Source organism: Helicobacter apodemus (genome assembly GCF_000765745.2).
In the GTDB taxonomy this organism is placed as follows: Bacteria; Campylobacterota; Campylobacteria; order Campylobacterales; family Helicobacteraceae; genus Helicobacter_D; species Helicobacter_D apodemus.
In genome coordinates, this window is record NZ_JRPC02000016.1 from 1 (window position 1) to 53,336 (window position 53,336).

Sequence of the window (53,336 nt, forward strand, 5' to 3'; positions counted from 1 at the left end):
TTGTAAAAAGTATTACTATAAAAGTATTACTATAAATATTAGATTATGGCATATTATAGTTTAGTGAAATTTATTTAAGAATCTTAGAGTGTTATTTAGGGGAATTAGGATAGGAATTTTTATTAAGGTTAGCATTTAAGTTAGAGTTAGAAGTTATTAGGATGAAGTATAGCGATTCCTTAGGGTTAAAGCCATTTTTTCTTTTTAAAATAAATAATGGGAACAATCGTAGAAATAATCATCATCAAAAGCACAAAAGGATAAGCATAGTCCCAATCTAACTCTGGCATATGCTTAAAATTCATTCCATAAACTGTTGCGATAAGTGTAGGAGGCATCATTGCTACAGTTACCACGGTAAAAAGCTTAATAATTTTGTTTTGTTGGATATTAATTTGGCTAGAAAAAAGTTCTTGGATGTTATCTAAAATATTCATATTAACATTTGCAAATTCCACCAAAGAGTTAATATCCTTTAAAACAATGCTTAAGTCTTTCTTAGCTTGAATATCTGCCTTATTAGTTCTAAGTAATGCAGTAATAGCTAGTCTTTTATCAAAAAGGCTATCACGCAAACTTAAATGCATTTCTTGCAAAATAGCAAGTTTTTCTAAAATTTCGTCCCCTAATTGCTTATCAAAAACAACATTCCTCCTTAAAAGTCTTGTTTCTTTAGCAATACTCTCTAGCATATCCGCATCTTTTTCTACACGCAATTCAAAAATTTTAGAAATTAAATCAAATCCATCTTCAAAATTTTTTGGGCTTGCTAATACCCTTTGTTGGATTTCATCAAAAACCTTAAACTCACTATAGCGAACAGTAAATAAGATATTACGTGCCAATAAAAAAGTAATGGTTTCATTATGTAAGATATTTTCTTCATTGGGACGCGTTAAGAAATAAGTATTAATGGTAATAGTTTCACTATTTTCCCAATAGCGGGAGGATTCTTCAATCTCTTCTCGTTCTTCTTTAGTGGGGATGTCTAAAAGATAAGTTTTAGAGATATAAGAAATCTCTTGTAAGCTTGGGTGTAAAAGATCAATCCACAAAATATCTGCTTCCACTTCTATGGCATCAACAGATTGGATACTCTCACGAACAACCATTCCATTACGTTTAATAAAAAGATTTAGCATAACCCTCTCCCCTAAATTCTATCCTCACTCTTTTTTATCTAAAACCTCAAAGGCGGGTAACACAATACCTTCTAATAATTCTAATCCTGCTCCACCCCCTGTTGAAGTGAAACTCATATTGTCTTTATCGCCTGCCTTATCTACTGCATCAGCTGTATCTCCCCCACCAATAACGCTATAAGCATAAGTATTAGCAATAGCGTGAGAGATACTAAAGGTTCCACGCGAAAACTTTTGATTCTCATAAACCCCTAAAGGTCCATTCCAAATAATAGTTTCACACTCTCTTATAACTTCGTTAAATAATTTCACGGTTGCAGGTCCAATATCAACAACCATAAATCCATTAGGAATATCTTGAGCGGGGGTAATTTTAATCTCTTTTGAATCTTTAACATTATCTGTGGAAACAACATCCACAGGCAGATAAATTTTCACATTCTTTTCTTTAGCTGAACGCAAAATATGCTTTGCCTCTTCTAATAAATCATCCTCTACAAAAGAAGCCTTAGTATCATAACCTACTGCCTTTAAAAAAGTATTACTCATTGCTCCACCGATGATAATCTTATCTACTATATCCAAAATAGCGTTTAATAAAGTAAGCTTTGAAGAAACCTTAGAGCCTCCAACAATTAACAATAAAGGTCGTAAAGGATTAGTAAGAGCAATAGCAAAAGAATCAATTTCCTTTTTTAAAAGCAATCCTGCAACCTTTTGCTTAGCATACTTAGCAATCCCATAGGTTGAAGAGTGTTTGCGGTGAGAGGTTCCAAAAGCATCATTAATAAAAATATCACAAAGATTCGCTAATTTTTGGGAGAGATTATCGTCATTTTTTTCCTCACCCTCATAAAATCGGATGTTTTCTAAAAGGATAATACTCCCATCAACAAGTGTATTGAGTATTATTTGGGCGTTGTCTAAATTATCCACAAATACAATATCTTTTAAAAGCAATCTTTCAAGTCTTTTAAGAATAGTTTTAAGAGAAAATTCTTCACACCTTTGCTTAGGGCGTCCTAAATGGCTTACTAAAATAATGGATTTAGCCCCATTATCAATGCAATAATTAATCGTAGGGATAGCCTCTCGTATCCTTGTATCATCGTTAATATTTAATTCACTATCTAATGGCACATTAAAATCAACGCGTATCAAAATGCGTTTATCTTTTATATCTATTTCGCGGATATTTTTAACTTTTTGCATTCTTTTAATATTTTCAATCATTCTTAAACCCTTAACCTTTATGTTTCTAGGATTTTAGCTAGATATGCCTTAATTTTTGCGTAAAATTAGGATTTTTAAGAATACAGAGGCAATGAAATTTCAAACCCTTTTTTTTCTTCTTGGAGGATCTTTATACTTCCATTATGAGCTTCAATGATTTGTAGAGATAATGCTAAACCTAAGCCATTACCCTTAAGTTTCGTGGTTTTAAAAGGTTCAAAAAGAATTTGTGGATTTTCAATAGGTTTTCCACTGTCAAAAATTCTAAAAATAGCATTGTTTGAATCATTAAAATAATAAAACTCTATTACTCCATTATCACTATCTCCATCTTCTATAGCATCAATAGCATTAAAAAGAAAATTTTGCAAAACAATACAAAGTAAATCAAAATCTGCTTCTAACCTCTTATATTCAAAATCAAACAAAAAATGAATATTCTTAGAATAGGTATAATAATCAAGAACTCCCCTAAGCTCATTTTCTATATTCTTTGGATCATTAGTGCTTTTTTGAATATGCACCCCTTTAGAAAACAACAAGGTTGCTTTTATGATTCGTTCAACCCTCCAAATAGATTTTTTAATCTCTAATACTAAGGCTTTATTTTTAATATCCACGCGATTAGACAATGTCGATGCAAGCAGGGCAACAGAACCTATGGGATTTCTTATTTCGTGGGCTAAATGTGCAGAGATTTGCCCCATTGAAGCTAATCTCTCTCTGCGTTTCTCACTGGTAATATCTGTTGCAGAAATGATAGTTTTATTGAGTTTTTGATTGCTTTGAAAAAGATATACTCTAGATTCTATCTCTATTTCTTGACGCGTACCACCTTGTAGATGAAAATAATCTAAAAGCTGTGGAATCTCACTAGCAAGAGAGTTTTGATAAAATATTTCCCCCCCTTCTTCTAGCACCCAAACTGCTGTTGGAAGAATATCTAAAACTTCTTCAAACAAGGCTTTTAACTCTATAAATTCTTTTTCTACTTCATAAGTTTGCGTAATAAGTTCTTTTAAACCCCTAGCAAAAGATTCTTTATCGCTACTACTTAGGGATTCTAATAAGTTTTCATCAATCACTTTAAACTCTATTATTTTTGTAAATCTTTTAAATAATTAAAAAGTAACTCACTAAACCCAAAACTTCCACTTAAAGATTGGGAGAGGGTCTCTTTATACATTGATTGGTAAATATCGTGCCCAGGGGCTTTGGGGAAAAGGCTATCATCGGTTTTTAGGGCAATATCTAGCATATTTTTAACAATTAATGCTTCAAAGGCATCAGTTTGCTCCCTTAAAAGGGAATCATCATCGGTTTTTTGGATTTTCGGTGTCTCTTTAATCTCATCTAATAATTGCTTAGAATAAGCACTAAAATTATCAAAATTAATATTCATCATCTCTCCTTAAATAATTTCTAAATCCGCACTAAAAGCACCTGCTTTTTTCATCGTTTCAATAATAGCGATCATATCCTTAGGGGTTGCTCCCATTTTTTGCAAAGCCCTTGTAACACTTGCAATAGTCGGATTATTTGGGCTTGCTACAACTGCTTGCCCTGCACTAAAAGTTGCCCCCCCTCCTACATCTTGAGCTTCAGGGTCATTAATAGCTTCATTAGAGACTTTAATCGTGATATTATTGTGTGTAACTATCACAGGAGAAACTTCAACACCAAGTCCAGCAATTACTGTCCCTGTGCGTTCATTGATAATGATTTTATTTTCTTTAACATAATCAATATCAATATTTTGCACCTTGGCTAAAAATTCTACCATACTCATCTCTTGTGGTCTTTGTAGTTTAATAGTTCTTGAATCTACAGCGGTTGCAATTGTTAGTTTTGTATCATCAAAGGTTTCATTGATACGTTTTTGAATCTGTATGGCATTTTGAAAGTTCGATTTTTTAAGACTTAGAGTAGCATTTACTTTATTATATAAATCATAGCTTACTTCTCTCTCTACAATCCCTCCATTTGGCATATCAGCAACTAAAGGATGATTAGCACTCCCCCCTCTTTCACCTTTACCCCCTATCCCTATTGCACCCTGAGCCACTGCATAAATTCTACCATCTAAACCACTTAAAGGGGTTAAAAGCAAAGTCCCGCCTTCAAGGGATTTCGCATCCCCAATACTAGAAACTAAAATATCAATCTTATCCCCTTGTCTAGCAAAAGCAGGCAATTTAGCAGTTACCATCACAGCAGCAACATTCTTAGATTGTATCGCATTAGGTTCGATTTTTACGTTCACACTCTCTAACATATTTGCCATAGATTGCATAGTAAAAATTGAGGTTGTCTTATCACCTGTTCCATTTAAACCTACCACAAGTCCATAACCTAACAATTGATTATCCCTAACACCTACAATATTTGCTACATCACTAACTTTTGCACCTAAAAGCGGGAGAGCTGCAAATATAAAACTTATTAACATCTTTTTAAGAAAAGTTTTATTCATTACTTTAAAGTCCTTTTAATATTTTCTTAAAACATAAAAAGCAAAATATATTCCATTTCATCTTCAACAATATTTAATGAATTTTTGCTAAGATTTTGCTTTATATTTTATCGGAGTATAGCGCAGCCTGGCTAGCGCACACCCTTGGGGTGGGTGAGGTCGTGGGTTCAAATCCCGCTACTCCGACCATTTTTTAAAACTTAGCTATTATCCAACAAATACTTAAAATTATCAAAAACTTCTTGAAACATCACACTTAAAACCACTATATAGAGTATTACAAGTAAATATTTATGCCTTTTAGCATCCATAATATTCAAAATCCAAATCCCGATTCTAACGCCTATTAAAGAAGCAATGCCCACGATAAAGCCTTGCTTATAATCCACATATCCGTGCATTGATAAAGAAATAAAACCAGAAAGTGAGGAAAAGATAATAAAAAAGAGTGCAATGGGGATAATTTTTTTACTACTATAGCCCAAATAATAAGCTAAAAGGGGTGTTAATATCATACCCCCACCAATCCCTAAAGAAATAGCAAAAATCCCTACGAGTATCCCACAACCTACTAAAAAAAATTTAGATTTTAAGGGATTATGGATTTTTACCTCTTCTCCATAAGCATTAATCTTAAAAAGCTTAAAAAGATTATAAAGCAAAAAGAGTATAAAAACCGCACTTATAATATCAGAAGATACCCTATCAAGAATAACCCCACTAAAAGCTGCACCAAAAAATCCACCTATCCCTACATAAAATCCATCTTTAAAATCTAAATAACTTTGTTTATAATTGATATAAGTGCCATAAAAAGATGAAAATATCATTTGCATAATAGAAATACCAATAGCAATCTTAATATCATTCCCCAATAAAACCATCATAGGAACAACAATCGCTCCTCCACCTATACCAAAACAACCCGCTATTACCCCTGTAAAGATCCCTATTACAGCAAGAATAATAATAGCCAAAGGTTCAAAAGCCAAAATCTCCATTTTCTACTCCAAAAACAAAATTGTTAAAATAATATAGCCTAGATAAAAAACTACTAAAGATGAACTTAAAAAATTTTTCTATAAGCTAAAAACATTATAATTATCTATCCCAATGAGGCTAAGGAAAAATGGAAGAGAAAAAGAAAATAACACATTTTGTCAAAGTAGCAGGTTGAGCAGGTAAAGTAGGTCTGGAAGATCTAGCACATCTCTCCTTAAGTCTCAATAACCAACAAGACAAAAATGTTTTAACAGATTTTAGAGGTAATGAAGATGCAGGCGTGTATCAAATCAATGAGGATTTAGCACTTATCCAAACTGCTGATTTCATCACTCCTGTCGTAGATGATCCTTATCTTTATGGGCAAATTGCTGCTGCAAATGCACTTAGTGATATTTATGCAATGGGGGGAGAAGTTAAAACCGCTCTTAATCTTGTAATGTGGGATTCTTGTAATATCCCCTCTGCACTACTAAAAGAGATTCTACAAGGAGGATTATCTAAAATCCAAGAAAGTGGAGGTGTTTTATTAGGAGGGCATACTATTGCAGATAATGAGCAAAAGTATGGATTAAGTGTTACAGGTATCATTCACCCTCAAAAAATATGGAGGAATAATCAAGCTAAAATAGGGGATTGCTTTGTCTTAACCAAACCTCTAGGAATGGGAGTTTTAACAACTGCTCTAAAAACTGGAAAACTCTCTTCAACGATGCAAGATACTATTGCAAAGATTATGGCAACACTCAATCAAAAAGCCGCCCAAATCGCACAAAAATACCCCATCCACGCCTGCACAGATATAACGGGATTTGGGCTTTTAGGGCATTTATATGAAATGTGTAATACAAATATCACGCTTTGCCTTTACTCCCAAGAAGTTCCCATCCTTAAAGAAGCCATAGAATTTGCAAAGCAAGGGATAATCCCAGGTGGCAGTTATGCTAATGAAAAAAGTATAAAACCACATTGCTATTTTAAACTTGGTAAAGATTCCCCTTATAGAGGTTTAGAAATTTTACTCTTTGATGCACAAACTTCGGGTGGATTAGTCTTTGCCCTGCCCCAAAAAGAAGCTTTTTTACTAAAAAAAGAGCTTATAGATAATGGATTAGAGCGTACAAGTATTATTGCAGAAGCTAGAATAAAATCTAACTTTCCACTAGAGATATATTAACTCTCTTTTTGCAAGGCACAAGAATCCAAGAGATAAATAATATGTTGCCATACCCTCTTAGTATTTGCACTTAAACCTATCTCACAAGTGCTAGAACTAGAATACCCTAATTCTATGGGTTGTTTTTGGTAGAATTTTACAAATCCCTCTAAAGCTGAAGTATTTAAAGAGGGATTTAAGAATCCTTTATCACCTGCAAAGCTACAGCACTTGGTATCTTGATGAATAAAAACTTCTTTCGCACAAACCTTAGCAATATCTATTAAGGCTTGTTCATTATCAATTTCTTGCTTATAAGATCTTGTGCTACAAGGAGCATAAAGCCCTATTTTTATAGGCTTTTGAGAGATTCTAAGGGAGGGAATAATAAACTTTAAAACAAAAGATGGCATATCAAAAATTTGAAGCTTCACATCTCCTAAAACTTCAAACTCTCTTATCCTCTCTAATAACTCCAAAGAACAAGCACTATGGTCGCAAACAATAGGAATTTCTCCTCCATTGCTTACCTCTTTTAAAGCTTTGAAAGTCTTTAATGCCATTTCTCTAGCGGTATTAGAATAATTCTTAAAAGCTTTTGAGCAACATAAGCCAGTAATATCCTTAGGATAGCGGTATTTGATCCCTGCTTTTTGGCACAAAGATTGAAAAACCTCTTGAATATTGCGTTTATCACTCGCTTCTTTAGGGGGAGAGAAGATCCTATTTAAACAGGAACTAAAATAAATCACCTCTTTTCTATAGGGTAATGTAGAATCTTCATAAACTTTTTGGGGATTTGCGTTAGGAAAATAATGAGGCATAATAGGCGTATGTATCCAATTATTGAGCTTTTTAGAAATTCTTTGGCTTAAAAGTGGCGTGAAATTCGCTACTTTTATAGCAGTTTTTAACGCACTGCTAGCTAATGCAAGATTTTCACTTATACGATGGGCAATTTTAGGAAAATTACCTTTGGAATTTTTAGCGATACAGGCTGTGTCAATGTGTAGAGGGCAGAGATTAGCACAAGTACTACAAATCGCACAGGTCTCTATCCCAAAATAACGATAACCTAACTTTAATGCCTCTAGCTCTTCTTTTTCTTTAATGCTCAAGGAATCTTTAGATTCTAAACGTTTAATCTCTACATAAACACTAATTCTTTGACGCGGTGTTAATGTAAGATTTCTACTAGGGCAATGTTTCTCGCAAAAACCACATTCCATACAAGCCCCAACAAGCTCTCCCACCTCATCATATTCTTCCCAGGAGGGCTTAAAATTTTTTAAATGGATATTCTTATCCTCACTAATAATAACATCGGGATTAAAAATATTTTTGCCATCAAAGAGATTTTTGATCTTTTTATTAATGGCATAGGCTTTTTTGCCCCATTCTAATTCCACAAAAGGTGCTACCATTCTCCCGGTTCCATGTTCTGCCTTAATACTTCCTTGAAGATTAGCTACAACTTTTGCTAAATCCTCCATAAGCCCTCCAAAAGCTTTATTTTGTGCTTTGTCATTAAGGTTAGGCGTAATGATAAAATGCACATTACCACTTAAGGCATGCCCAAAAATAATCCCTTTAAAAGCATATTTTTCAAAAAGTTTTAATATCTCTGCAATCCCTCTTGTAAAATCCTCTATAAAAAAGCAAATATCCTCTACAATAACAACGCTTCCTTTAGGGCGGTTACCTGCTGCTATGGGTAAGATTCCCTTGCGGATTAACCACCAAGAATCTTGCTCTTGCTTATCCAAGCTAAAATACACACCAAAGAGTGTTTTTAAAGCTTGTATTTTAGGCGCTAAAAAATCAATATTTTTTTGCAAAAGATTCTGGGTTTTTGCTTCAAGCTGTATTAAAATCGCACAATTCCCCTCTTGGATTTGCAGTATCTCTTTAGGCATCCCCTCTAAGTGTTGCACGCTTTTTAAACAAGCATAATCCATAATCTCTGCTGCATTGATAATATCTTGATATTTAGCAAAGAGTAAAATCGCATCACTAGCCTCATAAATATTGTTAAAGAATAATAAAGCACAGGCTTTATGCGGGTGATTGTCTAAAGTATAATACTCTACTTTACTAACAAACCCCAATGTTCCCTCCGCCCCGATAAAAATATGATTCAAAATATCTTTAGGATTATCAAAATCCACTAAGGCATTAAGGCTATAGCCGGTAGTGTTTTTAATACTAAATTTTTTCTTAATAAGGGAGTGAAGCTCCCTATCTGCTAAAATCTTTTGACGCAAATGCAACAATTCCTTTACAAGCAAGGAGTGGCTTTGGCAAAATGCCTGGAATGATTCTTCGCTAGAAGTATCCAAAATAGAACCATCTTGCAAGATAATACGTACAGATTTAATAGTATGGTAACTATTATGCTTCACTCCACAACACATTCCACTAGAATTATTAGAGAATATCCCCCCTATTTTTGCACTAGCAATCGTTGCTGGATCGGGTCCTATTTTCTTACCATAAGGAGCCAATACATCATTAGCATAACTCCCAATCACTCCACAATCACAGACAATGCTCTTAGCCCCTTTACCAACCTCTACTTCCTCTTTATGGCAAATCACTAAGACATTCTCACTACTAGCCTGTCCGCTAAGAGAAGTTCCCGCAGCTCTAAAGGTTAAGGGTATTTCAAAATAATATGCCAATTTTATAAGCTCTCTAATCTCCTCCTCACTCTCACTCCAAATCACGGCTTTAGGAATATAACGATAGCAAGAAGCATCAATCCCATAGGCAAAACGACGTAAATAATCTAAAAATAATCGCTCTTTAAAAATCTTTTGAGTAGCTTCTAAAAATGCAGAAAAATTTTTCATTAAAACTCCTTTAGTAAAGACACAAAGACATTTTTTAGGTTTTCTACCTCACTTATCTTTACCCGCTCATTAATAGCGTGAATCCTATCATTACAAACCCCACATTCTACGACATCTACTCCATATTCGGCAAAATATCTCGCATCACTTGTGCCTCCACTTGTGCTTAATGTGGGCGTTATTTGCAGTGTTGTTTGTAGAGATTGCACAACTTTAGCAACAAGGGAATTATTCGGATTGGTTAAAAAAGGCTTTGAGCTTTGTTTAAGCTCTAATGTATGAGGAATATGCTTTAAAAGATCTTGTAAATATTGCTTTAAATCCTCTAAGCTTGTTTGCGTAGAGTTTCGCACATTAAACATAATCCTTAGATCATCAGGGGTTACATTCACAACCTCTAACCCCCCCCTTATATCGGTAATAACAATTTTACTTGGTTCAAAGGAATCGTTTCCACTATCAAGATTATAACCTGCAATTTTAGACAAAATAGGTGCAATAATCTCCACAGGATTAATACATTTATTAGGATAAGCAACATGCCCTTGCTTTCCTTGAATCTTCAAAACTCCATTAATTGAACCTCTCCTGCCTATCTTTATCATATCACCAAAAGTATTAACGCTTGTAGGTTCTGCAACAATAGCAAAATGCGGGAGCAAGTTCTTTTCCTTTAGAGATTGCAAAGTGTGTTTGCTCCCATAGATTGCCTCTCCCTCCTCATCACTTGTTAAAAGGATCGATAAGATACCATTAAAAGAATGCGTTTTACTCTCACAAAATTCTTTTATAGCACAAAGAAAAGCTGCAACCCCTCCTTTCATATCCTGTGCACCTCTACCATAGAGATACTCTCCCCTAACTACAGGGACAAAAGCCTCCCAACCATCTCCAGGAGGGACGACATCAATATGCCCACCAAAACATAAATCCCTCCTCTCCCCCTCTCCTTGAAATTGTTTGTATAAAAAGAGATTTTTAACATTATTTTTATTCAATTCTAAAACTTCAAAATCGGGCAAAAATGCTTTAATAAACTCATAAATGCCACATTCCTTTGGGGTAATAGTGGGATAAGTGATAAGAGTCTTTAAAACTTCTAATGTCTGCATAATACTCTCCTAAAATTTCATCAATTATAGCATTTCTAAGTAAGAGTGATTGCAAATATCCCACAAATATCACATAAGTTAAAACAATAAATCTTGGATTACATATTTAGATTTTATAATGTGTATCGGGTTGTTGTAGCTTAGAATTTATAGATTGTAGGATTTTCTATGGTTTTTAATATTGCCTAACTTAACAACAGAAGTAATAATTGCTGGAATGAGTGAGAGCCAAGCATTGGGCTTATCATTTATGGTTAGGTAAGCAAATATTCCTAAACTCCCAAGAATAAAAATAGCCGCCGTTATAGCCCCTAAGCCTTGCAAACTATAAAACCAACGCATATTGCTTACTCTATTCTTTTGTTCTTGCCTTTCTAAATCAAGGATTTCTCTATCTATTTGCATTTTATGTTCAGCAGTTTTTTCAAGCAAATTCATAACTCGTTATGCTAAAGGTTCGGGGAGTTTGCCTATTGCGTTAAGTTCGTTTTCCATAAAAATATTATTTTGTATATTTAATTGATTTTGTGGGTTTGTATCGTTTGGTAGATTATTTTTTCTTACAGGCTTCTTATTCATTTACAAAGCCTTAAGTTTTGTTCTCTGTTCTTTATGGTTTGTATTAATTTTGTTTATAGGCTTGTATTTGTTTTTGTTGAATCTCTTGTGCAATTTGTCCATATTTTTTGGGTGCAGTTGGTGAGGATGTGGCAGAAAATCCATTTGTGTAACCTTCAGCAAAGCTATCAATAAATGAATTTGCGTCAGAATCTTTTTTGTAGGATTTATAAATCCAAAAGCCTACGCCAGCAGTTAAAATGCCAAATAAAGCCCATTTAAACCATTTCATTGTTATCACTCTTTTGTATTTTTATATATTCTAACATATTAAATAATAAATTCGGTTATTTCTCTATAATCTTAATTTTGCTTTCACTATAGCTTTAAGCAAAGCTAAATCAATTTCGCTATTGCCTTTTTGTTTGAAAGCTGCTTGAGTGTGGAATCCTAACCCTTATAAAAAGAGTGCAAAAACATTTGCAACAATGGCTTTTTCATTTTGCCCTTTATTTTTATCAAAGGATTCTAAATGTTCTTGAACTTTCTCTTTAAATTCCTCTAGCCCAAATACTTTAGAATCCGCATAATCCTTATTATGAGATTCTAAAAATTCTTTTAAAGGAATGGATTTAAAACTTAGAGACATTTTTATCCTTTTGTAGCTATTCAAATGTAATCTACTTATTGTTTGGTTAAGAGAGTTAAAATTTCAAATTAATGCTTATAACTCATTGAAAATGGCTTATTATAGCATTATTTGTGTAGCAAAATTATCTAAAAAGGATATTAAAAATAATTAGGTTTCCTTAAAACCTAATTATTTTTGCTTTTCATAGAGCTTTTTTCTATATCTATATAAAATTGAGCAATTTTGCCATAGACTGCTTCCCAAGCCTTAAGCACTTCATCATTAGGGTTTAAAAGATTTTTAATAGCTTTTAAAAGGCATTCCCCAACAAGTGGATAATGCTCTTCTTTTACATTTAAACTTATATGAGTCTTAGCGACTTTCTCTACAAATCCTCTTGTATTCTCTAAATTTTCTATATTTTTAGCTGCCATTAATATGGCTAACGCTAAAGCTTTTGGTTGCTCACTAGATACTTGTTTATCCTTATTAAACATTGGTTTTACTTCAGGATAAGTTTCAAACAATACCCTATAAAATTCTTTGGTTAAGCTTTCACCATTTTTTTGCAAAATTGGCACACATTCTTTAATAATTGCAATCTGTTCTTTTGTCATTTTTACCCTTTATATTGAAAGTTTAAAAAGATATTTTACATTCTAAAGGGCAATAAATTATTGATGTAGGTTAATTTATTAAGGTTAATGCAACAACTACTTCATTCTTTCATAGCGATAAATGTAGCAAAATTTACCCATCTAAAAAGGGTTTCTATGCCTTTAAAACCACAATCTCTTAGCATCTTTTTATTTTCTCTTTCACTATAGGGCACAAGAACATTCTCTAAAGCCTCCCTTTTTTTAGTAATTTCAAATTCACTATAGCCTTGTTTCTTTTTGTTTTGCAAATAATAATCAATCATTGCAAAATCTAATCGTTTATCTTCGCAGATGATTTTCTCTGAAAAAATAAAAAAACCTTCGGGCTTTAAAGAATGGTAAATTTTTTGAACGAGTTTTTCTCTATGCAAAGGACGGATAAATTGCAAAGTGTAATTGGCAATAATACCATCACATCTTGGAAAATCCTCCTTTAAAATATCTCCACAAATAAGCTTTGCTTCCATCCTATAAGCCTCTAGCTTATTCTTTGCAAGTTTTAGCATAGAAGAGGAGTTATCTATCCCAATAAGATTAAGTTTAAAATCCGCTTTTGCTAATATCTCAAGCAACATAGCTCCTGTGGAAGTGCCTAAATCTAGCAAGGTAGAATCTTCTTTTAAAAAGCGCAAAGCAAAATCCGCACTTAAAGACAAAACCTCTTTATAATAGGGGATAGAACGACTAAGCATATCATCAAAAACCCCCGCAACCTTTTCATCAAATTCAAATTGCTTCTGCAAAGATTGTGTAAAAATTTTATCCACAGGATTGCTCTAACTTTAAGATTTTACAAGCTTTTTGTATATCTTGCTGAATTTGTGCCTTTAAAAGCTCTAAGGTATTAAAATATTCATTATCACGGATCTTTTTATAAAAATAAAATCCCGCCTCTTTTTCTGTAACTTCTATATTTTGCCCTAATAAATGCCCTTCAATAGCAAAAGTCTTATCCGTGCTTACGCGATTGCCTAAGAAAATTACTGCTGGATATTTAAAACTTGTATGGCTTTGTTTTCCTAATTGCACATAACCTGCATATACTCCCTCTTGTGGAAGCAAAAATCCATCATTTTTTAAATTAATGGTTGCAGCAAGGCTTTTCTGCCCTATTCCTTGCCCCCTAATAATCTCTCCCCTAATCTCAAAAAGTCGTCCCAAAAGCCTATTAGCTTGTTTAATATTGCCATTTAATAATAATTCCTTAATTAAACCACTATGTACAGAAAGCTTTTTATAAAATACTTCATTAACAATGGTTAGCTTACCTGAAAAATGCTTTTTAATATCAAAGGGATAATAACCCCTATCCTTACCAAATCGAAAATCATAACCCACAACAATATGGGTAAGATTTGGCAAAATAGTTAAAAGAAGCCTTAAAAACTCTTTAGCATTCTTTTCTTTGACCAACTCTAAAGAAAGATGATAAATTGGGTAAGAGATAAAGAATTGCCGATATTTTTTAGGGAGTAACTCTCCCATATTTGATTCAATACACAAAATTGCACCCCCTTCATCTAAAGCCTTAAAAAGTTCAAAATGAGCAATATGCATACCATCAAATTTCCCTAAAGCAATACTTATAATCTTAGAAGCCTCTTTAGGCTCTTTCACAAGCGATAAAAAACTCTTCATTCCCCTCCTTTCCCTTAATAATAGATTTTTCACAAATACGCACTCTCAAGCCATTTTCTCTCAAAAACTCTAACGTGCTTTTAAGCGATTGTTGGATGCTTTGATTATCTATTACTACTCCCTTTTTATTGCGTTTTGTAACTTTGCCTACTTCAAATTGTGGTTTAAAAAGCAAAATTAACCACCGACCAATTAACCCTTGAAAACTCTTCAAAATAGAAAAAATAGAAATAAAAGAAACATCACAAACAACAATATCATAAGCTTTTAGTGGAGATAATGCAGCAAAGCTTCTAATATCTGTTTTCTCAAAAAGCTGAATTTTAGGATTATGCCTTAAGGTGCTATGTAATTGGTGGCTACCCACATCTACACAATAAACAGCTTTTACACCCTTTTGTAATAAAACTTGTGTGAATCCTCCTGTGCTAGATCCTATATCTAATGCGTTTAAGCCCTCTAAAGCAAAGGAATGATTAGATAAGAAGCCAAAAAGCTTCTCCCCTGCCCTACTTACAAAACTTTTCTCTTCCTTAAGGGTGATTTCATCTTCTAAAGAAACTTCTAAAGAGGATTTAAGCATTATCACTTCATTAACACTTATAAGTCCTCTTTTAATAGCTTCTTGGGCTTTGTTCCTTGATAGAAAGAATCCCTTTTGAATACAAGCTTTATCTAATCGCATCATCACTTTTGAATGGCTTTAAAGCCAAAATTTAGAGTATTTTCCCCAAATTTTTTATGGGATAGTGTGATACTTAATCTATCTTGAATACGTTTATTTTGAGGGGAAAATTCTAATAAATAATATTCTCCCCAAGGTATTGCGTATTCTGCTATTAGTCCTTGCAATTCACTGGCTTTTAAGGGTGTTACCTTAAGAGGTTTTTCTCCGCTATTTAAAACAAGATTATAGGCTTTTAAAAAATCTTTCTTCCCATCACTTTGATAAACACTGACAAAAAATATTTCTCCCTTTTGTTTAGGATAAGCTTCCTCATTAAATGCATTCAAATGCGTAGCTATGAGGATAATTTGTGTTTTTTCTTGATAAATAATTTCTGTCTTTCTAGTGGCTTGAATATAAGATTCTTGCAAAGAAGTCGGGGTAAGCTTTATGAAATTCACAGGATGATCAGCACAACCAACAAACCATAAAACACTTAAATAAATAAAATACTTTAACATTCTTTCACACCAATTTGGTAATACATAAACCCCATTCTTTGGAGTCGTTTTATATTGTATTGATTACGACCATCAAAAATAATAGGCTCTTTTAACAATGTTTTAATCTCATCAAAATCTGGACTTCTAAATTCTTTCCATTCCGTAACAAGCACCAAAGCATTGCAATTCTTTAAAGCCTCATATTTACTGGATGCATAAGTAATATTAGGAACACCTTTTAAATAATTTGTCTTTGCCTCTTCCATAGCCTTTGGATCATAAACCTTAAGCCTAGCACCTTTTGTTACTAACTCATTAATAAGCACGATAGAGGTTGCCTCACGCATATCATCAGTTTCTGGCTTGAAACTAAGCCCCCAAATTGCAAAGCTTTTATCCCTTAAATCTTCCCCAAAATGCTGGATGATTTTTTTTGCTAGAATCTTTCTTTGTTCTTTATTAACTTCCTCTACTGCATTAATAATTCTTGGATTAATCCCTGATTGCAAAGCGATTTTACTAAGTGCTCTAATATCTTTTGGAAAACAACTCCCTCCATACCCACAACCTGCATAAATGAAGCTATAACCTATTCTCTTATCACTCCCAATACCCCTCCGGACATCATTCACATTTGCACCCACCGCTTCACAAATATTAGCTATTTCATTAATAAAACTAATTTTTGTTGCAAGCATTGCATTAGCTGCATATTTTGTCATCTCCGCACTTTGAATATCCATCGTAATAATTTTGTCATAATTCCTGCCAAAAGGAGCATAGAGCTCTTTTAAAACCTCTTCACTTGTTTTATCCTCTGTGCCAATAATCACTCTATCGGGTTTCAAAAAATCATTAACCGCATCGCCCTCTTTTAAAAACTCTGGATTGCTTGCGACACTAAAACTAATATTTAAATCTCGCTTTTGTAAAGATTCTTGAATAACCCTTTTTACCTTATGTGCTGTGCCTACTGGAACAGTAGATTTATTAACAACAATTAAAGGTTTTTGCATAATTTCGCCAATTTCTCTTGCAGCATCCAAAACATATTGCAAATCTGCACTTCCATCCTCTCCCATAGGTGTGCCAACAGCAATAAAGACTATTTCACAATCCTTTAATGCTTCTTGTAAAGAAGTTGTAAAAAATAAATTCCTATGGTCATAATTCTTGACTACTAAATCCTCTAATCCCGGCTCATAAATAGGAATTTTACCTAATTTTAAATCTTGTATTTTACTCTCTTGTGTATCCACACAATAGACTTTATTCCCCATTTCAGAAAAGCATGTTCCACTCACCAATCCTACATAGCCTGTTCCTATGATTGTTATATTCATACAAGATTCCTAACTTAAGCTCTAAGTTTATTGTGGAATTATAGCAACTTATTCCTTAGGAAGTTTTAGTTTCTTAAAAGAATATTTAATAGATAGTGTTGTAATTTTTAAGGCAAAATTGTTTATAATCTTTAAAATCATTATTTAGGAGTTTTTATGCTACACGAATACAGAGAACAAATCAGTGTCTTAAAACAAGAAAACGCTCATTTTGCAAAAATTTTTGATGAACACAATAATTTAGACCAAAAGATTCAAGATATTACAGAAGGCAGAGAGCATCTTGGTGATATGGAGTTAAGGGAATTAAAACGAAAAAAACTTGAACTTAAAGATGAAGCACACGCCATCATCATGGAATATATTAAAGAACAAAAAAACTAAGGCTAACCCTTAACCCTTTAGTGTATTTTTATGCCATTGCTTATAAGACTTTGAAACTTTATGAACTTTGATCCCTATAATCTCTGGAATCTCATAGCTATGCCATTTAAGAATTAGCTTTTTTATCTTTTTAAAATCTTTTTGATTAATCTTAAAACTCAAACATATTTCTTTCTCTCTTACTTTCTTATTTTTCCAAAGATAATGACTTGTAATAACCTCTTGTTGCACACAAGAGGTCAAACCTTTGTTAAAAGCTTTTTGAATGAGCTTTTTTGCGTTTTTAGGATTACTAGTTGTTTGTAAAATCATAAAAGCCATTATTGGGTTTCTTCCTCTTTAGATTTTTTCTTATCCCTCTCTTCTTGTGCTCTCTTTTTTTCTTCTTTTCTCATTAATTCTAAATTTATCTGACGCTCTTTAGATTTTCTAAACTTTTCTATAAACTCTTCCCTTTCAGTTGGGCTTTGGTAGGCTATGGGTTTTATAAAAAACACAATAAGCATCAAAATAAAAAAAGCTATAGAAATTTCTTGATTTTGTGTAAGGTAATACCATATTACTGCAATAGCAAATGCAATAATAATCTTAAAGAGATGAATCACTAAAGCATCTTTGGAGGAATATTATGTTCTTTAAAAAGTAGGTTAGTAGCGTTACTATCTCTAAAAGTGCTTAAAAATACCTGCGGTAAAAATAGCAATGGTATCTCTAAATCATCACGTCCGGCAGTTTTTTGTATCATTTTTGAATGCCTATCAAAAATCTCAAAATTCCCAATATTAGCAGTCATAATAAAATCAACCCCACAATCAACCATTTCATAATAATCATTAGAAGCCATTTTATAAGCTAAAGTCGGATTAATTTTTAAAAGATAATCATAGCTATCTTTATAAAAAGGGAGGATTTTTAGCTCCAATATATTTTCTAATTTCTCCAAAAATTGTATTTCTTTAACAAAACTTTCTAACTCTCTATCAATAATAAAAGCAGCTTTAAAACCTTTCCAGCTCCTAAAATTATCATCTTTTTTAAAAGTCTCTAAAACAATTTCGGGGATAAACTTAATGCTCCCCTCTAAGGCTAAAATATCAATTTCCTCTTTTAAAAAATGCGTTAATTCCTCTTTAAATTCTTGCTCTTCATAAAGTTTTTTAATAAGCTTTATAATCACTATAAGACTTTGACTATCGCAAATTAAAGTTTGCTTATCTTCTTTTTGTATGGTTATAAGCACTTTTAAAACTTTATAATAAAACCTCTCTTCCATTAAAAAAGAAAGTTTATTTCCTAGAGAAAGTTGTTGAATTTGACAATCATTAATGCAATTTTTTTTTAAAAGGTTTTTTAAATTTTGCAATAAAATTATTGAACTTGTAGGATAAAAATCATTATGCAATATCACAAAAGAATCCATATTATTCCTTCAATAAACTTTTTGTAAGATAATTTTTAAATTTTTGTATATCGCCCTCAAAGCATTCTTCTAAAATATCTTTTTGGAATTGACAAATATAATCATCAATTTTACTATCTTGAGGATAAAGGTAAGTTTCAAGATTTTGAGCATTAAAAATGCCATTTTCAAAATTTGCTATGAGTTTTAATAAATCTTTATTTTTATTTTTTTGGTATAAAGAATAAGCAATTACAAAAAAGGCTTCCGTTAAATATTCTTTATTTTCAACGCTTAAAGGTGTAGCATAGGCATAAGGTAAAAAAGAAAGAATAAATTTATCATCTTGCTTAAGCCCATATTCTCTTAAAACTTCTACTTTTTTTAAAAAAGATTCAGGATTAATTGCTAAATCTTTTATGACTAAATGTGGATTTAAAGGCTCAATTTTCCAAGTAGAACCAAATTTTTTATATAAAGAAACTATTTTTAATTCAAAATCAAAAACAACCACATCATTAATTTTAAATCCATAGGCATCATAAGTGTATGCAAAAACATTTTCTTTAATTTCCTCTAACAAATCAGCAAGGGTAGCATCTTCATCAATCATCCTATTAATCTTAGTGTAATAAGGTAAATAATCCGTTTGTATATCAAAACGAAACAACTCTAATTCTATTTTCTTCATCAAACTACCTCCCAAACAAGCTTTCTAGTATAGCAAAAATTTCTCATTTTTTAAACTTACTATTTTTAGGGTTTGATAATAAAGCTTTCATTGAACTATTAATCCCCTCTTCTTCATTATTTTTGGCATTTTTAGGCTCTAAAAGCACTCCAAACAAGTTAATATAAAGACATAAGTCAGAACGAAAATTCTCATCATCAGGTAATAAAATTTGCACAATGCTTTCTAAAGGAACTGTTACAAAACTCCCCAAATTATCCTCACCAAATCCTGCTTCAAAATATAAATTATTCTCCTCTAACTCTAAACTCTCAAAAGTATAGCCAGCTAAAATAAACATTGTTAAATCATTAAAGGTATCATAAATCTGATTGGGCAATGGAGGTTCAAACTTCACACAAGCGACACTACAGACAATAGAAAAATTTATGCGTTTATCCATAAGAACTTTTATTATTTCATAGCAATGCCTTTTTAATAGAGATAAAAACCTTTTATCACTTAACAAAATTTTCACCACCCCTCCTTATAAAATGCCTTTTAATTCTTCGAGCAATAATCTCACTTCATTAATACCAATTTTCCAAAAATCTTTATCCTCAATATCAAGCCCAAAAATAGCAACAAGATCCTTAGGTGACTGGCTACCTCCAAGGCTCAAAAACTTTTCATATTTAGGAATGAAACTTTTACCCTCTTCACGATATGCACCAAAAAGTGCCATTACTAAAAGTTGTCCATAGCTATAAGCATAGCAATAAAAAGGTGTATGAATAAAATGAGGAATATAAGACCACCACAGACGATAATTTTCACTTAAAACTACACTATCCCCAAACATTTTTTGATTTTCATCTTGCCATATTGTATTAATTTCCTCTGTGGATAACTCACCCTCTTTTGTATGAATCCTACGTTCAAAGTTTGTAAAAACATTTTGCCTAAAAAGTGTCGCAAAAATATCCTCTAATTTTCCAGCATAAAGGGCAATCTTCTCCTCTTTCTTTAAAGAATCTTTCATATTCTCAAATAATAGCATTTCAGCAAATACAGAGGCGGTTTCAGCAGTAGTTAAAGGTGTATCAGAATTTAAATACCCCACACTATAAGAAAGATTTTGATGGATAGTGTGCCCCAATTCGTGAGCTATTGTAAAAACATCTCTCCTTTGGTTAGTGTGATTTAAGAGCAAATAAGGATGAGCACTTGCAACCCCACTATGGCTAAAAGCTCCTCCTCGTTTATTGTCTCTAGGATGAGAATCAATCCAACCCTCCTCAAAAGCCTTTTTGGCAATCTCATAAAATTTAGTAGAAAAACCCTTAAAAGTATCTAAGATGATCTTTTTAGAGTCTTCATAATTAAAAACTTCATTATTACTCATAGGCAAAGGTGCATACCTATCATAATCATAAAGTTTATCATAGCTTAAAAGCTCCCTTTTTATATTGTAGTACTCCTCAACAATTTTTACATTTTCATCAATAGTTTGCACCATTAAATCTACGCTTTTTTGTGTCGTTTGGTTACTGATATGGCGAGATTCTTCTAAGCTTTCATATCCTCTAAGCTCACTTTGTATTTTTAAATCTTTTCTCACAACATTATAAATATACGTCAAAAACTCTATATTCCTATTTAACTCTAAGCTCAAAGATTGTGCTGCTTTTTTTCTTGTCTCTCTATCTTTATGGTAAAGAAAACTTAAAATTTCTTCTTCGCTTAGCTCTTGTTTATCAAACTTAAATTTTATGCGACTAAAATGCTCATCAAAAAGCCTTTTAAAGGCATCAACCCCAACGGGTTGTGTTTTTAATAAAATTTTTTCTTCAGGTAAGGTTAGTTGATGTTTAGCATTTTTAGATAAAAGCTCCAAAAAATAAGTGTATTTTCCACCTTGCTGGATAAACTGCTCTTGCAATTCTTTTGGAAGTGCATTAAACTCCACTTCAAAAAAGAGTAAAGATTCTTGGGCTTTATTAACCTGCATTTCACATTCTGCATAAAACGCTCCCTCTTTGGTATTAGCAGCAAAAGATAAAAAAGCATAAGTCATTATTCTAGCAAGATCTTCACAATTATTTTCATAAGTTTCTACAAGTATAAAAAACTCTTTAGGGCTTAAAGCATTAAGTTTATCTTTATATTTCTCTTCAAATCTTTTTGTATTTTCAATACTTTTTTTAATAGCAACTTGCAAAGAATCTTTATCCTTAAAAAGTGGAGTTAAATCCCACAAACTCTTCATATCTTGCATAACATTCCTTTTTAAATATAAATCTCACCTAAATCACAAATTCTACACCAAATGCACTTAATTTAGAATATTTTAGATAAATTTTATCATTCTTTAATCGTTTGCAAATAGATTATTTATAAATCTCTTGATTACTTTTTTATTTAACATAAAAATAAAGTCATACACTTTCTACATTATTAACAACACCATCATCAAATAATAAGCCCTTCTTCTACATAATTTTCAAAAATGCTTAATATTGTAACAGCCCTATTGCATAATGAGAAATATTATTCTTAATTAAGCTCCATCTTAATAAATGAGATTTATTATTTTAGAATGTTCTAGGGCTAAAGTTAAAACATTCTTAAAAACTTAAAAGGAGAATTCTTATGAAAAAGACATTATTAAAAATGCTTTTGGTCGCAGGTATCAGTGTTTATTCTTATGGAAATATAGATTATAATCAAAGTAATGATAGTTTTAATGTGTTGCAAAAATATGAAACCATAAAAACTAATGAAAATAAACAAAATACAAAAAATATCATTGCAAGTGCAGAATCTAAGTCTGGATTAGTGAGAAGATGTGTTAGTATGAAAATAGGCGGACGTGTTTGTTTTTTAGTATGGAAACCCATAATTTAAAGGAGAGAAAATGCCTATAGGTGGTGCAGATAATATCGTATCAAAGACACTCTATCTATCCGCCAATAATCGCTCACAATCCTCTCTGCAAAGGGAGGCAGAGCAAGATTCACAGACAAAACCACAAAACATTCAAGAATCTATAAAAGCAAAACTAATAGGGCAAGATTCTAATTATAAACCCGTGCTTTTTAATGATCCTACAAGCGGAAATAGAATTAGCGCACTCCTTTCTAAAGAGAATTTAGAGCGATTGCAAGAAAAATTTGATAAAAAAGATTTTTTTACCAGAGAAGATGGGCTAATACGCTTAAGTGGCAAGGCAGAATCCTATGTGAGTGGTTGGTATGCACACATTACTGCTGGAGATGTGGAAGCACAAAAAGCAGATTTAGACAGGGATGGAAAATTCTCCGAATCAGAAAGAGAGCTAATAAAAGACGGCTATGAATTTGGAATATTAGAAAAAGGTATTTTAAACAATGGTATAGTGGTGCATTCTGTCTCTACAAACTCAAAGGCAGACAATACCAATGTGCGCACCATAGAGGATTTACTCAATAATTTCATCACTCAAGACCAAAATTTAGATGGCGAAATAAGTGTGAAAGAACACATTGAAGTAACTCGGGGTAGCTTAGCAGAGACACTTAAAAATATTTTAAAATCTCAAGAAAATTCTTTAGCCAAAATGGTGGATAACTCCAACCAAGCAAATAATGAAAAAGCAAAAACAAAAAGGAAAAATAAACCCAATATATCAGCTTTAGAGGAGGCAGCAAAAATCTTAGCAAAAATCAAACAAAGCAAAGATTTAAGCTTACTCTCACTACAAGAGCAAGAAGTAGTGCGACAATATTTCGCAGGAGAAGTAGAACAATTAAAACAACAAAATGTTGATTCTAATGCTATCAACCAACATCTAAGCGATAAAATTCAAGAATTTGTAGAAGAAGTTTCCTCTAATAAAAACCTTATTTTTGAGACAAAGGCATAATTAGCACTCTTTATTATAACCTCATCTAAGACTAAAATCATAAATAAAGCAACTTTTAGTCTTAAAACTTTACTGCTCTTGGCAAAGTTCTGTGCAAAGACCCTAGTCCTTATTTATATTCCTTTGTAAAAATCTATAAACTATCAAGAAACAAAATTCCTAACAAGGGACTATCATCATTTATATAGCTGTAGATTGTTAAAAGTATTTAGGATTCTTATGATGATGATGGATTAATTTTTTTGAATTAGAACATAGCAAAAAGCACAAGAAGTTAGAAAAACTTCTTGCAAAATTTAAAAAAGATTTCAAGAAGGGTAGGGGAATTACATCATTCCACCCATACCTCCCATTCCACCCATGCCACTCATATCAGGCATAGCTGGTTTATCTTCTTTAATCTCATGGACAGTTGCTTCTGTAGTGAGCAACAAGCTAGATACAGATACCGCATTTTGTAGAGCAATTCTAGCAACTTTGAGGGGATCAATAATTCCAGCTTCAAACATATCAACATATTTTCCACTTGAAGCGTCAAATCCATTGTTAATATTAGAATCTTTTTCCACATTATTAACAACCACACCATCATCAAATCCAGCATTTGCAGCAATTTGCTTAATAGGAGCTGAAATGGCACGTTTAATAATTTCATAACCAATTTTTTCATCACCCTCTAAATTAAGTTTTACTTTTGCTGCAGCACGAATTAAAGCAGCTCCACCACCAATAATAATCCCTTCTTCTACAGCAGCTTTAGTTGCAGAGAGTGCATCATCTACTCTATCTTTTTTCTCTTTCATTTCTACTTCACTTGCAGCACCCACTTTGATAACTGCCACACCACCACTAAGTTTTGCTAATCGCTCTTGGAGTTTTTCTTTATCATAATCGCTAGTTGTTGATTCAATTTGTGTTTTAATCTGTGCTATTCTAGCGGTTACTGCACCTTTATCCCCTGCTCCATCTACAATAGTTGTATTATCTTTATCAATAACAATTCTTGAAGCTTGCCCTAAATCTTCAATAGTAGCATTTTCTAGTGTTTTACCAAGCTCTTCACTAATCACTTCTCCACCTGTTAAAGTCGCAATATCTTTTAGCATTTCCTTTCTTCTATCGCCAAATCCAGGAGCTTTAACAGCAGCAACATTTAAAACACCCCTTAATTTATTGACAACCAAAGTTGTTAAAGCCTCACCCTCAATATCTTCAGCGATAATTAATAGAGGCTTACCACCTTTCATTGTAGATTCTAAGAGCGGCAAAATATCTTTCATAGAAGTAATTTTTTTATCGGTTAAGAGAATATAGGGATGCTCTAACTCTGCTTCCATTTTATCGCTATTAGTTACAAAATAGGGGCTTAAATAACCTCTATCAAACTGCATACCTTCAACGACACTTAACTCATCATTAATCCCTTTTGCTTCTTCAACGGTTATAACCCCATCTTTTCCTACTTTTTCCATAGCTTCAGCGATTAAATCTCCTACTTTTGCATCAGAATTTGCAGAAATTGACGCAACTTGGGCAATTTCTTTTTTACCCGCTACAGGTTTTGTAATTTTCTTAAGCTCTTCAGTAATAGCTTCCGCTGCTTTATCCATACCTCTTTTTACCTCAATAGGATTTGCTCCTGCTGTAATATTCCTTAAACCCTCTTTAAAAATACTATAAGCTAAAACAGTGGCTGTTGTTGTTCCATCCCCTGCTGCATCAGCTGTCTTACTAGCAACCTCTTTAACAAGTTGAGCACCCATGTTTGCGATAGGATCTGCTAATTCTATCTCTTTTGCGACAGAAACACCATCTTTGGTAATACTTGGTGCACCAAAACTTTTTTGGATAAGGACATTCCTTCCTCTAGGTCCCATAGTAACTTTTACCGCATCACTTAATTGCTTAACACCTTCAAATAATCTATTTCTTGCATTATCTGAAAAATTAATTTCTTTGCTTGCCATTTTTACTCCTTAATATAATATATAATCATCAAATTTTAATAAACTTAAGCTATTACGCCTAAAACGTCTTCTAATTTTAATATTAAATATTCCACACCATCAAGTTTTACTTCTGTTCCAGAATATTTACCAAATACAATTTTATCATTGGTTTTTACATCTTTTACTTCACTTCCAACAGCTTTTACAATACCCATTAAAGGCTTTTCTTTAGCATTATCAGGAATAATGATTCCAGAAGCAGTTTTAGTATCTTCTTCAAGTCTTTCTACTAAGACTCTTTCTCCAAGTGGCTTAAAATTCATAGGAATTACCTCCATCAAATAATTTTTTATAAAAACGAGTGCAATTATAATTAAAAAAAAATCTTTTGTCAATAACCTTAGTAAAAAAATTCATTTAAATTTAGTCTAATAAACTAAACATTAATAAGTGTATCTAACTAAATATGATAAAAACCTAGCATAATCTAGTATAAATTAATATTTTCAAATTTTTGTAAAGAAAATAAAGCTATACTACTAGCAAATAAACACAATATTTTAACTGCAACAAAGTAAGGATTCATTTATGTATTCATATTCAGACAGAATTAATAACCTCTCAGAATCTATTACCATAGCAATTAGCACATTAGCTAGAGATTTAAAAGCACAGGGTAAAGATATTCTTTCATTTTCTGCCGGAGAACCCGATTTTAATACACCACAAGCCATTAGAGAGGAAGCTATAAAGGCTATCCAAGAAGGATTTACAAAATATACTGCTGTTTGTGGAATCCCAGAACTACTACAAGCTATTAGCGACAAATTAAAAAGAGAGAATGATTTAAACTACACCACCAAAGAAATTATTGTAAGCAATGGAGCAAAACATTCCCTCTTTAATGTTATTGCAGCACTTATCCAAAAAGGCGATGAAGTCCTTATCCCCACCCCTTATTGGGTTACCTACCCAGAGCTTGTATCTTACAGCTTAGGGACAAATGTATTTTTGCAAACTACACAAGGAAATAATTTTAAAATCACTCCCCAACAATTAAAAGATTCCATCACTCCTAAAACTAAAATGCTGATTTTAACCACTCCTTCAAATCCTACAGGAATGCTCTATTCTAAAGAAGAATTACAAGCACTTGCTGAAGTCTTAAAAGGAACAAATATTTGGGTTATTAGTGATGAAATCTATGAAAAGCTTGTTTATAATGGTAGCTTCACCTCTACTGCAAGTATTAACTCTGATATGTTAGAGAGGACTATTACCATTAATGGATTAAGTAAATCTGTGGCTATGACAGGTTGGCGTATAGGTTATTTAGCGTGCAAAGATAAAAAGCTATGCAAACTTATTGATAATCTCCAAAGTCAATCAACTTCTAATGTCTGCTCTATCACGCAAAGGGCTTCTATAGCTGGGCTTGATGGGAGAGCGGATGAAGAAATCAAAAAAATGCGGTTAGCTTTTGAAGAAAGAAGGGATTTTGCTTGCAAAAAAATTAACGCTATTAAAGGATTAAATGTAAATACTCCAGATGGTGCTTTCTACCTCTTTGTGAATTGCTCAGAAATTGAATATGATTCTATGCATTTTTGCAAATCTTTGCTAGAAAAAGTTGGGGTTGCAGTTGTTCCAGGTATTGGATTTGGAATGGATGGATATTTTAGATTTTCTTTTGCTACGGATTTAAAAAGCATTGAAGAAGGTATTAAACGAATAGAAAGTTTCTGCAATTCCCATTAAAGCTAAAGCAACACATCTCTTTTAATACTAAAATTGATTGATTTATTAGGGATTATCAATATCTCTTTGCAGTCTATCCCAAATATACCCAAATAAAACTATTTTAACTTACCTCTATCTATAACTAATCTTAATAGTGATCTAAAATAATAATTAATAATCTAAGAATCCAATTTATAACCCTATTTCTTGGGATAAACCAATCTCACCCTCTAAATGAATATTTTTTATAAGTTTCTAAAAGTAACATATAATTTATATATTGCTTTGTTGCTCTAAGATATTATAAACTTTAAAACAAATTGTATAGTATCCTATGGATGAAAATTAAGTTCAATTATAAATATAAAGTTAATTTTCACTAAATCTTTAATAAGAAAGGAGATGAGTTTGAGTCAATATACAAAAATTTCAAATGTGTTTAAACAACAATACGAAAACTACATTGGCGGTCAATGGGTTCCACCAGTTGATGGAAAATACATTGAAAATAAAACGCCTATTTCTGGGGAAGTGCTTTGCAAAGTTCCACTATCAAGTGATAAAGATATAGAAAATGCTCTTGATGCGGCACATAAAGCCAAAGATAAGTGGGCTAGCACAAGTCCTACGGAACGTTCTAGGATTTTATTAAAAATTGCTGATAGGATTGAAGAAAATCTTGATTTAATCGCCCACGCAGAAACTTGGGATAATGGCAAACCTATCCGTGAAACACTCAATGCAGATATACCTTTGAGTGCCGACCATTTTCGTTATTTTGCCGGTTGTTTGCGTGCTCAAGAAGGAAGCATTAGTGAAATTGATGAAAACACTATAGCCTATCATTTTCACGAACCTCTAGGAGTAGTTGGGCAAATCATTCCTTGGAACTTTCCTCTTTTAATGGCAGCTTGGAAACTTGCTCCTGCATTAGCGGCGGGAAATTGTGTAGTTATAAAACCAGCAAGCCCTACTCCAGCAAGTATTTTAGTGCTTTTTGACATCATTGGCGATTTGCTTCCTGCAGGGGTAGTTAATATTGTTAATGGAAGTGGAGGAAAGATAGGGAAATCACTTGCAACAAATCCAAAAATCGCTAAGGTAGCCTTTACAGGCTCTACAAGTGTTGGGCGGCAAATTATGCAGTTCGCTACAGAAAATATTATTCCTTGCACTTTAGAGCTTGGAGGTAAATCGCCTAATATTTTCTTTGAAGATGTTATGGCATATGAAGATGAATACCTAGATAAAGCCATTGAAGGACTTGTCCTTTTTGCCTTTAATCAAGGTGAGGTTTGCACTTGCCCAAGCCGAGCTTTAATCCACGAAAAAATTTATGATAAATTTATGGAAAAAGTCCTTAAACGAGTGGAAGCTATCAAAGTGGGGAATCCTTTAGACCCAAACACAATGATGGGTGCTCAAGTAGATGAAAAGCAAGTAGAAACTATTTTAAATTACATAAAAGTAGGAAAAGAAGAAGGTGCACAATGCCTTATTGGTGGTGAGAGAAATCAACTAAGTGGTGAATTATCCAAAGGTTGCTATATCAAGCCTACCATCTTTAAAGGACACAATAAAATGCGTATATTCCAAGAAGAGATTTTTGGTCCTGTTTTAGCTGTAACCACCTTTAAAGATGATAAAGAAGCCCTAGAGATTGCTAATGATACAATCTATGGTTTAGGAAGTGGCGTTTGGACACGTGATATTAATAGAGCTTATAGATTTGGACGAGGCATTCAAGCAGGGCGAGTTTGGACAAATTGTTATCACGCCTATCCTGCACACGCAGCATTTGGAGGCTATAAACAATCAGGAATTGGTAGAGAAACCCATAAAATGATGCTAGATCATTACCAACAAACTAAAAATATATTGGTAAATTATTCTATCAATAAATTAGGTTTCTTTTAATAAAAACTAAATTAATGGGAATTTAACCCCATTAAACAAAACTAAATTTAAGGAGTTTAAAATGAGTATCCCAAAAACTATGAAAGCAGCTGTATCTAAAGAATATGGAAAACCTCTTGTTATAGAGGAAGTTCCCGTTCCAAAACCGGGTAAAAATGAAATATTAGTAAAAATTGAAGCTTGCGGAGTTTGCCATACAGATTTGCACGCTTGCGATGGTGATTGGCCTGTAAAACCTAAAGCAAACCTTATCCCCGGACACGAAGGCGTTGGTAGAATCGTAGAATTAGGGGAAGGTGTAACGCATTTAAAAGTGGGCGATGTTGTTGGCATTCCTTGGCTTTATAGTGCTTGCGGACATTGTGAGCATTGCTTTGGAGGATGGGAGACACTTTGCGAAAGTCAAGAAAATGGAGGATATTCTGTCAATGGTGGCTTTGCGGAATATGCTGTAGGGGCTGCGGATTATGTTGGTATATTAGATAAAAATTTAAGCCATCAAGACTTAGTGAATATCGCCCCCATTCTTTGTGCAGGTGTAACTGTTTATAAAGGCTTAAAAATGACTGAAGCACGACCAGGAGAGTGGGTAACCATTTCTGGGATTGGTGGGTTAGGGCATGTGGCTGTGCAGTATGCTAAGGCAATGGGATTGCGTATTGCTGCTGTTGATGTCGCTGATGACAAACTTGAATTAGCAAAAAAATATGGAGCTGAAGTTGTAGCTAATGCAAAAACTGAAAATGTCGTTGAAAAAATACGCAATGCGACAGATGGAGGAACTCACGGAGTGCTAGTTACTGCTGTTTCCCCAAAAGCTTTTGAACAAGCTGTTGCGCTTACAAGAAGAGGCGGAACTGTCGCTATGAATGGTCTTCCTCCAGGAGAATTTCCTATTAGTATTTTCAATATGATTTTAAATGGAATCACAGTAAGGGGTTCTATTGTTGGGACAAGACTTGATTTACAAGAAGCCATTAATTTTGCCCAAACTGGCAGAGTAAAAGCTCATGTTACTGCAACAAAACTAGAAAATGTCAATGAAGTCTTTGACAAAATGAGAAAAGGACAAATTGATGGGAGAATGGTTTTAGATATGGCACAATAATGCCTTTTAGGTGATTTCACCTAAAAGGTTAAATAAGATCGATAAAATCTTCAATCATTATTTAAATAAAGGATAAACGAATGACTATTAGTTTTCAAGGAGAAAAAGTATTTTTAAAAGGAAAACCCCTTAAAGTAGGTGAAAATGCCCCTGAAATAACACTTGTTAGTAAAGATTTTAGCGAAATTAAAGTTGGCGGCAAACAAGATAAAATACAAATTATTAGCGTTGTCCCAAGTCTTGATGGATCGGTTTGTTCTATACAAGCAAAAAGATTCAATCAAGAAGCTACAAAACTTAAAGATTGCATAGTGTATATTGTAAGCATTGACACACCCTTTGCGATGGAGAGATTCTGTTTAGATGCTAATGCAAAAAATATCATCGTAGCTAGCGACTTCATAGATAAAACTTTTGGGGAAAAATATGGTTTAATACTTGCAAATTCTTTTCTTAAAGGAATGCTAACCCGTGCTGTTCTCATTGTTGATAAAGAAGGCAAATTAATCTATCAAGAAATATGCGAAGAACTTGGTCATGAGCCAAACTATCAAGCAGCTCTTAATAAAATAAATACGCTCTAAGCTAAGTCTTAGTATCAAGGATAAAAAATGGTTAAACGCGTAATTGCAACACAAAAAGCATTAAAATTAATTAAAAAACTCCAAGAGGAATATGGCGAAATTCTTTTTCATCAAAGTGGAGGTTGTTGTGATGGCTCTGTTCCATTATGTTACCAAAAAGGAGATTTTAAAGTTGGGGAGAATGATAGTTTTTTAGGATACATAGGTGAAGCTCCTTTTTACATTCATCATAGTCAATATGAATATTATAAACACACACAGCTTATTATCAATGCAAAAGAAGGAAATGGTAGCGAATATTCTTTAGAATATGGAAGTGGCGAAATGTTTGTTTTAGAGTTAAGGCTATTCAGTGATGAGGAAGTACAAGCATTACAGACCACTTCTTAATGCTATTTTGCAATTCAAACTTCCACTCCTTTCATTATCTCTATAAACTCAAAGAATCTATAAAATTTATAAAAACTTAAAAATCCTTTTTTAAATCACTACAATTATATAAATAAAAGTAATTATTATAATAATAATTTAATAAATCTTTTTGTATAACTATAATTGCTTAATGCTTAATGCTTAATGCTTAATGCTTAATGCTTAATGCTTAATGCTTAATGCTTAATGCTTAATGCTTAATGCTTAATGCTTAATGCTTAATGCTTAATGCTTAATGCTTAATGCTTAATGCTAATAATAAATTATTAAACGAAGGAAAGAAAAGTTATGTTAAAAGATTCTACTATTAAAATCACTTTGAGTTCTTTACTGCTATCCCAAGTCTTAGCAATGGGAGATTCAAAATATGTTTTAGATACTTCTGTCGTTAGCGCTTCGGGATTCTTACAAGATGTTAAAGACGCTCCTGCTACTATTAATGTTATCTCCAAAGAAGAGCTATCTACTAAACCTTATCGTGATATAACAGAAGCCATTGCAGATATTCCTGGTGTAGATTTGTTTGCCTCTAAAGGAAAAACAGGAAATTATAATATTACGATGAGGGGTATCACAGGATATACACTTATATTAGTTGATGGCAGACGTCAAGGGGTTGGGGGTGAAGTAGGACCTAATGGATTTAATGAAATCTCTAATGCCTTTTTACCTCCGCTATCAGCAATTGAAAGAATAGAAGTTATAAAAGGTCCTATGTCTACCCTTTATGGCTCTGAAGCTTTAGGTGGAGTTATTAATATCATCACCAAAAAAGTTAGCAAAGAATGGGGATTAAATGTTCAAAGTGATGGCCTCTTTCATAATGATTCAAGCTGGGGAAATAGTTATTCTGCAAGCCTTTATGGAAGTGGTCCCTTAGCGGAAAATCTAGGATTAGCCTTGCGTTACCGACAATTTCACAGACAAGGTTCTAATGTTCAATATACCAATTCTACAGGACAAATTGTCCCAGCCAATCAAGCACAGAGTCCAACAAGAGCTAATAACTTCAATGCTGGAGCAAAACTTACTTATCTCCCTACCCCAGAAGATACCATAGTCTTTGATATAGATTATTCTAAAAACTCTTATAACAACAAAAGTGGTCAATTAGGGACATTGACGAGTCCTTTGAATAGCGGTGGTTTAACAGGTGGATATACCCCCAAAATGAATGTTGATAAGATTGTAACTTATCTCACACACCAAGGAACTTATAATAATTTCAATCTTGATTCTGGACTTCAATACAATCGTGTTACTAATAATGGCAGAGAGGTCGTAGGACAGGCCACACAGAAAGATTTAGGGCATAATAGAGATATTAAGGCAGAGGATATTATTATAGATACTAAGGCTATTATTCCCATAGGAGAGAGAAATATATTAAGTCTTGGTGGTGAATACAAATTAGAAAAAATGCGTGATAAGATTGCAACACCAAATAAGTTTGACCAATATCTCTTAGCGGTTTTTGCCGAAGATGAATTTTCTATTTTAGAAAATCTTAACTTAACCTTAGGGGGAAGATACAATCGCCACGAGATTTTTGGAAACAACTTCTCCCCAAGGGGCTATTTAGTATTTAATCCTAATAAGGATTTAACACTTAAAGGAGGGGTAGCGACAGGATTTAAAGCTCCCTATGCTAACCGCTTAATCGCTGGAGAATATAATTATGGAGGACAAGGAAGATACCCTATTTATGGAAACCCTAATTTAAAAGAGGAAACTTCTATTAACTATGAAGCCTCTGCTATCTATAATCAAGAAAACTATTATCTAAGCCTAACGGGATACTTTACAAAATTTAAAGATAAAATTTCTAGCACAAGATTTGAACAAAATCAAAATGTCCCAAGTATTGGAGTTTGCTCTGCACAGCGTTGCTTTCAAGCCATAAATCACGGAAAGGTAGATTATAAAGGGATAGAATTAGCAGCAGGCATTACTCCTGCACCAAATCTTAGCTTTGATCTTGCCTATACCTATACAGATAATAAAGTTAAAGAATCTGATACACAAAATGCCATAGGTAAGCCAGAGAGTGGCTCATTGAAACATAACTTAATGGGAAAGGCTACTTATAAAATCCTCAAAACTACTCCCTACCTCAAAGCAGAATATCAAGGGAATAGATTCAGAGATCCTAGCGAATATAGTAGCGTTAATCGATACTATAAAAATGTCTTTTTGCTCTCTTTAGGTTTAGGCTATGAAATTAATAAAGATTGGCATTTAAATATGGGGGTTTATAATTTACTTAACAAAAATTTCACTCAAGATTTCATAAAAACTACTTCAACTGATAGGAATGGTCAAGTTACTGAAACTTGGTATAATGCCTATAATCGCGTAGAAGAAGGCAGAAGGTATTGGCTCTCCTTAAGTGCAAATTTCTAAATAATAAAGATCTTCTTGTATAGAATTGAAAGAAAAAATTTCTTTCAATTCTATTTTAAACAACCTTTACTCCAAAGATAAATTAACACCCATACTTATTTTAATTAAAATAAAATTTTAGTGAAGTTTAATTGTATAAGTCATTTTTTGATAGAGCAATGTCATTTATGTTAATATCTCCAAAAACCCCATTAAAGCTTCTTTAGAAAAAGAATTAAAACTTAGTCTTAAAAACTTATCCCCTATTCCTAAAGGCAATTTATAATATTAACCTCTTCTTAAGGGTATTTGGTGATTGATTTAACACTCTCCCTTGATTACTAGAATTTACCTATTAAAGGTGCAGGTAAAATTAAGGAATCCCTAAAGAGAGATTCTAGTTTCAAAGGCTATTAATTCCTTTTTAACCCTATAGCTTCTTGCATAAGCTGGTCTGCGGTAGTAATAGATTTTGCACTCATTTGGTAACCCCTTTGATAAATAATCAAGTCCGTTAATGCCGTCCCGGTATCCACATTACTTGTCTCTAACATATGATCTAAGACTCTTCCATATTTTAAAGCTGCATACCCCTTATCTTCCCACGCTAAAAGAGGAGGTCCGCTCACTATAGAGGCTTCTCCATTTCTAATACGAATATTCATCTCTAAAAGATTCCCTCCTACTTTACTTAATCCTTGATCATTAACAAAAGCTGCAATACCAAATCTCCCTAAAGCCTCAATCTTGTTGTTAGTAAAATTGGCTAATATAATCCCTTGATCATTAATGACAATCTCTTTTAATATCCCTTCAGGGGCACCATCTTGCGTAGTAGATTTAACACTAGAATCCGCATAAGCAAAGCTACTTGAGGTCTTGCCATCTTGACTTTTGGTTAAATCCACACTAATATTTCCATTGCCAAAAGGGACTTGAAATACTGGTGCTTCCGCACTCCCATCGGGATTAAAACTTATCTCATTGATTATAGGAGTTTCGCTAAGGAGTGTTTTACCTGTAACATCATAAATCGCACTCCTTACCTCCCAACGTTCATTAACTGGTGGAGTAACACTTTGGTCTCTTTGCTCTATAAGGATATATTGATTTTTTAAGATAAATTTTTGCCCTGATTCATCATAAATTTCTGTATTACTCTCATAAGTTGGGACTTGCAGCCGTGTGCTACTAAGAGAATTTACAGCAAGAATCTTCCATCCTATAGTATCCTCTAGTGGATTTGTATCCCCTGCTCCATTAACCTTTTGATAAAGTAACCCATTTAAAGAAATAATATTACCTTCCTCATAAGTAGTTCCCCCTTGATAAGTAGCCACTTCACCTATTATAGAATCAGTGATTTCTTTCCAAGATTGGGTATCATCAGCAGGATTACCAACTTGTGCATTATTGGGTTCTTTTTGATAAATTTTCCCCTCAAAAGCAACTAAGTCTCCATCTTGATAGGTTTTATTGTTGCTATAAGCTGCTACCCTACTTGAATCTACCAACTTCCAAGCATTAACATCATCAAGAGGATTTCCTGCAGTTGGGGTATTACCATTTTTTTGAAAAATTAATCCTTTATACTTAACATAATCACCATCGGTATAATTAATCGCAGTATCAAATTCTTTAATACGCGTTTCAAAAATAGAATCTAATTTTTGATTGACTGCCTTTAATTCTAATTTATCAGCTAATTTACCACTAATCCCTAAAGTAATATTTTGCAAGGTATTATTACCAAGATACAAAGAATGATCTGTTGGGAGTCCATTAGCATCTAATTTTAATCCAAGATCTAAACCGGTATTTTTTTTGATTAATTCTGTCAATTCTTTTATCGTAGTAAAACTATTATCACCCTCTTTACCATAAGTGAAAGTATAACTCGTAGTTTTTCCATTTTGGGTAATGCTAAAAGTAATATCTTTGTGATTTTTAGCATCTAAAGGGGTTCCTTTGAAATCCATCAAGGTATTAACATCTTGATTAAGGAATTTCTCCTTATCAAAATTTCCCTTTTCATCTTGCAAGATACTAATAGGCTTACCATTTTGGGTGCGATTTAGATTAATGGCTAAACCTACTTCACTCGTTAAAGTTGGTTGATAATATAATTCCCTGGGGATTTGTATTGGCTCTAAAGTCGAACCACCAAGACTAGCATAATCTTTTTCTATATCATTAGTGGCCGTAAATGTTCCATCTTCTGCGATTTTTTTAAGGTTAATGCCATACATATAATAACCTAAAGAATTTACCAAATATCCTTCACCATCAAGACTAAAAGAACCATCTCTTGTGAAATAATTTTGCCCCATAGCACTTAGAGGACTTTTAATATCAAAAGAGCCATTCTTATTAGTCCCAACGACAAACCAACCTTTTCCCGAATAGGCTACATTAAAAGCCCCATCTGCTTTTACATAACTTCCATCATTAACATTAATGGCGTTAGAGCCAACTTTTACACCATAGTTATAATCATTATTAATAGGAGAGTTTGCATTAACATAATCAAGATTAGTTGCAAAAATACTGCTAAATTCTGGGGAATTTGCCCTAAAACCTGTTGTATTAACATTAGCAATATTATTAGAAGTAACATCAATCCCAAATTGATGCGTTTTAATACCACTTATTCCATTATAAAGAGCTCCTACCATAGTCAATCCTTTTTATTTCTTAGGATAGAAAGATTGTGCTGCAGTAATTGGCATAATAAAATGATCGCCTAACTTAATATAAGGCACCCCTTTATCATAAACAATACTTTGAACCTCTCCCCTTCCCATCTCTGTAGTTAAATATTTGTTGGTATTAGAATCAAGGTTATATTCGGCACTAATTTTATACTCTCCAGCTCTTACAAAACTACCACCATCATCCCTTGTATCCCATTCAAATTCAATATAGCCACTTTTTCCATTATATTCTTTAAGGCTAATTTCTTTTACAATTTGTGTAGTATCCTTACCATCTTTATCTTTAGCTTTAGTTGTAATAGTAACTTTTGGATCTCCTTTAGAAGCGTCAATAGGTTTATCAAAATAAAGCGAAAATTTCACCTTATCATTATTAGATAGCGTAAGGGCAGAATATCCTGTTTCTGCAATTTTACCAATCACATCTACTGCACTATAACTATTTAAAATATTTCCATCGGTGATATTACCTGCTAAAGTCTGCATAGTTTTAAGCATATTATCTTGTGTTTGGATAAGTTTCTCTTGGGCTTCAATAGTTTTTTCATTAGTCTTTTGCATACTCTCCATAGCAGTTGTCATTTTTTCCATAGCAGTTTTCATCTTTTCTTGTGCTTCTACCTGTGTTAATTGTGCAGTTTGCGTTAAAATCTCTTGTGTTTCCATAGGAGCTGTTGGGTCTTGATTTTTAAGCTGCTCTAAAAAAAGCTTCATAAAAGCTTCATTGTTTAAAGAGTTTCCTCCGGTAGGTTTATCATTCTTAGGGATTGGAGAATCCCCAGGAAAAGTCGTATTATTAGTATTGTTAGTTGTGGCATTATTATTTGCATTATTTGCATTATTTGCATTATTTGCATTATTTGCATTATTTGCATTATTTGCATTATTTGCATTATTTGCATTATTTGCATTATTTGCATTTGTTGTAGCTGTATTTGCTGTGTTAGTTGCAGTAGTATTATTTGTAGCTGTTACATTTGTATTCATTTTTGCTCCTTAAGCATCATAGGAAAAGCGTAAATCCATATGAGAAATTTCTCTATAAGAATCATCGACTTGTTGATAAACATACAAGCTATTTTCATTCCTTTTTTGATGATTTTGAGAATTTTGGTGAAAATTTTGTTGAGAATTTCCTCTACTTGAATCACTAAACCCTCCTCCTAAGCTATTTCCTGCAGTATCTTTAAAGTCCATTTGCACTTCATTAAATCCTAAATTACTTAATTGGTTTTTAAAATCTTGTGCATTTTGCATAAAAAGCTGTAAAGCTTGCTGATTCGAACCAATTTGAATATGAATATTATCCCCTCTTTTTGTAATGGTAAGTTCAACACTCCCCAAATTTTGAGGATTTAATTCTAAGGAAATTTTAGTAACGGGTGGGCGATAGTTTTGTAAAGCCTCTTTTAGCTTGTCGCTAAAGTGTATAAAAGTATTTTGGATACTAAAACGTTCAATATTTTGGCTTTGTATGGCACCTTGATAAACTTCTTGATAGTTTTTTTCTTTTATCTCCTTTTGTATGGGGCTTGCTTCTTTAGTCTCTGATACAAAAGAGCTTTTAGCTGAATTTTGCATTTTTAAAAGATTATCTAAAAAACTTTGTTGTGAATGCTCTTTAACCTGTATTTCCTCTTTAGTAATATTTTGTATATTTTGCCTCTCTTCTTGTAAGGCAAAATGATGTTTTTCATAAGATTTATCCATAATTTTGTTTTCTTTCTTAACAGAGGAATAAGGGTTTTTCTCCTCTTTAAAAGAAATTTTTGGCTTCTCTTGCTTACTAAGATTTTCTTTTGTTTGCTTAATAGCTGTTTTAGAGGATTGTTCTAAAATAATATTAGAATCTTTAGGAATTACATTTATAACCTCCTTTGGACTAGAAAGTATTTGAGAATCTTTGAAATCTTTTTTCTCTCTCTTTTGCGTTAAAGTAGAAATAGTTTTTTCTTGATGTGTATTTTTTAAGCCTTTGGGGTTTTCTTTTATTACTTGAAAATCCTCTTTTACTTCTTGGATGAACTTGTCTTTTTCTTTTTTTAAGGAGAGATTTTTTTCTATCTTTTTGCCATTTTCTAAGATTTTTTTATCTTGTAAAAGAATCGCATTTATAACCTCCTTTGGACTAGAAGGTATTTGAGAATCTTTGAAATCTTTTTTCTCTCTCTTTTGCGTTAAAGTAGAAATAGTTTTTTCTTGATGTGTATTTTTTAAGCCTTTGGGGTTTTCTTTTATTACTTGAAAATCCTCTTTTACTTCTTGGATGAACTTGTCTTTTTCTTTTTTTAAGGAGAGATTTTTTTCTATCTTTTTGCCATTTTCTAAGATTTTTTTATCTTGTAAAATATTACTTAATACTTCATTAGGAATATATGCTTTTTTATCTTTTAATCCTGTAACCTTACTTTGAGACTTTTGGGGAATTTCTTGCAATATAGTTTTATTAGGCTTTTGTGTATCCCCTTGAAAATGTATTTTTTTAACCACAAGGTTTAAATTATTGGCTTTTTGAAGAATATCTTTTAAAGTCTTAGGAGATTTTGTTTCTTTTGCCATTTGCAATAATTCTTTGGCATTTTGGGGAATAGACCTTAAAGTCTCTAAAGAATGCGCCTTTTTTGTAGGCTTGTCTTCTATTGCTATTTCTAAGGTTTCTTTAGTTGTTTTAATAATCTTTTTATGCTCTTTTTTAAAAGCAATGCTTCCTTCTTTTGTTTCTATGATTGGTTCTTCTTTAATCTCTTCCTTATCTACATCTGCAATATTCTTTTCTTTAAGTAATAGATTAATTGCTTTTTTTTCTAGGTTTTTACCTTTTTTCTTAACTGCTTCTTTATCTTCTATTAAATCATCAAAAATTTTTGAAAAGGTTACTTCTTCTTGCAAATCCTCTTGGGTTGGAATTTTATTTTTATCTTTGGATACATCGGTTACATTACTCTTATCTATTTCAAGAAAAGAAAGCATAGGATCACCTCTAAAATTTATAAATTTTACCAGCAATATAAGCAAATAGTATTCCTAATTTTTTAGATTTTTTCTAAGACTATTTTCGATAAAATCCGCACAATTTTTATTTTCAAGGAAAGTTATGCAAGAGATTAGAAATATTGCAGTTATTGCTCATGTCGATCACGGAAAAACGACTTTGGTTGATGGTCTCCTTAGACAATCAGGCACTTTTGCAAGCCACGAGCAAATTGATGAACGTGTAATGGATAGTAATGATATTGAAAAAGAAAGAGGTATTACTATTCTTTCAAAAAATACTGCGATCCATTATAAAAACACAAAAATCAATATCATTGATACTCCCGGACACGCCGATTTTGGGGGTGAGGTTGAGAGAGTTTTAAAAATGGTTGATGGCGTCTTATTGCTTGTTGATGCTCAAGAGGGGGTTATGCCACAAACAAAGTTTGTTGTGAAAAAAGCCTTAGCGCTAGGGCTTTGCCCGATTGTTGTAATTAACAAAATCGATAAACCCGCCGCACAACCCGATAGGGTTATTGATGAAGTCTTTGATCTCTTTGCCGCTATGGACGCCAATGAAAAGCAACTTGACTTTCCTGTAGTTTATGCAGCAGCAAGAGATGGCTATGCGATAAAAAACTTAGAAGATGAAAAAAAGAATCTAGAACCGCTCTTTGATGCGATTTTAGAGTATGTCCCTTTGCCTAGCGGTGAATCTAATAATCCACTTCAAATCCAAATCTTTACTTTAGATTATGATAATTATGTAGGAAAAATCGGTATTGCTAGAATCTTTAATGGCAAGGTAAAAAAGGGTGAAAATGTAATGTTAGCTAAAGGCAATGGAGAGAAAACCACGGGCAAGATTACTAAACTCATTGGCTTTTATGGACTTGCTAGGACAGAAATACAAGAGGCACAAGCTGGAGATATTATTGCTCTAGCAGGATTTCACTCTATTAATGTAGGTGATTCTATTGTAGATATTAATAACCCTATCCCGCTTGACCCTATGCATTTAGAGGAGCCTACAATGAGTGTAAATTTTGCGGTTAATGATTCCCCTTTTGCAGGATTAGAGGGCAAACATGTAACCGCTAATAAACTCAAAGAGCGATTAGAAAAAGAAATGCAAACCAATATCGCAATGAAAATTGAAGAATTAGGCGAAGGGAAGTTTAAAGTTAGTGGTAGAGGGGAATTACAAATCACTATTCTAGCAGAGAATCTAAGAAGAGAGGATTATGAATTTAGTATCTCGCGTCCAGAAGTTATTACCAAAGAAATAGAAGGAAAGAAATGTGAGCCCTTTGAATCTTTAGTGATTGATACACCCCAAGATTACTCGGGCAGTGTTATTGAAAAACTAGGGAGGAGGAAGGCAGAATTAAAAGCTATGAATCCAATGGGAGAGGGATATACGCGATTAGAATTTGAAATTCCCGCTAGGGGATTGATTGGTTATAGGAGTGAGTTTTTAACCGATACCAAGGGTGAGGGAGTTATGAATAATAGCTTCTTAGAATTTCGCCCCTTTAGTGGAAGTGTAGAAACAAGAAACAATGGGGCTTTAATCTCTATGGAAAATGGTGAAGCCACACCCTTTTCTTTAGGAAATATTCAAGAAAGAGGAGTTTTGTTTATCCCTCCACAAACAAAGGTTTATATAGGTATGATTATTGGGGAGCATAGCAGAGAAAATGATTTAGATGTTAATCCTATAAAAGCTAAACATTTAACTAATATGCGTGCTAGCGGTAGTGATGATGCCATCAAACTCACCCCACCCCGTGATTTAAATTTAGAAAGAGCTTTAGAGTGGATTGAAGAAGATGAGATTTTAGAAGTAACACCTAAAAATATTCGGATTCGTAAAAAAGTCTTAGACCCAACACAAAGAAAAAGAAAAAATAAGTAAGGAAGGAAAAATGCTAACAGTTATTAAAAGAAATGGACGCGTTGAACCACTTGATGTTACCAAAATACAAAAATACACCAAAGATTCTGTAATGGGATTAGAGGGGGTTTCACAAAGTGAATTAGAAGTTGATGCTAAATTACAATTTCGCGATAAAATAACAACCCAAGAAATTCAGCAAACACTTATTAAAACCGCCGTTGATAAAATCGATATTGATTGCCCTAATTGGACTTTTGTAGCGGCTAGATTATTCCTTTATGATTTATACCACCGCGTCAATCGGTTTAATGGCTATAAAAGCCTCAAAGAATACTTAGAATTAGGGGAAAAAGAAAACCGCATTATTAAAGGAATGAAAGAAAAATTTAATTTAGAGCGATTAGATTTAAAGATTGATAAAACAAGGGATTTACAATTTACTTATTTGGGGATTAAAACCCTCTATGATAGATACTTACTAAAAGACAAGCAAGGTAATCCTATAGAATTACCCCAACATATGTTTATGGGAATTGCGATGTTCTTAGCACAAAATGAAGAAGACCCTAATTATTGGGCAGAGCAGTTTTATGATTTACTCTCTAAATTTGAAGTTATGGCAGCAACCCCCACGCTCTCTAATGCTAGAACACCGCGTCATCAACTAAGCTCTTGTTATATTGGTAGCACACCTGATAATATTGAAGGTATTTTTGATTCTTATAAAGAAATGGCACTCTTAAGCAAATATGGAGGAGGTATTGGCTGGGATTTCTCTAAAATTAGGGGATTAGGAAGCTTTATTGATGGGCATAAAAATGCAGCAGGTGGGGTTATACCCTTTTTAAAAATCACGAATGATATTGCTATTGCTGTTGATCAACTTGGCACAAGAAAAGGGGCTATTTCTGTGTATTTAGAGCCTTGGCATAGTGATATTTTTGACTTTGTAGATATTAAGAAAAATAGCGGAGAGGAAAGAAGGAGAACACACGACTTATTCCCTGCATTATGGATTCCAGATTTGTTTATGAAAAGAATTGCCGAAGATGGCTTATGGAGTCTCTTTGATGCACTCATTTGTTCAGATTTAACCAACCTATATGGGGAAGAATTTGAAATGCGTTACCAACAATATGAAGCTGATGAGAGTATCCCAAGAGAAACCATTAAAGCTAAAGAATTATGGAAAAGAATCTTGACTAGCTATTTTGAAGTAGGCTCTCCTTTTTTGTGCTTCAAAGACAATGCTAATAGGGCAAATCCTAATGGGCATTGTGGAATCATTAGAAGCTCTAACCTCTGCACAGAAATATTCCAAAACACCGAGCCTAATAAATGCTTTATTCGCGTAGAATTTGAAGATGGAAGCATTGAAGATTATCCAGAATTTCAAGAAGTCTTAATGGATAATGGAACCAAAAAACTCTCTAATAAAATCACTTCTCTTGATAGCATTAAAGGTAAAAAAGTTTTCATCGCTCAAAGGGAATCTATAGATGGAAAAACCGCTGTTTGTAATTTAGCCTCTATCAATCTTTCTAAAATACATACCAAAGAGGATATAGAGAGGGTTGTTCCAGTAGCCATTAGGATGCTTGATAATGTGATTGATTTAAACTTCTACCCTAATCGCAAAGTTAAAGCTACCAACCTTGATAATCGTGCTATTGGACTTGGTATAATGGGTGAGGCACAAATGTTAGCAGAATCTAAAATAGAATGGGGAAGCAAGAAGCATTTAGAAAAAATTGATGAAATTATGGAAATGGTTAGCTACAATGCCATTAAAGCAAGTTGTGAGTTAGCACAAATCAAAGGTATTTATAATGAATTCCATGGTTCTTCTTGGTCGCAAGGAATATTCCCTATAGATAGAGCAAATACTGAAACTAAGTCTTTAGTAGATAGAGGAGGTCTCTTTGGGTTTATCTATGATTGGGATTTTTTACGCAATGAAGTAAAGACCAAAGGAATCCGCAATGGTTACTTAATGGCAATTGCCCCCACAAGCTCTATTTCTATCTTAGTTGGCACAACGCAAACAATTGAACCTATCTACAAACGTAAATGGTTTGAAGAAAATTTAAGCGGACTTATCCCTGTTGTCGCACCTAATTTAAACTTAGAAAATTGGAATTACTACATAAGTGCTTATAATATTGATCAAACTGCTATTATCAAAGCAGCAGCAGTGCGTCAAAAATGGATTGATCAAGGGCAAAGCACCAATATCTTTATGTCCTTAGAAAAGGCTAGTGGAAAATATCTCAATGAAATCTACACACTTGCGTGGAAATTAGGATTAAAATCTACTTACTATCTCCGTTCCCAAAGTATAGAAGCAGAAAATTCCACAATGGATAGAAGTATCGAATGTGAAGGTTGCCAATAAGTGAGTAAAACTTATTTAATTGATACTTCTATTATTTTAGACGATGTAGAAAATCTCTTTTTTCTCCATCAAAATGGTGAAAATATTATCTTTATCTGCGATGTTACCTTAAGCGAGCTTGATAAAAAGAAAGATTTAAGCACACAAACAGGGTTTTTCGCAAGAGAGTTTTTCCGTAACATCTTAAGTGATGAGTCCCATATCTCATCTTTTAAGCCTCTTTTAGAGGATAGTATCCATAGCATTAACTTTGCCTATAATGATACAAAGATTCCCCTACAAATTATTCATCGCCCAAGATATGAAATTCAACATTTAGACTATGGCTTAAATGATGCAAGAATCTTAGAGATTGCTAAAGATTATGGTTTTATATTACTCACCAATGATATTTCACTTAAAGTTTATGCCATCTCTAATAATCTCATCTCCCAGTCTTTAATCCGTGATAAAATCGACGATCCACATTCTATTAACTTCTTCCACCCACTTAGAGCACATAAGAAAAATATTGCCTACTCTATTCAGAACAATCAAGATTTTCTATCCTTAAAAAATTGGAGTTTATTAGAAGTTGATGAGGAGGACAACACAGAAAGCTCTCTTTATCTAACAGGGAAAAAATATTATGGGATTAAGCTAGAGGGAAGTTTTGAAAACTTAAATTTTGATGAAATCTTAAAAGAGGACAAACTTTATATCCAACCCATTAATTTAGAGCAGAAATTCCTTTACACAATCCTAACCCACCCAAAAAATAAAATTACTATCTGTAGTGGAGCAACGGGTAGTGGAAAAACACTTATTGCACTACAAGCTGGAATTAGCTTATTTAAAAGAGGGGTAGTCAATGGCATTATTTATATGAGGAATACCATTACCGCTAATGATAAAGAAGCGGAATTAGGCTTTAGAAAAGGTGATGAGAACCAAAAGCTTAGTTATTTTATGTATCCCCTCTTTAGCACCATTAATTTTATGATTACTAAAATGCAAAAGGAATCTTTAGCAAAAAGGATAGAATACAAAGGCGATGCTAATAGCTTTGAGAGCAGAGAAGCCACAGAATACTTTCTCCAAAAGCATAATATTGAAGTTATGGATATAGCACACGCCAGAGGTGTGAGTATCGCAAAGAAATTTGTTATTTTTGATGAAGCACAAAATGCTTCTAATGCAACTATTAAACTTATCGGGACAAGGATTGCTGAAGATTCTAGAATAGTATTTTTAGGCGATCCGGCACAAATTGATCATCCCTATCTTAGCAAATACCGCAATGGATTAGTAAGCTTATTAAAAAAGGCAAAACAAGACGATTTTCTAGCAGGAATTGTTTTAAAGCATACTATTAGGAGCGAGATTGCGGGTTGGTTTGAAGAGAATTTCTAAGAATCTTTATCCTCTAAAGGATGAATTTCTATCACCTGTGCTAAAACTTGTGCATAACTATCCTCCAAAGTGATATTAGAATGAAATTTTAAATCTAGGAGATTTTTAATGGGTTTTTGCTGGATATGGGCAAAAACATAGCCTTTTCTTTGATAATTCTTTGGATTTTTAGATTCTAAGCTTGAACGCAAAGTTTCTAAATAATTTTGGTTTTTATAAAATGCCTCTTCTAATTTTTGTGTTAAATGCACCCCAAAAGGCTTTAAGCTATATTCGTATTTTTTCAATCTTGATTCTAACTTTTGTTGTAGAGACAAAGATAAATAATGGAATTGGTAATAAAGATTTTCTAATTGATTAAAAAAGGGATTCTTTTCTAAAAGCATTGTTAAAGTATCAAAAGTTCTTGTTTTATGCTCTAAAATACGTTTTAGTTTATCCTCTAAGCTTTTTTGTAAAAAATCTAATCCCATTAAACATTCATTCTTATCAGGCAAGAGTAATTCTATCGCTGCTGATGGCGTAGGAGCGCGTAAATCCGCTACAAAGTCGCTCAATACAACATCCGGTTCGTGCCCTATAGCAGAAATAACAGGCGTTTTCATGTGAAAAATAGCTTCAACCACCAAAGGTTCATTAAAAGCCCACAAATCCTCTAAACTCCCTCCACCCCTTGCTAAAATCACGCAATCTACACCTAAAGAATCCGCATATTTTAAATTCCTAGCAATCTCTTCTTTAGCACCTTCACCTTGCACTAAAGTATCAAGCAAAAAAAACTCTGTTAATTCCCATCTCTTTTGTGCGACCCTCAACATATCGTGTAAAACTGCCCCGCTCTTAGAGGTAAGCAAGGCTACTTTTTTAGGGAATTTTGGGAATGGTTGTTGTTTTTTAAAATACCCTCTCTTTTCATATTCTTCTTTTAGTTGCTCATAGGCTAAAGTTAGCTCACCAATACCACTTGGCATAGCACTAATACAATTTAGCTGGTATTCCCCTCTTGGAGTATAAAGCGAAATAGCACCAAAGAGAACAACACTGCTCCCCTCTGTAATTTTAAATTTCAGTTTAGAAACATTTCCTCTAAACATTACACATTTGAGATTAGAATCTTTATCTTTTAAAGTAAAATACAAATGTCCGCTAGAATGATAAGTGCAATTACTTACCTCTCCACAAACACTCACTTGCAAAAAAGTCGCTTCTAATAAACTCTTAATTTGTAAATTTAATGCACTAACACTTAAAATTTGCATTATTCAACAAACATAATAGCAAGATTGGCACTAATTTGTTGCCCTTCTTTGGCATAAATTTCTTTAATCTCTCCACCAATAGTTGCTAAAACTTGATTTTCCATTTTCATAGCTTCCACAATAGCTAAAACATCACCCTCTTTAATCTTATCCCCTACTTTTACATAAAGCTTAGTTAGGTTTCCGGGCATTGGAGAGATAATATGACCCCGCAAACTGGCTTGAGGCAGTGAATCGCTATTGCTTTTATCATTTGTAGAATCCTCATTTTGAGATTCCACTAAAACTTCTTTTAAATCCCCATTAATACGGATAAAAAATGGGCGAACCTTTTCATCTTTTGCACCGCTTCCTTCAACTTTCACCCTATAAGATTCGCCGTGTAAATTAATCGTAAATTCCTTAGACATTGGAGAGTGAGACCCATCCTCAAAAGTTTTAAGGGATTCTGGAGATAAACGATTTTCATTACGTTCCTCTAAAAAAGTCTTTGCGACCCCACCAAAAATAGCATAAGAAATAACATCTGTTGGGCTTTTGGCAAATTCCTTAGATTCTTCTTTAGCCTTTTGCATTTCTGGGGCTATTTTATCCGCTGGACGCATATCAATAATCTCTTCCCCCTCTGCTTTTATCTTATCAAGCAATTCTTTAGCAATAGGAGCAGGAGTCTTCCCATAGCAACCTTTAATCATATTTTTAGATTCTATAGTAAGTGTTTTATACCTTGTTTGGCTAAGAATATTTAAAACCGCTTGAGTCCCAACAATCTGGCTAGATGGAGTAACAAGGGGAGGATACCCAAAATCTTTCCTTACTTTAGGAATTTCTGCTAAAACCTCATCCATTTTATCTAAGGCATTTTGTTCTCTTAATTGATTAGCCATATTAGAAATCATACCACCGGGTATTTGATTAACTAATACACGCGTATCAATTTGGTTGTATTCAGATTCAAACTTTTTATATTTTCTACCATTGCGTTTAAGTATCTCTGCTGCCCTCTCCATAAGGCTTAAATCTAATTTGCTATCCCATTGTGTATTTTTAAGTGTTGCTACCATAGATTGCGTGCAAGGATGGCTAGTCCCCTCAGCTAAAGCGGAATTAGCTAAATCAATAATATCCACTCCTGCTTCAATAGCCATTAAATGCGAACCAAAGGCAAACCCTGCAGTAGAATGCGTATGTAAGGCTAAAGGAATACCTATGGTTTCTTTTAATGCTTTAACAAGCTCATAAGCAGCATTAGGCGTTATTAAACCCGCCATATCTTTAATAGCTATAGAATCACAACCCCGCTTTTCTAACTCTTGGGCTAACTCTACAAAATTTTTGGTAGTATGCACCGGTGAAGTTGTATAGCAAACCGCTCCTTGTGCGTGTTTTCCTTGCTTTTTAACTTCCTCTATAGAAACTTCAAGATTCCTAATATCATTTAACGCATCAAAGATTCTAAAAATATCTACACCATTTTGTGCAGAGAGCTGGATAAATTCTTTAACGACATCATCAGCATAATGGCGGTAACCAATGAGATTTTGACCCCTTAGCAACATTTGGATAGGAGTCTTTTTAAAAATATCCTTAAAAATCGCTAAACGTTCAAAAGGATCTTCTTTAAGGTATCTTAAACAGGTATCATAGGTTGCCCCACCCCATACTTCAACACTATGAAATCCCACCTCCTCAAAAATCCTTGCTGCTTCTACCATATCCTCTGTTCGCATTCTTGTTGCTAGTAAAGATTGATGCCCATCCCTTAAACTATTTTCGGTAATCTTTATCATTCTTGAACTCCACAAATCTTATAGAATGAAATATTATAACATTAATTCTTTTTGTAAAAAGATTTTTACCCTTTATTCTTAGGATATTTTTACTTTGCTTTTCTTTTAGTATCACAAAACACTACGTAAAACAACATAAAACCTATATTATTCTATATCCTTAATGTATAAGACACATTGTTTTATCAAGCGGGTATCCTATTTGTAAGTTTTTAAAGTTTAAGCACTAGATTTCTTATCCTCTACATTCAATGGGTATTAAAAAACAGATAGATAAAGATTGTTGATAGTATATCTTACTAAAGAGATTCAAAAGATATTCACTCCATTAAACTTTTAAACTTTGCCCTGCTTTTGCATAGTCAAGATACATCTAACCTAATAATTGCTTCAAATATCACTTTTTCATTTTCTTAGCAATAAAATCCGCAATAAAAGCACTAGAGCACCCTAGATTAAAAACTTCTTTTTCGCGATACTCTTTGATACTTAAGGCTCTTTGGTCTTTATCCTCATTTTTTATTTTCTCAATACTCTCAAGACATTCTTTAACATCTCTAGCATAAAAATGTAATGTTGGGTTATAAAAACTAATCCCTTTATAAGCATTTTGGTTGTCAGAGCCAATCAAAATAGCGGGTTTTAAAGTTGTTAAGGGAAAGGTATAAACCAAGCTTGAATAGTCCCCTATAAGACAAAGGCATTCTCCCATTTTCTCTGCACTTAAACGATTAGAGGTATCATAGAACACCCCCCCCCTCTAGGGAAATTAAGAATCTCTTGATAATCCTCTTTTTTAGAACCCGGATGTGGGCGTAAAATAACTTTTTGATTATTTGTTAAAAAAACTTTTAAGAGTTCTTTAACCAAAACAAGATTCTTCGTATCATTAATAGCGATTAAAATAGTCTCTGCATTAACCATAGGAGGAATCTTAGAATATTCTAAAATATAACTATCAAGACTAGGATAACCCGCACATACAAGCTCTTCCTCATAACCGCATTCTAAAAACTTCTCTTCTAAAATTTTATAATTAGAAACAGAAGTTATCATCCTAAACCCATTAATCCCCATTTTTCTCTTAAACCAAAAATCATCAAGAGGGCGATTGCGTTGATAAAGTGCGGCGATAGGGTCAATATAAGCGTGAGAGACATAAACATACTTTCCTCCCCAGCTAGGAGCAGTAAGTGGCATAAGACAGGTTACATAAAATTGAAAAATATTTAAAAATATCCCCATATAGCTAGATTGTAGAGGAAAGCAAATAGATTGACTTCTTTTAGAAGGAGGCAAACACACATAAGATTCTTCATCATAATACACATAAATAACCCTTAAGTTTTGCCTCTGCAAAAAATCTCCAATCTCCCCTAAATGTTTGCCTCCACTAAAGGTTGTAACTTGTATCCCAACAACAGGAGATTGCAGATTAAAATAACTCGTAAAATAATCATTAGCCCTAAAGCATAGCTCTTTAAAAGCTACCACAAAGGCATTTTTTTCATCTAAAGAAATCCAAAAATGCAAGCAAAAATATCCCGTATAACTCAAAAAAAGAAAATGGTCGTTTATAACATTTTCTTTCACCCATTCAAAGTTAAAGTTCTCAAGGGCTTCTTTAAAGACTTTCTCTAAAGATTCTATGCCATTTTTAACTAAAGGCAAACTTTTAGCATTCTCGAATAATTTCTTATAAAAATCTTTATCTTGATGAATAATCCACAACTCCCCCTCTTGAATACTATTTTTTAAGAAACTAAGAGAGGTAGATTCTAAGGAATCATCCACAATAAAAATTTGCCTTTGTTCCATATAATGTTGCTTTTGCAGCTCTTTTATCATCAAATGAGCCGCTTGTGTATCCTCTCCATTAGGATAAAGGTAGAGATTTTTAGACTTTTTTTGCACTCCAGCACCTTGTCGTATATTTAATATCCAATTCCTTAGGTAGCTTCTCACTCATCTTTTGAGTGATTTTTCCAAACAATTCTTGCCCCTCTTTAGTTTCTAAATCCCAATAAGGATTTTTTACACTCCGCCAAGCATTGATATAATTCTCTAAACTCTGATGAAAATAAAAATCTTCCTCTATATAAATAATATTATCAAAAAGTTCTTTATGCTCTGCTATAAAGCTTCTTTGCTCCTCTCTCCTCACACCTCTTGTATAATTTGGCACAAACTCTAAAATAACATTTTCCGCTATCTCTTGAATCTTATCAGACAAATCCCGATGATTCCACATACAAGAAAAATAACTTTGTGGCTTTAACAACCGATAAGCTTCCTTTAAAGCCTCTAATCTATCCATTACATTAAAGCTACTCCCAAAGGTAACCCAATCAAAATCACCGCTAGAGAGTGTAGAATCAATCCCTGTAGCCCTAACCCATTCAATCTTACTGCCTTTTGTCCTTTCAATCCCAATTTCACGCATCGCATCATTAGGCTCTACGGCAACCACTTCACAACCTCTCTCTAAAAGCATAATGCTTAAATTCCCTGTTCCAGCACCAATATCAGCAACTCTTAAAGGGGTATTCCCCCCCCCCGCCAACTTCACGAGCATAGTAATAGTATTTGGTGCATAATTAGGTCTAAATTCATAAAATTTTGCGTGTTTGGTATAATCCCACACTTGTTCAACGATTTTTTCCATAGTTTCTCCTTAAAATAAATTTTTAGATGTAAATTTTAGATTTTAAACTTTTGATGATATTCCCACCTCCTTTTTAAAATCAATTTTAAAAAAATTATGCAAAATATACTCCGCTAAATATTCACTAGCCTTACCAAAGTGATAAAGGTTACCCTCTCTATATCTAACGATATTTTCTGTCCATTGTCGCTGTTCTTTTTGAAAAGCTTTTACTACTTTGATAAATGCTTTTGTGCTTAAGGTATCCAAGCATTTTCCAAGCCTTTCATCTAAAACTTGCTCTTTAGTAAATAAAACAAGGCTAGGGGCAAGGCTTAAGAAAGGAAAGGAATATTTAGAAGTTGTTTTTCCACAGACAAATAAAAAAGAATCCAAATAACTCTGTGCTTGAATTTGCCAAGAATCATCGATAAAAAAGTTTTTAGCAGATTCTAAAGGTTTAAGCATTTGCTTCACATAAGCACTATTCCAGACATTTTCGCAAAAGCTTCTTGAACGCAAAATCACCTTAACATTAGGAAGTAAATCTTGTATAGCCTGCATATAAGGTATCATTAACTCTAGCTCTGCTATATCATAAGGCGCAAATAAAACTGCCTTTTTCACCCTTGCTTCTTGCCTACTTATTTCACGCACCATTCTATCAAACCCCAAATAGCCACAAGGGATAAATTCCCCCCCCCCCCGCTAGGCATAAACCTAGGAGAAGCAATACAGAGATAATCAAGCTTTTCTTTTTGCTCTTTTAAAGATAAAGAGGAAAAATCTGCTAAAGAATGTCCTACAATGATTGTAGAAATTTTTGTATTTTTAGGAGTCCAAGATACTTTACAAAGCACATCCACACAATCTACTAAATCCAAATAAAAGCAAGGGAGAAAGATAGCTAAAGAATCTAAAGATTCTTGAAAGATTTTTTCTTGAATCCTTTGGTAGGCTTCAGAGGTTCCGCAAAAATAGACAATTTTAATACCACCTTTAGAAAACTCTGTGATTTTATCATCTAAAAATCCCAAATGCTTATCCTCTGCCATACCCCCAAGTTCAATCCCTAAAACTTGTTTCCAACCTTTAAGGGTAATTCGGCTTTTAAGCTTCTTAACACTCTCTCTAGCATAAAAAAGCATAGAATCTTCACAATAAGGGATAGATAATTCCCTAAGCTTATCTTGAAGTTTAAAGATAGTTTGATGATTTAAACCCGAGCGTTTATCCCAAGCAAGTTCCACACTTGCACCTTGAGACAATATCACCTTAGCATAATCCCTAATGCCGCAAGTGCCTATATTATCATCAATAAAAATCGGTTTTTTCCCTGTAACATACTCTACCATACCACCAAGCACTTTTCCTGTAACTCCTGCGGGGTAGATATAAGTTGAGGGTTTCATAATATTCCTTTATCAAACCCTACTTTTGAGGGTTTTAAACTTTTCTTGCACTCCAAGCCCTAATTTTATAAGGGATTTGAATAACCGATAAAGAAGAGATTTTAGAGCTAATCATCGTTAAAATCTCTTGCCACCTAGCTTTGCCTGCTTGAGCCTGTATATCATTCACAGAATGCCAAGCACCTAAATAACGTTCCTTATCCATAGTTTCATAATAATCGCATTCCATAAAAAAGCAATCTTTAAAATCTCCTGTAGAGATAAGAATTTCTTCCCATTTTTTGACATTTTGACTCCCACTACTAACGCGTTCGAGCTCTGGGACAATACGTTTAATCTCATTTTCAATTTCAAAAAAAATAGAATCTTCTTGTATATTTCTAGGATTCCAAATAGCAGTAAAATATTTGCCCCCCCCCCCGCTAGTATTTTTGAGTATTCTTGCAAATTCCGGCAAGGATTTTTTGGGATCTGTCCAATGAAAGGAGCTTGCCATAATTACCCAATCAGCATAATGAGAATCCACACCGGTTTGCTCTCCACTTCCCTTTTGCCATTTTACATTCATACCCTCTGTAGCCTTAATTCCCTCTTGTCGCATATTATCATTAGGTTCTATGGCTAAAACATTACAACCAAGCCCTGCTAAGACTTGAGTAAGCTTCCCCGTCCCTGCCCCAACTTCTACAATATTTAAATCTTTTATAGGCTTTTTCTCATCATTAACACAAGCGATAAGCTTCTCTAAAAGCATTTCACTATAAGCTGGACGATTATGATAATGTTTTGCAACCTCTGTAAAATCACCTTGCTTCATTGCATTTCCCTTTTATAAAATCTTGGAATTATACCACTCACCCCTTAAACTTACCCATAATATCGTTAGCATTAAAGATTAAACACTAAAAGATTAAAACAAAGAACTCAGTAAATAACCCATAAGTAATAAATAATAAGAAAACTTCAAACAAACAATAAGAAATAAAGAATAACTAAAGATACGATTCTTTTTAAAAGAATTCTATTAATAGCTTTTATAAATATTATAAAACTTTAAAAGAATAAATAAAACCAATAACCCTACTAAAGCTTTCTTATATACAATGAAAGAAAGCTTGATTGAAACTAAATAAACCTAAACAATCCTTAAGGAATAGGTAAGTAAAGGAGTGTGTGGATATAGTGTAGTATCTAGGTTTTTAATCTTTATCTTTGCTATGCTGTGTGGGTGTATTGTGTTATTGGTATAGTAGCGTTATCTGTGGTTTCTTTATCTTTACTATGTATGAGAGTAACTAAGAGTAAGTAAGACTAAATAAAAGTAAGTAAAAGCAACTAACCCTAACCAACCAATAACCCCACTAAAGCTTTCTTATATACAATGAAAGAAAGCTTGATTGAAACTAAATAAAACCC

General features: G+C 33.2%; 49 protein-coding genes, 1 tRNA gene and 1 pseudogene. 14 read left to right on the forward strand and 37 right to left on the reverse strand.

Annotated features, from left to right (window positions below):
• Window positions 1–185: 185 nt before the first annotated feature.
• The 5 genes from corA to LS72_RS06750 form a co-directional block, all read right to left on the reverse strand.
• Complete coding sequence (gene corA, locus LS72_RS06730; RefSeq protein WP_034554498.1) at window positions 186–1,142, reverse strand: magnesium/cobalt transporter CorA; 957 nt, start codon at window positions 1,140–1,142, stop codon at window positions 186–188.
• A gap of 24 nt (window positions 1,143–1,166) precedes the next feature.
• Window positions 1,167–2,375, reverse strand: coding sequence for a phosphoglycerate kinase (locus tag LS72_RS06735; protein ID WP_034554496.1), 1,209 nt, complete (start codon window positions 2,373–2,375; stop codon window positions 1,167–1,169).
• 74 nt (window positions 2,376–2,449) lie between these two features.
• Window positions 2,450–3,460, reverse strand: a complete 1,011-nt coding sequence (locus LS72_RS06740) for a sensor histidine kinase (RefSeq protein ID WP_034554494.1) — start codon at window positions 3,458–3,460, stop codon at window positions 2,450–2,452.
• A gap of 11 nt (window positions 3,461–3,471) precedes the next feature.
• Window positions 3,472–3,777 (reverse strand): rod-binding protein, encoded by a 306-nt coding sequence (locus LS72_RS06745; protein WP_084590173.1) that lies wholly within the window; start codon window positions 3,775–3,777, stop codon window positions 3,472–3,474.
• A 9-nt stretch (window positions 3,778–3,786) separates the two neighbouring features.
• Window positions 3,787–4,848 (reverse strand): flagellar basal body P-ring protein FlgI, encoded by a 1,062-nt coding sequence (locus LS72_RS06750; protein WP_034554492.1) that lies wholly within the window; start codon window positions 4,846–4,848, stop codon window positions 3,787–3,789.
• 111 nt (window positions 4,849–4,959) lie between these two features.
• Between LS72_RS06750 and LS72_RS06755 the strand changes: the two genes are divergently transcribed.
• A tRNA-Pro gene (locus tag LS72_RS06755) sits at window positions 4,960–5,037 on the forward strand.
• Between the two features lie 11 nt (window positions 5,038–5,048).
• On the opposite strand, the gene LS72_RS06760 is transcribed toward LS72_RS06755, so the two are convergent.
• The gene (locus LS72_RS06760; protein WP_034554491.1) at window positions 5,049–5,849 is read right to left on the reverse strand and encodes a sulfite exporter TauE/SafE family protein; all 801 of its coding nucleotides are present in this window, start codon (window positions 5,847–5,849) and stop codon (window positions 5,049–5,051) included.
• A gap of 191 nt (window positions 5,850–6,040) precedes the next feature.
• Here LS72_RS06760 and selD point away from each other — a divergent pair, with 191 nt between their 5' ends.
• Window positions 6,041–7,027 (forward strand): selenide, water dikinase SelD, encoded by a 987-nt coding sequence (gene selD / locus LS72_RS06765; protein WP_034554490.1) that lies wholly within the window; start codon window positions 6,041–6,043, stop codon window positions 7,025–7,027.
• On the opposite strand, the gene LS72_RS06770 is transcribed toward selD, so the two are convergent.
• The 12 genes from LS72_RS06770 to LS72_RS06820 all read right to left on the reverse strand — a co-directional run bounded on the left by LS72_RS06770 (window position 7,024) and on the right by LS72_RS06820 (window position 16,969).
• Window positions 7,024–9,858, reverse strand: coding sequence for an FAD-binding and (Fe-S)-binding domain-containing protein (locus LS72_RS06770; protein ID WP_138155214.1), 2,835 nt, complete (start codon window positions 9,856–9,858; stop codon window positions 7,024–7,026). The two genes, selD and LS72_RS06770, sit on opposite strands and share 4 nt — an antisense overlap.
• Window positions 9,858–10,970 carry a succinyl-diaminopimelate desuccinylase gene (gene dapE / locus LS72_RS06775; protein ID WP_034553215.1) on the reverse strand — a complete coding sequence of 371 codons (1,113 nt, stop codon included), beginning with the start codon at window positions 10,968–10,970 and terminating at the stop codon, window positions 9,858–9,860. Before dapE ends, LS72_RS06770 begins: the two co-directional genes overlap by 1 nt.
• 147 nt (window positions 10,971–11,117) lie before the next feature.
• Window positions 11,118–11,408 carry a hypothetical protein gene (locus tag LS72_RS06780; RefSeq protein WP_034553213.1) on the reverse strand — a complete coding sequence of 97 codons (291 nt, stop codon included), beginning with the start codon at window positions 11,406–11,408 and terminating at the stop codon, window positions 11,118–11,120.
• Between the two features lie 6 nt (window positions 11,409–11,414).
• A complete protein-coding gene (locus LS72_RS11585) occupies window positions 11,415–11,549 on the reverse strand; it encodes a hypothetical protein (protein WP_269149283.1) in 135 nt (44 codons plus the stop codon).
• 43 nt (window positions 11,550–11,592) lie between these two features.
• Window positions 11,593–11,820 (reverse strand): hypothetical protein, encoded by a 228-nt coding sequence (locus LS72_RS06785; protein ID WP_034553212.1) that lies wholly within the window; start codon window positions 11,818–11,820, stop codon window positions 11,593–11,595.
• A gap of 165 nt (window positions 11,821–11,985) precedes the next feature.
• Window positions 11,986–12,177 carry a hypothetical protein gene (locus LS72_RS06790; protein WP_034553208.1) on the reverse strand — a complete coding sequence of 64 codons (192 nt, stop codon included), beginning with the start codon at window positions 12,175–12,177 and terminating at the stop codon, window positions 11,986–11,988.
• 167 nt (window positions 12,178–12,344) lie between these two features.
• A complete protein-coding gene (gene cgb, locus LS72_RS06795; RefSeq protein ID WP_034553205.1) occupies window positions 12,345–12,776 on the reverse strand; it encodes a single-domain globin Cgb in 432 nt (143 codons plus the stop codon).
• Between the two features lie 101 nt (window positions 12,777–12,877).
• Window positions 12,878–13,585 carry a carboxy-S-adenosyl-L-methionine synthase CmoA gene (gene cmoA / locus LS72_RS06800; protein WP_034553203.1) on the reverse strand — a complete coding sequence of 236 codons (708 nt, stop codon included), beginning with the start codon at window positions 13,583–13,585 and terminating at the stop codon, window positions 12,878–12,880.
• A complete protein-coding gene (locus tag LS72_RS06805; RefSeq protein WP_034553201.1) occupies window positions 13,578–14,456 on the reverse strand; it encodes a bifunctional riboflavin kinase/FAD synthetase in 879 nt (292 codons plus the stop codon). Before LS72_RS06805 ends, cmoA begins: the two co-directional genes overlap by 8 nt.
• Window positions 14,422–15,144, reverse strand: a complete 723-nt coding sequence (tlyA, locus tag LS72_RS06810; protein WP_331250513.1) for a 23S rRNA (cytidine-2'-O)-methyltransferase TlyA — start codon at window positions 15,142–15,144, stop codon at window positions 14,422–14,424. Before tlyA ends, LS72_RS06805 begins: the two co-directional genes overlap by 35 nt.
• The gene (locus tag LS72_RS06815) at window positions 15,144–15,644 is read right to left on the reverse strand and encodes a hypothetical protein (protein ID WP_034553196.1); all 501 of its coding nucleotides are present in this window, start codon (window positions 15,642–15,644) and stop codon (window positions 15,144–15,146) included. The genes tlyA and LS72_RS06815 overlap by 1 nt, the downstream gene beginning before the upstream one ends.
• Complete coding sequence (locus tag LS72_RS06820; protein ID WP_034553195.1) at window positions 15,638–16,969, reverse strand: UDP-glucose dehydrogenase family protein; 1,332 nt, start codon at window positions 16,967–16,969, stop codon at window positions 15,638–15,640. The genes LS72_RS06815 and LS72_RS06820 overlap by 7 nt, the downstream gene beginning before the upstream one ends.
• A 156-nt stretch (window positions 16,970–17,125) precedes the next feature.
• On the opposite strand from LS72_RS06820, the gene LS72_RS06825 reads away from it, so the two are divergent.
• Entirely contained in the window at window positions 17,126–17,353 is a 228-nt protein-coding gene (locus LS72_RS06825; protein WP_034553193.1) for a YdcH family protein, read from the forward strand.
• Between the two features lie 9 nt (window positions 17,354–17,362).
• Here the strand turns inward: LS72_RS06825 and cutA are convergent, their stop codons facing one another.
• The 6 genes from cutA to LS72_RS06855 are packed head-to-tail and all read right to left on the reverse strand — an operon-like array spanning window position 17,363 to window position 21,700.
• Window positions 17,363–17,665 (reverse strand): divalent cation tolerance protein CutA, encoded by a 303-nt coding sequence (gene cutA / locus LS72_RS06830; RefSeq protein ID WP_238700748.1) that lies wholly within the window; start codon window positions 17,663–17,665, stop codon window positions 17,363–17,365.
• Between the two features lie 8 nt (window positions 17,666–17,673).
• Entirely contained in the window at window positions 17,674–17,958 is a 285-nt protein-coding gene (locus tag LS72_RS06835) for a hypothetical protein (RefSeq protein ID WP_034553190.1), read from the reverse strand.
• The gene (locus LS72_RS06840; RefSeq protein WP_034553188.1) at window positions 17,958–18,773 is read right to left on the reverse strand and encodes an HdrB C-terminal domain-containing protein; all 816 of its coding nucleotides are present in this window, start codon (window positions 18,771–18,773) and stop codon (window positions 17,958–17,960) included. Before LS72_RS06840 ends, LS72_RS06835 begins: the two co-directional genes overlap by 1 nt.
• A gap of 1 nt (window position 18,774) precedes the next feature.
• Window positions 18,775–19,443, reverse strand: a complete 669-nt coding sequence (locus LS72_RS06845; RefSeq protein WP_034553186.1) for a DUF5644 domain-containing protein — start codon at window positions 19,441–19,443, stop codon at window positions 18,775–18,777.
• Between the two features lie 43 nt (window positions 19,444–19,486).
• A complete protein-coding gene (locus LS72_RS06850; RefSeq protein ID WP_194145573.1) occupies window positions 19,487–19,960 on the reverse strand; it encodes a hypothetical protein in 474 nt (157 codons plus the stop codon).
• Between the two features lie 9 nt (window positions 19,961–19,969).
• Window positions 19,970–21,700: a M3 family oligoendopeptidase gene (locus LS72_RS06855; RefSeq protein ID WP_084590132.1), complete on the reverse strand. Its 1,731-nt coding sequence runs from the start codon at window positions 21,698–21,700 to the stop codon at window positions 19,970–19,972.
• A 374-nt stretch (window positions 21,701–22,074) separates the two neighbouring features.
• Between LS72_RS06855 and LS72_RS06860 the strand changes: the two genes are divergently transcribed.
• Window positions 22,075–22,329, forward strand: coding sequence for a hypothetical protein (locus LS72_RS06860; RefSeq protein WP_034553182.1), 255 nt, complete (start codon window positions 22,075–22,077; stop codon window positions 22,327–22,329).
• A gap of 10 nt (window positions 22,330–22,339) precedes the next feature.
• On the forward strand, window positions 22,340–23,326 hold the full coding sequence (locus tag LS72_RS06865; RefSeq protein ID WP_034553180.1) for a hypothetical protein: 987 nt from the start codon (window positions 22,340–22,342) through the stop codon (window positions 23,324–23,326).
• Between the two features lie 326 nt (window positions 23,327–23,652).
• Here the strand turns inward: LS72_RS06865 and groL are convergent, their stop codons facing one another.
• Together groL and groES are read right to left on the reverse strand one after the other, a co-directional pair.
• Window positions 23,653–25,293 (reverse strand): chaperonin GroEL, encoded by a 1,641-nt coding sequence (gene groL / locus LS72_RS06870; protein ID WP_034553178.1) that lies wholly within the window; start codon window positions 25,291–25,293, stop codon window positions 23,653–23,655.
• A gap of 47 nt (window positions 25,294–25,340) precedes the next feature.
• Window positions 25,341–25,598, reverse strand: a pseudogene (gene groES, locus LS72_RS06875) (co-chaperone GroES); the annotation flags it as partial.
• Between the two features lie 265 nt (window positions 25,599–25,863).
• Here groES and LS72_RS06880 point away from each other — a divergent pair.
• From LS72_RS06880 to cfrA, 6 genes are all read left to right on the forward strand, one after another.
• Window positions 25,864–27,033 carry a pyridoxal phosphate-dependent aminotransferase gene (locus tag LS72_RS06880; RefSeq protein ID WP_034553176.1) on the forward strand — a complete coding sequence of 390 codons (1,170 nt, stop codon included), beginning with the start codon at window positions 25,864–25,866 and terminating at the stop codon, window positions 27,031–27,033.
• 390 nt (window positions 27,034–27,423) lie between these two features.
• A complete protein-coding gene (gene exaC, locus LS72_RS06885) occupies window positions 27,424–28,932 on the forward strand; it encodes an acetaldehyde dehydrogenase ExaC (protein WP_238700750.1) in 1,509 nt (502 codons plus the stop codon).
• Window positions 28,933–28,993: 61 nt separating this feature from the next.
• Window positions 28,994–30,040: an alcohol dehydrogenase AdhP gene (adhP, locus tag LS72_RS06890; protein WP_202978619.1), complete on the forward strand. Its 1,047-nt coding sequence runs from the start codon at window positions 28,994–28,996 to the stop codon at window positions 30,038–30,040.
• Between the two features lie 80 nt (window positions 30,041–30,120).
• A complete protein-coding gene (gene tpx, locus LS72_RS06895; RefSeq protein ID WP_034553172.1) occupies window positions 30,121–30,624 on the forward strand; it encodes a thiol peroxidase in 504 nt (167 codons plus the stop codon).
• 27 nt (window positions 30,625–30,651) lie between these two features.
• Window positions 30,652–31,014 carry a DUF779 domain-containing protein gene (locus tag LS72_RS06900; RefSeq protein ID WP_034553170.1) on the forward strand — a complete coding sequence of 121 codons (363 nt, stop codon included), beginning with the start codon at window positions 30,652–30,654 and terminating at the stop codon, window positions 31,012–31,014.
• Between the two features lie 330 nt (window positions 31,015–31,344).
• Window positions 31,345–33,459, forward strand: a complete 2,115-nt coding sequence (cfrA, locus tag LS72_RS06905) for a TonB-dependent ferric enterobactin receptor CfrA (protein ID WP_034554946.1) — start codon at window positions 31,345–31,347, stop codon at window positions 33,457–33,459.
• A gap of 392 nt (window positions 33,460–33,851) precedes the next feature.
• On the opposite strand, the gene LS72_RS06910 is transcribed toward cfrA, so the two are convergent.
• From LS72_RS06910 to fliK, 3 genes are read right to left on the reverse strand one after another with little or no spacing between them, the layout of a single operon-like run.
• A complete protein-coding gene (locus LS72_RS06910) occupies window positions 33,852–36,113 on the reverse strand; it encodes a flagellar hook-basal body complex protein (protein ID WP_138155216.1) in 2,262 nt (753 codons plus the stop codon).
• Between the two features lie 12 nt (window positions 36,114–36,125).
• The gene (flgD, locus tag LS72_RS06915) at window positions 36,126–37,139 is read right to left on the reverse strand and encodes a flagellar hook assembly protein FlgD (RefSeq protein ID WP_138155217.1); all 1,014 of its coding nucleotides are present in this window, start codon (window positions 37,137–37,139) and stop codon (window positions 36,126–36,128) included.
• A gap of 9 nt (window positions 37,140–37,148) precedes the next feature.
• Window positions 37,149–39,122, reverse strand: a complete 1,974-nt coding sequence (fliK, locus tag LS72_RS06920; protein WP_138155218.1) for a flagellar hook-length control protein FliK — start codon at window positions 39,120–39,122, stop codon at window positions 37,149–37,151.
• A gap of 124 nt (window positions 39,123–39,246) precedes the next feature.
• On the opposite strand from fliK, the gene typA reads away from it, so the two are divergent.
• Genes typA through LS72_RS06935 form a run of 3 tightly spaced genes read left to right on the forward strand, consistent with a single transcriptional unit; the run spans window position 39,247 to window position 44,815 of the window.
• Window positions 39,247–41,046, forward strand: coding sequence for a translational GTPase TypA (typA, locus tag LS72_RS06925; RefSeq protein WP_034554856.1), 1,800 nt, complete (start codon window positions 39,247–39,249; stop codon window positions 41,044–41,046).
• A gap of 10 nt (window positions 41,047–41,056) precedes the next feature.
• A complete protein-coding gene (locus LS72_RS06930) occupies window positions 41,057–43,423 on the forward strand; it encodes a ribonucleoside-diphosphate reductase subunit alpha (protein ID WP_034554855.1) in 2,367 nt (788 codons plus the stop codon).
• Complete coding sequence (locus LS72_RS06935; protein WP_138155219.1) at window positions 43,424–44,815, forward strand: PhoH family protein; 1,392 nt, start codon at window positions 43,424–43,426, stop codon at window positions 44,813–44,815.
• Here LS72_RS06935 and xseA read toward each other — a convergent pair.
• The 8 genes from xseA to LS72_RS06975 form a co-directional block, all read right to left on the reverse strand.
• On the reverse strand, window positions 44,812–46,074 hold the full coding sequence (gene xseA / locus LS72_RS06940; RefSeq protein ID WP_034554725.1) for an exodeoxyribonuclease VII large subunit: 1,263 nt from the start codon (window positions 46,072–46,074) through the stop codon (window positions 44,812–44,814). The two genes, LS72_RS06935 and xseA, sit on opposite strands and share 4 nt — an antisense overlap.
• Window positions 46,074–47,864: a pyruvate/oxaloacetate carboxyltransferase gene (locus LS72_RS06945; RefSeq protein ID WP_034554724.1), complete on the reverse strand. Its 1,791-nt coding sequence runs from the start codon at window positions 47,862–47,864 to the stop codon at window positions 46,074–46,076. Before LS72_RS06945 ends, xseA begins: the two co-directional genes overlap by 1 nt.
• Window positions 47,865–48,261: 397 nt before the next feature.
• The gene (locus tag LS72_RS06950) at window positions 48,262–48,615 is read right to left on the reverse strand and encodes a hypothetical protein (protein ID WP_034554722.1); all 354 of its coding nucleotides are present in this window, start codon (window positions 48,613–48,615) and stop codon (window positions 48,262–48,264) included.
• Entirely contained in the window at window positions 48,588–49,778 is a 1,191-nt protein-coding gene (locus tag LS72_RS06955) for a hypothetical protein (RefSeq protein WP_034554721.1), read from the reverse strand. The genes LS72_RS06950 and LS72_RS06955 overlap by 28 nt, the downstream gene beginning before the upstream one ends.
• Complete coding sequence (locus tag LS72_RS06960; RefSeq protein WP_034554720.1) at window positions 49,762–50,529, reverse strand: class I SAM-dependent methyltransferase; 768 nt, start codon at window positions 50,527–50,529, stop codon at window positions 49,762–49,764. The genes LS72_RS06955 and LS72_RS06960 overlap by 17 nt, the downstream gene beginning before the upstream one ends.
• Window positions 50,530–50,571: 42 nt before the next feature.
• Entirely contained in the window at window positions 50,572–51,168 is a 597-nt protein-coding gene (locus LS72_RS06965) for a hypothetical protein (RefSeq protein WP_138155220.1), read from the reverse strand.
• A complete protein-coding gene (locus tag LS72_RS06970; RefSeq protein ID WP_138155221.1) occupies window positions 51,153–51,920 on the reverse strand; it encodes a hypothetical protein in 768 nt (255 codons plus the stop codon). The genes LS72_RS06965 and LS72_RS06970 overlap by 16 nt, the downstream gene beginning before the upstream one ends.
• Before the next feature lie 34 nt (window positions 51,921–51,954).
• Window positions 51,955–52,737, reverse strand: a complete 783-nt coding sequence (locus LS72_RS06975; protein WP_034555350.1) for a class I SAM-dependent methyltransferase — start codon at window positions 52,735–52,737, stop codon at window positions 51,955–51,957.
• Between the last annotated feature and the right edge of the window lie 599 nt (window positions 52,738–53,336).

Coding starts and splice junctions, on each gene's coding strand:
- LS72_RS06745 (WP_084590173.1), bottom strand. CDS start 3,777: ATGAATATTAATTTTGATAATTTTAGTGCTTATTCTAAGCAATTATTA.
- LS72_RS06910 (WP_138155216.1), bottom strand. CDS start 36,113: ATGGTAGGAGCTCTTTATAATGGAATAAGTGGTATTAAAACGCATCAA.
- xseA (WP_034554725.1), bottom strand. CDS start 46,074: ATGCAAATTTTAAGTGTTAGTGCATTAAATTTACAAATTAAGAGTTTA.
- dapE (WP_034553215.1), bottom strand. CDS start 10,970: ATGCAGACATTAGAAGTTTTAAAGACTCTTATCACTTATCCCACTATT.
- LS72_RS06845 (WP_034553186.1), bottom strand. CDS start 19,443: ATGAAGAAAATAGAATTAGAGTTGTTTCGTTTTGATATACAAACGGAT.
- LS72_RS06735 (WP_034554496.1), bottom strand. CDS start 2,375: ATGATTGAAAATATTAAAAGAATGCAAAAAGTTAAAAATATCCGCGAA.
- LS72_RS06900 (WP_034553170.1), top strand. CDS start 30,652: ATGGTTAAACGCGTAATTGCAACACAAAAAGCATTAAAATTAATTAAA.
- flgD (WP_138155217.1), bottom strand. CDS start 37,139: ATGAATACAAATGTAACAGCTACAAATAATACTACTGCAACTAACACA.
- cfrA (WP_034554946.1), top strand. CDS start 31,345: ATGTTAAAAGATTCTACTATTAAAATCACTTTGAGTTCTTTACTGCTA.
- LS72_RS06960 (WP_034554720.1), bottom strand. CDS start 50,529: ATGGAAAAAATCGTTGAACAAGTGTGGGATTATACCAAACACGCAAAA.
- LS72_RS06965 (WP_138155220.1), bottom strand. CDS start 51,168: ATGGTGCGTGAAATAAGTAGGCAAGAAGCAAGGGTGAAAAAGGCAGTT.
- LS72_RS06855 (WP_084590132.1), bottom strand. CDS start 21,700: ATGCAAGATATGAAGAGTTTGTGGGATTTAACTCCACTTTTTAAGGAT.
- LS72_RS06865 (WP_034553180.1), top strand. CDS start 22,340: ATGCCTATAGGTGGTGCAGATAATATCGTATCAAAGACACTCTATCTA.
- LS72_RS06785 (WP_034553212.1), bottom strand. CDS start 11,820: ATGAAATGGTTTAAATGGGCTTTATTTGGCATTTTAACTGCTGGCGTA.
- LS72_RS06970 (WP_138155221.1), bottom strand. CDS start 51,920: ATGAAACCCTCAACTTATATCTACCCCGCAGGAGTTACAGGAAAAGTG.
- groL (WP_034553178.1), bottom strand. CDS start 25,293: ATGGCAAGCAAAGAAATTAATTTTTCAGATAATGCAAGAAATAGATTA.
- corA (WP_034554498.1), bottom strand. CDS start 1,142: ATGCTAAATCTTTTTATTAAACGTAATGGAATGGTTGTTCGTGAGAGT.
- LS72_RS06770 (WP_138155214.1), bottom strand. CDS start 9,858: ATGAAAAATTTTTCTGCATTTTTAGAAGCTACTCAAAAGATTTTTAAA.
- LS72_RS06975 (WP_034555350.1), bottom strand. CDS start 52,737: ATGAAGCAAGGTGATTTTACAGAGGTTGCAAAACATTATCATAATCGT.
- LS72_RS06780 (WP_034553213.1), bottom strand. CDS start 11,408: ATGAATTTGCTTGAAAAAACTGCTGAACATAAAATGCAAATAGATAGA.
- cutA (WP_238700748.1), bottom strand. CDS start 17,665: ATGATTTTACAAACAACTAGTAATCCTAAAAACGCAAAAAAGCTCATT.
- LS72_RS06815 (WP_034553196.1), bottom strand. CDS start 15,644: ATGTTAAAGTATTTTATTTATTTAAGTGTTTTATGGTTTGTTGGTTGT.
- tlyA (WP_331250513.1), bottom strand. CDS start 15,144: ATGATGCGATTAGATAAAGCTTGTATTCAAAAGGGATTCTTTCTATCA.
- LS72_RS06790 (WP_034553208.1), bottom strand. CDS start 12,177: ATGTCTCTAAGTTTTAAATCCATTCCTTTAAAAGAATTTTTAGAATCT.
- LS72_RS06805 (WP_034553201.1), bottom strand. CDS start 14,456: ATGAAGAGTTTTTTATCGCTTGTGAAAGAGCCTAAAGAGGCTTCTAAG.
- LS72_RS06760 (WP_034554491.1), bottom strand. CDS start 5,849: ATGGAGATTTTGGCTTTTGAACCTTTGGCTATTATTATTCTTGCTGTA.
- fliK (WP_138155218.1), bottom strand. CDS start 39,122: ATGCTTTCTTTTCTTGAAATAGATAAGAGTAATGTAACCGATGTATCC.
- LS72_RS06880 (WP_034553176.1), top strand. CDS start 25,864: ATGTATTCATATTCAGACAGAATTAATAACCTCTCAGAATCTATTACC.
- LS72_RS06945 (WP_034554724.1), bottom strand. CDS start 47,864: ATGATAAAGATTACCGAAAATAGTTTAAGGGATGGGCATCAATCTTTA.
- LS72_RS06840 (WP_034553188.1), bottom strand. CDS start 18,773: ATGGATTCTTTTGTGATATTGCATAATGATTTTTATCCTACAAGTTCA.
- tpx (WP_034553172.1), top strand. CDS start 30,121: ATGACTATTAGTTTTCAAGGAGAAAAAGTATTTTTAAAAGGAAAACCC.
- typA (WP_034554856.1), top strand. CDS start 39,247: ATGCAAGAGATTAGAAATATTGCAGTTATTGCTCATGTCGATCACGGA.
- LS72_RS06820 (WP_034553195.1), bottom strand. CDS start 16,969: ATGAATATAACAATCATAGGAACAGGCTATGTAGGATTGGTGAGTGGA.
- LS72_RS06930 (WP_034554855.1), top strand. CDS start 41,057: ATGCTAACAGTTATTAAAAGAAATGGACGCGTTGAACCACTTGATGTT.
- LS72_RS06750 (WP_034554492.1), bottom strand. CDS start 4,848: ATGAATAAAACTTTTCTTAAAAAGATGTTAATAAGTTTTATATTTGCA.
- cgb (WP_034553205.1), bottom strand. CDS start 12,776: ATGACAAAAGAACAGATTGCAATTATTAAAGAATGTGTGCCAATTTTG.
- LS72_RS06825 (WP_034553193.1), top strand. CDS start 17,126: ATGCTACACGAATACAGAGAACAAATCAGTGTCTTAAAACAAGAAAAC.
- LS72_RS06860 (WP_034553182.1), top strand. CDS start 22,075: ATGAAAAAGACATTATTAAAAATGCTTTTGGTCGCAGGTATCAGTGTT.
- LS72_RS11585 (WP_269149283.1), bottom strand. CDS start 11,549: ATGAATAAGAAGCCTGTAAGAAAAAATAATCTACCAAACGATACAAAC.
- adhP (WP_202978619.1), top strand. CDS start 28,994: ATGAGTATCCCAAAAACTATGAAAGCAGCTGTATCTAAAGAATATGGA.